The following is a 57,671-nucleotide window of genomic DNA, read 5'->3' as shown; positions in this document are numbered from 1 at the left end:
AAGTTGCAGGACACCATCCTGACCTAGAGATTTCTTACAATAAGGTAACGATTACTCTAACCACTCATGATAGTGGTGGCTTAACCTCAAAAGATTTTGACCTAGCGCAAGTTATTTCAGAGCTGGGTTAATATCCTTTCAATAACTCTAAATAAGTGACAATTGCTTTAGCAATAGACCCGCAGCTAGCGCAGAAGTTCATTCACAGGCATTGGCAAAAAAGTTTGTATAGCACTTTGTCGATAAAGGCTATAGTATAAGAATTGTTCCTCTAATAAATTGTTCCTGTAATAGGTTAATAGGTTTCATCGCAATAGCGCTGATTCTTATCTAAACCGCGAGAATCCCCGTACTTTACCGTATAGAGTAAGTGTAGGGATGGAGCGCGGGGCAAGGGTCGGAACAGAGCTTTCCAATGCGATGTACTAGGGATAGTAGGGAAAAACAAATTAAGAGCTAACCGCCACCTACGCGCCTGAACCTTGACAACCAACGAATATGGGGTGACCTTCAGAAAAAACTTGATAGTTTGAGTTATCTGTGGATGGGTAAAATTCCATAGGTGCGCTTTCCGTCGGCGAATTAAATTCGCCACGGGTCGCACCTGCAGTACAAAGAAAATAGAACTTTTTTGTATTGTTCCGGCGCGGAGGGGCATCCCGTGTCGTTAATAAAGCTTACCGAGTAACCTAAGCAGTAGCTGGTGTTGGTAAGAAGCCCGTGCTGTCGCGTGCTTGTCAGCGTCGGGAGTATGTCACCATCCTCCGTGATTGATCCGGGGGAGAGTTCAATAATTGTAAAGGTGTGAGGATTAAGAGAAGATGTCTAAACTACTGTTGAAGTCCCTACTGATAAGTCCTGCTGTAGTGGGTGCTGCTCTCGCCTTTGGTACCAATGAGGTACAGGCAGCCAACAAGGCCAACTCCTTAACAGTTGAGAATCAAGTTACTACGGAAGCTGCCCCACTTCAAGCTGTCCCAGTAAAGACAATGGCGATCGCGGCGGCCCCCACTGCTCCAGAAGTAAAGGATACCCCAGTTTTTTCCAGGTCGATGGGCTCCACCTTGGGTGAGGGAACATCATTAACTTTAAAGGCCGATACCCTAGTTCCTAAGGTAGACGTACCGGAGGCAGAAACAAAAATAGCCCAAGCCGTCCCCTCAGCCTCAGATAACAGCCAGCTGTTAAATCAAATTCAACGCTACGGTAAAGAAGGCAGTAACAGCCAAGATCAGGTAACTAGTGTTTCCCAACTGCGGGATGTTTCTCCTGGAGACTGGGCTTATGAAGCTCTGCGTAGTCTGGTAGAGCGCTACGGTTGTATCGCTGGTTACCCAAACCGCACCTTCCGTGGCAACCGTGCTACCACCCGTTACGAATTTGCGGCTGGCTTGAACGCTTGTTTGAACCAGATTGAGCGTTTAATTGCTGCTAGTACTGCTGACTTTATTACCCGTGAAGACTTAGAAACGCTGCAACGGCTGATTCAAGAGTTTGAGGCAGAACTGGCTACCCTCGGAGCACGGGTCGATAACCTCGAAGGTCGAGTCGCATTCCTAGAGGATCACCAATTCTCCACTACTACGAAACTGGAAGGGGAAGTCATATTCGCCCTGACCAATAACTTTGGTGATTTTGGGGAAGATGACAATAACCAAGTTGTCTTTGGTGACAGGGTTCGTTTAGTTCTCGACACCAGCTTCACTGGTCAAGACAGTTTAGTAACTCGTCTGAGTGCTGGTAACCTGAATGCCTTCACAGCGGGGGGTGAGATTACCCCAGAACTCACCCAGACCTTTAACACTGAGATTGATGGTACTGGTGACGGGAACGATATAGGAGTTGACTGGTTAGCCTATTACGGTGACATTCCTATTGGTCCGTTTGGTCAAGTATCAACTTACATTGCTGCCTTTGGTGGTCGGCATGATGATTACGTTCCTACACTCAATCCCTATTTCCAAGACTTCGATGGTGGTAGTGGCTCTCTATCCACATTTTCTCAACAAAACCCCATCTATCGGATTGGTGGTGGTGCTGGTTTAGGGGTTAGCTTCCAACTCGGTTTACTAGAGAGCGTGATTGGACCAAGTACTGTCACACTGGGTTACCTAGCTGGCAATGCGTCAGATCCTGATGAAGGTTCAGGTCTGTTCAATGGTGATTATTCTGCCTTGGGTCAGTTGAACTTCAACGTCAACGACCGCATTGGTGTGGGCTTTACTTACGTCCATGGTTTCCATAAAGAGAACAGTGCCATATTCAGCAAAGGCGCTGGAGAAGATGGTATAGTAGGTACTCGTGCTGCCAACTTAAATCAAGAAGCACTTCTTGCTAGTCGTATAGCTGATTCAGCTGACAAGGTAACCAACTCCTACGGAGCAGAATTAGCGTTTCGCCTCACCGACAAGATTTCCTTTAGTGGATTTTTCAACTACACCGATGTGATTGTGATTGGTGAAGGAGATGGTGAAATTTGGAGTTACGGCGGTGGTTTAGCCTTCCCCGATTTTGGGAAAGAAGGTAGTGTGTTAGGTTTCTTTGGTGGTGCAGTCCCCTATTCGGATTTGAATGAGATTGATACCCCCATTCACATAGAAGGCTTCTACAAGTATCAGCTATCCGATAATATCTCTATCACTCCTGGTGTGATCTGGGTGATTAATCCAGAGCAGAGTGACGGTAATGATGATGCTGTGATTGGTACCATCAGAACCACATTCACCTTCTAAAGACCCTGGCTAATTGCCCAAGGACTATTGAGAATTAGTTAGGTTTCCCTGCCCCTAGGCGGGGATTTTTGTTTGAAGGGGTGGGAGTGTCAAAAAATACTAGGATGGATGATGGATAACAACTAATAACTCAGAATTTCCAACAGTTATGCGAATTGCTCCAAATATTACCGAACTGGTTGGTCGGACACCTCTAGTACAATTAAACCGTATTCCTCAAGCAGAAGGCTGTGTCGCTAGAATTGTAGCCAAGCTAGAGGGCATGAATCCATCTTCGTCTGTTAAAGACCGGATTGGTGTTAGCATGATCAACACAGCGGAGCAGAATGAGTGGATTACCCCCGGCAAAACTATTTTGGTGGAACCGACCTCGGGAAACACAGGTATTGCTCTAGCAATGGCAGCGGCAGCCAAGGGTTACCAACTGATCCTAACCATGCCAGAGACAATGAGCATCGAGCGACGGGCTATGTTGCGAGCTTATGGTGCTCAGTTGGAACTGACACCAGGTAGTGAAGGCATGGGTGGCTGTATTAGGCGAGCTCAGGAAATTGTAGAAACCACATCCAATGCCTATATGCTGCAACAGTTTCGTAATCCAGCTAACCCCAAAATTCACTATTGTACCACCGCTGAAGAAATTTGGGACGATACGGAAGGACAGGTGGATTTCCTGGTGGCTGGAGTTGGTACGGGTGGTACAATTACTGGTGTTGCTGAAGCGATCAAAAAACGCAAGCCCAGTTTTAAAGCGATCGCAGTTGAACCAGCTGGTAGTTCTGTACTTTCTGGAGGGTCTCCAGGACCTCACAAAATTCAGGGTATCGGTGCGGGTTTTATTCCAGAAGTACTCAAGGTTGAACTTCTTGACGAGGTGATTACAGTTACGGATGATGATGCGATCGCATACGGTCGTCGTTTAGCCCGTGAAGAAGGAATTCTTTCCGGCATTTCCACTGGAGCCATACTATCAGCGGCTATTGAAGTTGGCAAACGTCCAGAAAATGAGGGATGCCTGATTGTCATGATTCAACCGAGTTTTGGGGAACGGTACCTAAGCACCCCCCTCTTCCAAGAGCCAACCGCCACCACTGATTAGTGTTATGGGGCAAGGCGCTTCGGTTCAGTAGTTATCCTAAAACCTCTGGAAATCGATGGAAATATAAGGATTGAGCTTAGTTGCTACCTCAATTATACTATCGCTGCCGGTTTCAGTAGGTTTAGTGTAGCCCATGTCAGACTCGAATCACTACCAAACTTTGGATGTTCATCCCCACGCTACGACCCTAGAAATTAAACAAGCCTACCGACGGCTAGCCAAGCGCTTTCATCCAGATAGCAACAGCCCCACCGCTGATCCGGAAAAAATTATCCAAGTTAATGCTGCCTATGAGGTACTCAGTAACCCTGAGCGACGGCGTTCCTATGACCAAAAGAGGAATTACTTTCAGGATTCATTAGAGCCTCAGAATCGACAACAGCGAACAGCTCATGCCCAAAGACATTACCAGCATCATCGGCAAAAGGGAAAAAAGACTGATGCCCAGCTAGGGGAATGGTTGCAGCAAATTTATCAACCTGTAAACCACCGGATTAGTCATATCCTTGAGCCTCTAGAGGCTCAACTTGATGAACTCTCCGCTGACCCGTTTGATGATGAACTCATGGCAGAGTTTGAAGCTTATCTGGAAGAGTGTGGTGATCATCTCCATCAAGCTCAGAGACTGTTTCAGTCTCAACCTAATCCTGCCACCGTTGCCAGTGCTGCTGCTAACCTCTACTACTGTCTTAATCAGTTAGGAGATGGGATAGAAGAATTAAAGCTGTTTACCCTTAACTACGACGACTACCACCTACACACAGGTCAAGAACTGTTCAGAATAGCTTCCCATCTGCTCTGGGAAGCTAAAGACACAGTTAAAGATTTTTGCTAATGGGTAACCAATATTATTTTTTTAGCTTACCAACGACCACTAATCCAAATTAGTTTATCCTGAAAATAAGTCTAGTTTACCTAACTTGACATGGAATGCGTCATTAAGCGCCGTGCTGAGTTTTCAGCCAGCCACCGATACTGGTTACCAGAACTGAGTGAAGCTGAGAACCTTCAGCGGTTTGGTTTGGGGAGCAGATTTCCTGGACACGGACACAACTACGTTCTGTTCGTTTCCCTGACCGCTCAGTTGGATAAGTATGGCATGGTGAAAAACTTGTCTAAAGTCAAAACGGTGATCCAACGAGAGGTCACCAGCCAACTTGACTACGCTTATCTCAATGAGGTTTGGTCAGAATTTCAGCAAACCTTACCTACTACCGAAAACATAGCACGAGTAATTTGGCAACGCTTGGTTACCTATCTACCACTACTGAAGATTCAGCTATTTGAACATCCAAAACTCTGGGCTGACTATCAAGGAAACGGTATGGAAGTATATCTGACTATCAGTAACCACTTTAGCGCTGCTCACCGACTAGCTCATCCTGACCTCAGTGACGAGGAAAACTACCAGATTTACGGTAAGTGTGCTCGTCCCAACGGACATGGACATAACTATCACATAGAAGTGACAGTTAAGGGTGAAATGGATCCGCGCACTGGCATGATTGTTGATCTAGGCTCCTTGCAGCAAGTCATGGATGAGTATGTCCTGGAAGCTTTTGACCATACTTTCCTCAATAAAGACATTCCATACTTTGCCCGGGTTGTTCCTACTGCCGAAAATATTGCTATCTATATTTGTCAGTTATTGCAACAACCAATTCAAGAATTGGATGTCCAACTTCATAAGGTGAAATTGAGTGAAAGTCCCAATAACTCCTGCGAAGTCTATTGCACACCAGAGACTACCAAGTCAGCAGCAACATCATCTACAGAAACTCTGCTGACTGTGATGTAGTTGAACAGATTTAGTTGAACAGATTTAGTTCTCTAGGTTTAGACATATCGTTGTGTTGATGGTTGGCTGTTAACCGTTGACAGTTCACTGCCGTGATCAATCCTAGTCTTGAGATCTCCACAGGTTCAAAGTGCTGGGATTATGCGGTTATACCACCGCCAACAGGGTAACCTGCTGGCCGATGAGCCTGTCAGCAGATTCCTAGATCGGGCAGGCTCGTTTCTGTTGCACTGATCATGAACAGCGATTTTAGCTGGCAAGGGTAGTATGCCCTAAGCCCATTAGCCCTAGGCTGAATGCTGACCTAGGGATTTTTATTTGCTGAGATTAAATCATCCATAAGTTAGAGTTAGTATATCATTTGTTATGATATATGTAAAGTTGCCGGAACCAGCATTGATGCGGTTATCATGGTAGTAAAGTACCCGCACTAGTACTGTTAGGTCGAGCTGCACTAAATCTAAAAGCCTTTATATCCTCTTATTTTGCCCCGTGGTATCTCACTCAAGGGATGAGATACGACCTTGAGCAATTCAAAACAAGGGAATATATGGCAAAGGATTTTACTCGATTGCGCAAACTTAGAAAACTACAAAACTCTTGATGATCCGTAAGAGGCAATAGGAATGGAGAGCCGGTTGCCGTGTGATGACAGCGAATATAGGGAGCGTCTAGTAGAGGCAGCACGCCAAACTTTCGTTCCTACATTACCTGACAACATTCCAGATAATGTTCATGACCTTGCGTCAAACCATCGCACCGGTGAAGCTGCTCAACTTTTAGAGAAAGGGATTGAGCAGCACCAGCGATGTCAATTATCCGCAGCAAGACAGTCGTTTCAAGAAGCACTAGCAATGTATGCGCAATTGGCAAATAGACGGGGTCAAGGAAAAGCTCTGAGTGGTATGGCCCTGACTGCTTATTCCTTGGACAACTTTCAACAAGCCATAAAATATAGTAACAAAAGTCTTGCGATCGCAAAAGACATCAAAGACCAGCGTCTTGAGGGCCAGGTTTTGGGAATTTTGGGAAATGCCTACCGTCACCAAGGAAATCACCTCAAAGCCATTGACTATGGTCAAAAAAGCCTAACTATTATGCGGCAACTCCAAGACCGACTGGGAGAAGTGACTGCCTTGAACAATCTAGGATTGGCCCATAAGGCACTAGGGGATTTGCCCCGAGCAATAGCTTGCCAGCAACAGAGCCTCTATGTTGCCCAGAGTCTTGGGTTACCGCAGCTGGAAGAGCGAATTCTGAGAAATCTTAGTAACTCCTGCTACTCCATCGGTGATTATGCTCAAGCTATTGACTATTACGAGCAGCGTTTTGCGATCGCACAGCAGATGGGTGATCTTCCCCTAGAAGGACAAATTCTGGGCAAGTTGGGTAATGCTTGCTTGGCACTAGGAGATTATATTCAAGGGATTTACTATATTCAGCAGCAATTGCTCAAAGCTCAACAAATAGGTAATCGCCGTCTAGAACAACAAGCTTTAGGTCGCTTGGGAAAGGCTTATGATGCTTTAGACAATTATGGCCAAGCGGTTGAATATTATGAACAACGTTTGAGTATTGCCCAAGCCATCGGTGACCGGAAGGCAGCAAAAAAAGCCATAGCTAGTCTGAAAGCCGCTTATTACTCTCAAGGAAACTACACTAAAGCTATGGAGTACCATCAGAAAAATTTAGCACTCACTAATCCATAAGAGAAATGGTACTTCTGGTCGGGATAAGGCTCGTACTTATTAGCCATTACCAAAACACCGACACTGATCTCTATCAAAATAGCGATAAAATAGGGTTCACTTATTTATTGTCGTCTATATACTTGCGCTGGCTCGGAGGGGCGACCCAAAGTAGACAATAGCCGCTAGTGGCTTTTTTTCCCCCAAAGTTTAACCGGATTCCTGCCTCTATGGCATCCTTTTGACACTCTAAGTTATCCAAATAGCCCGCATTCCATTTGGTTATATTTCTGGCTAATTTGCCCTCTTTACTGATTGCCCAATTTAAGGTAGCTGCTTCGTCTAGGGTTAGTTGTCTAGAACCATTGGGGTCTAATTTTGGTTGACTTAACTCAGATAGCCCCCAACCCGCTCCTAGTCCACAAACCAATGACAAAACCACAGCTCCACAAATGGCTGTAATGTTTGTAAAAGGAGATGCCTTAACAATCGGAAAATCCATTGACCCTTTGGGTGGATAGGAACAGGGCTGTCTTTCTGACTTGGATTCTATGGTTACTTTTGATTGCTCTATGGCAGACGCGTTCGCCTTTGGCGCGCTCTGAAGAGCGATCGCTTTAGCAATTTCTTGGCGCTGAATATCCACGGTGGATTGCCCCACGACATCAATCATCTGCTGGATATCCTTTTCCCAACTTCGGAATAACTGCTCTAAGGATTTAGGAGTATCTGCTAACATTGTTTCCAAACTGGACGTTGCTACCAAAAATAGGAATAGCGGGTCATTAGCGTCCAATTCTGTCGCAACAACTAAATCTAAAATTTTTGCCTTAAAGCTATCGGAACGTCCTTCTAACAGCTTTTCCAATAGAGAGTAATCCGTCTTATCCCTCTCGTCAATTAAATCTGACAGACTTTCAGGTTGCTTGATGTGGGAGAGGTTTTCTTGAGAAAGATTACTTCCTACCATTTCCCTAATTCCTTGTTTGCTTACTTCTTTATAAATAGCCATAAAATTCGATAATAACAAGATTTGTAAATATTTGTTACATAGAGACGTTAAAATCCTGAAACGATAAAAATTCTCTGAAAAAAGGAACGTTACTATAAGGGGTTATATGTACATAATCAATCCGTTGCTCTGCTTAGAGAGTACTACCAAGAAAGAGAAACAGTCAAAAACTTGAACAGGTTAAATCAGTAAGCATTCAGCAGTTAGCTAACGCGCTACGCTCAGGCTGACTGCACCTCAAGTAGCGTGGCCTACGGCCAATAGCTGTTGGCGTAGCCTGCGCGTAGCGCATATGCTTACTTAAATCAAGGGATTTAGAAGAAGGAATTTATGGCTATGACCCACCTAATTGCTCAAACTCATCACACTGATCCTCAGATAATTGATGATGATTTTTTGGATTATCCCCACGTAGATCATATCTGTCTTCAATTAGAGGAAGTCACCCTAGGAGCTTATAGCCTTGATAACCAAATTGTTTTTAGCTTACGGCAAATGTCTATACCGATTAGACAGTCTCCAAGACAAGCTCAACAATTTCTTGAAGAAAATGGCTATCAAAAATTATGGGTTACTACTCCTTCCCAGAGAAACTTGACTGTTTATCCTCTCAACAGCTTACTGGCTTATTGGAAATATTTAGTTTCAGACAATCTCATCCCCCCCTACCTGGATAAAAATCAAACAGTTTCCTTAAAGCAACTCATTGAACAATTAGAGAAAGACCCAAATCAATTAATCCAACCAAGGGTAAACTTAATTAACCAAGATTCAGATTTGCTAAAAGCAACCCCGACTAGGATTACAATTGGTCAATCCCAATTAGAAATATTAAAGACAGAGGATGATCAGGAGTTTCGGGTTAGTTTATCCGCTGCCATGGATGCCATAGGCTCATCGGTTGCTTTACTGGTGGGAATTATTAACTCAAGGAGAAAACTAAAAAAATTGAAAGCCAAAGGTTTTTCGGGTAAGATACTATACTGTTATACAGAAACTCAAGGGATAATGAAAACTATGAGTTTAGGAGATTGTCTTCATATTTGGGAATACTTTGCCCTGAAAGGCAATACTAAAGCTGTCTATCTCCTATCGTCTTGCAGCAAACTGGGGATAAATTCTCTGCTGGAATTTAAGTCTTAATCAGCAGTTATAGCAAGGAAAGTATAGTTTAGGACATAGTATTTTGTTTTCAAGGTAACAGGGTTCCCCCCTAACCCCCCTTAGTAAGGGGGGAAGGGAACAGGGAACAAAATATGTCTTAACCTTTACTTCGACTGCTATATTTAAACCTAATCAAGGTATAAAATTCCTTGATTAAACTGGTTGGTAATCGGTAAGGCTTAAGTGTTAATGGGTAATGGTACGAGAGTAATCACAATTACCCATTACCCATTACCCATTACTCATTACATCGGATTAGATATCAGATTAAGTCCGGTTGAATACCCATAATAAAGAAGATTGATGGGGAGATAGTGTGCTGTAAAAATTGGTATTAAGGATAATTATCGGGACATGATATCACTTAAGACCCAACATTTAATCGTTCTCCCCACAAGGTAGTTATTTCCCTAGCAAAAATTGATTTATCTGGTGAAGAGGAAGGCTTACAAACCCCTTCTGCTCGATTTTCCATTGCTAAAACTCTCTCGGTATCCTGAGAATACAAGGGAGTCATTGCTTCTCGCTGCTCTAATAGATTTTCCAATTCAATTTTAAAAGGAGTTCTCTGACCTTGATGGAACACTCGCTGCACTGCTGATTCTACAATGGCACGAATTTCTGCTCCAGTACATTTTCGTGTCGCACTCAATAATCGACGCCATTGTTTTTCTGTTAATGGTCCATTTCCCTCCCGATAACGAGGATCAAATCGGCTAGCATGGAGTTTAAAAATCTCAAACCGCTCAATCTCTTTGGGAAAACCGACATAAAACAGTTTGTCAAATCTGCCAGCACGAGTTAATTCTGGAGGCAAAGCATCTAATCGGTTGAGAGTTCCAATCACAAATGTGGGAGTTGTTTTCTCTTGCAACCAGGTTAATAGAATTCCTAGAATTTGTTTGGTGTTATTTGTTTGGGAATCAAAAAACTTGTCCAATTCATCGAGAAACAAAACACAAGGACTCGCGGCCTCAACTCGACGCAAGAGTCGTTTTAAATGGGTTGGACTACTACCAATTACTAAATCCACTCCCATGCTAATTAAAGGAAATCCTAAGGTTTGAGCACAGACTTTGGCAGCAAAGGTTTTTCCTGTTCCTGGAGGACCAATCAATAGCCATCCCTTGGGCAATGGAATCCCATAAGCTCTGGCTTGATCAGAAAAATCTTGTTTCACCCATTCCAAGGCTTGTTTCAGTTTATCTAATCCCCCAAATTCCCCAACATCAGGTTTGAGGAACTCTAAACCAAATCCTTTGAGTCTGTGAATTTTGTAATTGATTAATTGCTTGGCTAGCTCTGATTGAGATTGGGCTTTGTTGACTGCTATATGAAATTGCTTGCGTTCGCCTTTGGCGCGCTCTTCAGAGCGATCGCTTAACAGGCAAGACACTATGGGGGCGTATTTATTTTTTTTCGCCGCCAGTTTGACTGCCATCCGAATTTCTTCCGGAGTCAATCCCCCGATAGACCGAGCTAGTCTGTCGTCTAGAGGTGTTTCTTGGTCAGCCAAACCATATTCTACTAAATGAGTTTTTAATAATGCCGTGACTTCCTTGGGTTCTGGGAAAGGAAATTCGGCAGCAGGAATAATTGAGTTTAAAATTCGAGGTAACTCATTCTCCCCCGTATCCAAAAGAATTAGAAACTTATCGCTTGAGAGACCAAAGTTGTAGAGAACATTAGACAATGAGGTTCTGATGGTTATGGTTTGCCCACTGTCAGCACTATCGAGTAAAGACGGTAAATCTTCTAAGATAAATAGAGCTTTACCAGAATAGGCTTGACAAAAATTCAACACTTCAACAACCTGTGCAAATGGCTCACGATCTTCTAGGACATTAACCATTGAACTTTCTAAGGTATCATAATTTCCATCCCATTCAATTTTCTGAAATCCACGACTAGCTAAATTCCAGAGGTAAACCAGGAATACTCCATCCTGGGTAAGACTCTGACAAATCCACCTGAGTACATTGTGTCTTTCAATCAAGGGAATTCCTATAGATACTGCTCCATAGCATTCTAATAATGTCCCAACTTCGGGTATATTCATTTTCAAGCAAACGTTATTGATTCAAAATGAAATTATAGCAATCCTAAATAATTTGTGAACAATACTTCCATTTAAACTAGTCTTTGCTAAGAAAGTAATGAGTCCTGAGTAAGGTAAGCATTCAGCAGTCAGCAGTCAGCAGTCAGCCTTTGGGTGATAGCTAATAGCTAATACATTATAGCTGATGCATTATAGCTTATAAATTATAGCTAATACATTATAGCTTATACCTGTTCGCGTAGCGTGGCCATTGGCGTAGCGTGGCCTACGGCCAACTTGGCCTTGGCTGATGGCTGATAGCTGATAGCTGAATCCTTACTGAGTAAGACCTGTGACTGTTCACGAATTATAGAGGATTGCTATATCAGGTTGTTTATTGTTGAGGGTTAACAGTTAACAAAAAGCCTTACAAAGATAGCTCCTTTGATTTCTGTTTGAGATTAATCGGTTCCGAGAAAGGTGTTTTAGCTGGCGGTTGAAAAGCCTGTCCATTGCTTGAAGCTAGTGCTGTTAAACTGGAGTGAGCAAAGGGGTTAGGAGCACCTAGGCTTTGAGATTTTAGAGACTGCACTGATGATCGAGAGGGCTGAACTAGTCGTTGTGGCGCTTGGCTCATTAAAGGTTTTAAGGCTTGCTCAAAGTAGGATAAATCCCGTTGTGTCATCTGGGACATAAATTGTCCTTTCTGCTGTGAAAAGATGGTTCCTCGTCTGTCCTTAGCCGCAATTGTGATATCGCCATTGGGAGTTGCTCTCCAGTTATAGTTGAGTTTACCTTCAACCTGGACAGTATTTCCTTGTGATTGGGCATACTCGACCAATGTATCTGCAACTGCCTTGACACGGCTAAAGTAGTCAGCCTCAGAAGCTCCTAATTGCCGAAACTTTCCCTCAGGTTTCTGTCCCCAATCTAACTGCTTTTTTACCTGTGAAATTTCTTGATATTGCTGTTCATTGAGTTTGGGTTCTCCCTGTACAGTGACCCCCATAGCACCAGCGCGAAACTTTATCAATTCCTTACCTTTTTTGTCCCTCATTGCATAGGAATTATCCTCGCGATGAATCGTATACTCTGCTGATTCATAGGTATCTTGTCCTGGTGATGCTTGAGAATTGATTAAGCGTACTAAGGTAGCAGCAGCTTCTTTTTGACGGGATGTTTCATGGTAATTAGACACAGCATTTTTGAATTTTTCCACTTTTTCTGAAATCGGTGAAACAACCTTTTCCCACCAACTCGGCTGCTTGGATTGAAGCATTCGGGCTTCAATCAATTCAGATAGAAACTCCGATTGCATAGCTTCTTGTTTTTGTTTTTGAGCACTACGAAGCATACGCATCTCATTAACCTGGCACTGCAAAAACTGCTTTAGTGGTGTATTCTCTAAAGCCTGCACTGAGCGTCGTACTGAATATAATCCACCTCTGGTTTCAGTATTAGCTTTTACGGGTTGGACTTTTGGTTTTAAAGATTGGTTTTGTGGTTGAATTGGACTAGATATCTTTTGTTTTTGCCCCTGTAGCTGTTGTTCATCAAAAGCGTTAACCTTTACCACACCTTCATCATTAGTTTGTAAAATAACGATTCCATCCAATTCTACTTTTTTATTGGTGACTCCAATCATCTCTCCTACAGATGACTCTTTGGCTAAAGTCAACTGACCAATGATGTCTGAGTTCAAGTCATTGACCAACTTATCTCCATCTTTACCATAGACTACTTTATCCTCATCGGTAATTTTAATTTCAGGCTCTTGATTACTATTGTATACCTGACCATTGAGTTGTTGAGCCTGTCGATTTTGTTCTTGCTTTTGCTGCTGCTTTTGCTTAAATGCTGCCAGTCCACTTGACCATTTGGAAATGACACCTTGGTATTGTCCTTGTAAAGATGATACATAGGACTCACTGACTATTGTTACTTTTGCCATGGTTTTAAACTCCTAATGCTCCCAACCCTAAGGCTCCAAAAATTGCTGCTCGGTGCTGCAAGTTCTGAGTGCGATCAAGCAAAATATTTTTTCCTCGATAAAACACGCAAAGCTGTCCATCAAAATACCAAGCATTGTAGTCACTGACCTGATCCTTGTGCCTAGGCATTTCATAGGGTATGCCTTTGGACACCACTACGCCAGCTAATAATCCATATTGATCAAAAATCTCAATCACATTAGGAAAATAGTCGATGGGTAATGAGGGTAGATCGGATACGTTATTTGTTGCCTTATCTAAATCATCTACAGGATTTATTTTATAGTTAGAAAACATGGCTTCCTCCAATTACACAATTTTAAAGTTATCAGATGGCAACTTACCCTTCACCGAACGCCAAAGGCGAACAACCTGCAACCTGCAACCTTCAACCTGCAACCTGTAGGGTGCATCTCATTGTCTTGATGCAATAGCGAGTGGGGGAAACCACGGCAAAGCGCGAGTGGTTTGAAGTTACCGTAAGACAGTTGAGCCTTAATCAATGGAGGCGCGCTTTCCTATGGCGAATTAAATTACGGGGTCGCGCCTCAAGTTTTAACCCTTTTTTGCATAACCTACCAACCATAAAGGCTCAACGTAATCAGGTTTCGTCTCCGGGGGAACCCCCAAGACCGCGCTGCCTCCCCTGTTCCGAAGCTGCATCGCTTTTACTGTTTGACCCGGTGGGTGGAATGGGCATCTTGCCCGTTACAATCGAACGGGCTGTCCCAACCCGGGCGTTGAGGCGGAAAATGAGGGCGAGCCCGTCTTATCACGCACCCTACGCAACCTTCAACCTGCAACCTGCAACCTGCAACCTGCAACCTGAAACCTGTAACCTGTAACCTGTAACCTGTAACTTCTATGAAAGTAACTCATTAAAAACTTCCTTCCAGAAGGTCTGGTGAGACATCTTGATCAGATAGACGTGGAGGCCAATGAGAAGTTGCCGTGGATGACATAGATCCAGATTTTGGGATTAGTGCTGGGGTAGGAGAAAATGATGCTGGTGCTTGTCTAGCTCCATCTGTTGGCAATGGAAATAATTGCTCTACTAATGCCATTCTCTCCTTAAGTTGACGCACCCTTTGCTGATTAGAAACTCGGTGAGATGCTCTCTTGACTTTAATTAAATGCTCTCGAATACTCTCCCATAAATTTTCTGACCACTCCTGCTCTTTAAGATCAGATTCAGGAATTTGAATTTGTTCTAACAAAGGCACATAGCTTTCTTTGGCTCTTTGATAAGCGGGATTGATGATCACTGCTTTACCAGTAGGTAATTTAATAAACTGAGCGGGCTCTAAAAGTGGTCGCTTGTTTTTTTGATCGGATTTAGAGTGAGAACTGCCCCCTGTACCACTACTCTTGGATTTGGATTTGAAATGAATTTGAAACTCTCCTAATAGGTCAGAGAAGGTTTTAGCGGAGTCTGGATCTTGGGGATTAAAGATGAACTTTGTAGCTGTACCTCCTAGAATAGCTCTGGTCAGCTCTTTGCCATACCTGTTTTCTAATTGTCCTAAGTTTTGATAGCCTAGAATACCACAAAACCCATCTTCTCGGTTTTCATTTAACCAGTTTACCAGCTGGGGTAAGTACAAACTTGGTAGCTCATCTAGGGAAACAACTAGAGGGTCTGTTCGAGGTTTAATTCGGGATACATTTCGGTTAATTACCATATGGAGGATTGTTGCTAATAGTGGTCCGACAATATCCCGGTTATTTCGATCTAACCCAAAGACGATGAGTTGTTTTCCTTCTAAATCTAAAGGTAAGGTGGTTTTTCCGCAAAATGCTCCCATAAAGTCTTTTTTCAAGAATTTTTGGAAGGTTCTCTGAGCAATTCCGATAATACCGGCTACGGTTTTTTCACTTTCTTTGATGCTAATGATTTGGGATAGGGGGCGAGTGGTCCAGACATTTAATTTCTCCTGGGAAGCAAATTCCAATCGGCTAACTAGGTCAGGCAAACTTAAAATTGCCTGTGCTGTCATTATATCACAATATCGCTGATTTTCTACTAAGGTACCAACTGCCTTTGTTAACAAAAAGATTCCTTCGACTAAACTATCACCCGCATCTTCAAAGAACTTATCACCACTGGCTTTTCCGCCAGTTAAATCTGTATTTCGGTTAATGACTTGGGCGATTTGACCGGCTGCGATCGCATCTTCTTCATCTTTGAGTAAATCCAAGGGATTACAGACATCTGACTCGGGAAAACCAGGGGCAAAAATATGTACGTTATAACCTCTTTTTAAAGCATAACCCACAGCTCGTTTTGCTTGCGCTGGATATTTGAAGTCATATATAATTGTAGGAAATCCTTGGTCAAGGGATGAACGAATTAGAGGGTCACAGACTGAAAAGGATTTGCCTGAACCACTGGCTCCAATGGCGGCAATTCCTCGTTGGGCATCGGGAAGATATAAGGACTCGGCAGCAGGCTTAAACCAATTGAAAGCTTCAGGTTTCAGTTGCTTTTTCAATTTCCCCTGCTTTATCCATTCTTGCTCCTGACGCTTCTGAATGTCTTCGGGAGTGCCGACGTAGAGAGCAACGGAGTTTCTGGAAAGATTAGCCATCTGTGCCTGAGCTTTTTTACGAGCAGCTTTTTTCTCCTTTTTCCCTCCCCAATAACCTGTAGCTAATTGACCTTTCTTGCCATCCGGTATTATCGCTAGCAAACCCAAAGCTATCAAACAGCTGGTGATGGTGATTCCCTGATTAGTTTGGGAAAAATCTATAAGATTTTCTTTGGTAAGTTGCTGATAAATTAATCCCGGAGGTAGACTAACAACATGATTTGGAGTCTGTTTCATTTTTTTTTAAATTGAAAATTGAAAAAGGACAATAAACACAGGACTTATGCAATCAATCTCTCGGTAGGGTGCGTTATTAACTAATTATACTAATTTTGCGTAAGTCCTGTAACAATTAACAATTTTCAAATTAATGACTAAAGTAAGCCTAAAAAGATTGGATCTTTCTCCTGGTAGGATAGAAATGGTACAGGACCAATGAAATAGGGTGTACAACCTAAATCCACAAAAGTGTTACGGATACAATAGCGGAAAAACAAGGCTGTACCAGCAGAGCCTTCTGTTTCTGATGTATCCCAAACTACTACCTTAAAGGCATCGCCAAAGGGGTGTCTACCAGTGGGTTCCATCCCATCATTTATTTGTCCTAAAAAACCGGAACCTCCCTGAACTTCTTGATATTTACCACTAATCCACTGCTTACCTTTGATACTTGGTTGACCAGCTAATTCGATATGAGCACATTCACTGTCACAGGGAACTTTAAATCCTTCTTGATCACTACCGGAAATGGTATTATAGCGTTGAGATTCAGCTATGCCAAAGGCAATATCCAAAATACCAATGGCGCTTCCTTGTGCTTGAATCGGATTGGGAAATTGGGAAAATGGTACTTGGGATAAGCCAGGAACTTGAGCGATATTGGTATTCTGCCAATCCTTAAATGCAGCCAAGGGAGCAACATCAATACCAGGTAGGGAATCTAAGGTATAACCTGATAGGTCAAGGGTGTCAAAGGAAAGGTCTCTGAGGTGGGGTGAGAATGCTAAAAAGTCTCCTAAGGTTTCTGTTGGGTCAAAGCTACTGGCCAAATTGATCGATAGTAAACCAAAGACTGGTTGCAGCTGTTCTATAGTATATCTCTCCAAATCAGGGATGGCGTCTACTAAGCTACCTAAGGTTTGGGAGCTCATTAACCCAAAATCTGCTAAGGAAAGATTTCCTAAGTCGAATCCGGTTAGGGACATAATGTTATTCAAGCTAAAATTTTGTAGCTCAAATATCTGCTGAAAGTCTCCTAATTTCATATATTGGTCTGGTGTTTGACCAGCTAACCATATCCTTGATGGGTCATAACCTACGGCTTTAATCACGTCTGAGGAGGCTTGAAAAGAACCCCCTTGAGAAATACCGGGAAAACTTCCGAAGGTGACTTGATTCCAATTTGGTAGTTTAGTTCCCTCCCAAGCGGTGGTTGGCAGATAGTCTTTCAGAGGATAACTTGCAGCATTTAATGCTACCTTGGGTTTTACGTTTGGTTTTACGTGTGGTTTTACTTGTGCTTCTACCTTGGGTTCAATTTTCGTTTCTTTTACTGGTAGTTTACTGTTTTGAACAGGAGTAAGAGTTGCGACCGCTGTTGGCATTCTTAATCCAGAGGCAATAAGAATACCAGAAAGTAAAAAGCAAAGACCTAAGCCAGTGACGAACCAATATAGTAAAATAAACCCTTTTCGCCTATGCTTATCCATTTGCAACCAAGGTTTATTTTTATTGGATTTTCTCTGATGCTTACTGCTCATTATTTTTCTCCTGGATTACGACTTCTTTAGTTAGGACTTCAATGGTGTTTTTCTGTTCATTCATTTGTGAAATGGCTGTTGGAACAGTTGGACGACGACCCATTTTTTGCAATTTATCTGCCAATTCCAAAGAAATACCGGCTTGAGTGGCGGCATTTGAAATAGTCTGACCGTCTTTGATAAAAACTACGAAATTATCTAACTTTCTATGAAGTTCTGAACCCTTGACTAAAAGTCCTTGTAAGGTTGCTCGAAAGATCCCCCGCTCTATGGCATCGACGACTATAAAGTCTACGGAAGGAGTAGGCTTATTAAACTCAATGACTACTTCGCTAGGTCGGTCAGCTGGAGTCACTTTAAATAAGTAAATTTGCCTACCCTCAACAGAACGAGTAACTACTGTCAAAAGTGTGCTATTTGTCTTTGGTATACCAGGAATATCAAGTTGTTCAATCCGGCGCAAATGAATTACAGTTGCCTGATTATACTCACAGTTTTTTTTAGCAACTAAGTTATCTAAGCAACCATCGACATCAACAGCAACGAATGAGGGATTATCAATCCAGAGTTTTTCAATAACTTCCCCAGTAGAAATGAAACTGATATTTACTCCATATCCTGGAGCCAATGCTACTGGAATTGGGCTATTTTGAGGCACTGAAGATTGCCCAGAAGAGGTTAGACTTACCCGTTTGACTGCTATAGCTGAATTACCAGGATCTGCCCAAGCTGGCTTAGCTAGAAAAAGGGATAAAGCAAATAGTAAAAAAATCTGAGTTTTGGCTGGGGTAATTTTTAACTCTTGACCTAATTTGATTTCCAAGGCTGAAAAAAAATTAGTCATGGCTACTTACAAGCTCCTAAAATGAAAAATTCAAACGTCAAAATGTATAGCAATGGCAGTATAGTTTAGGACATACTATTGTGTTTTAAAGGGAACAGCGGATCCCCCCTAACCCCCCGCGCGGAAGGGGGGAACAGCGGATCTGGGAACAGGGAACAGAAATATGTCTTAACTTTTACTTCGATTGCTATAAGTATTGTCTTGATCCAGTCCCTCAGCTATCAGCTAAGTCCGTCTTCTGAATTCAGGGTTATGAATTCAGAAGACAGGCTACTACAGCTCAAAGGGTGTGTTGACAAAAACTTGTACGGAACTCCCGGCACCCATATACCACAATTTGGGCAAATTTTGTAGTCGGCGTGTTGCTGAAGCATTACGCTCTACAATGTCCTGAGCAAGAGGTTTAAACCCTCCCTCAAGCACTGCTCCCCATAGGTTGCGGTCTCGACTAGTGAAGGTGCTAGACTGGCTTGAGCCAAAACCACTGGAGGTGATAATTTGACTCCGTTCAGGTTGATTGAGTACTTCTCCGACTTTGGCAGCAGAACCAAACAAGAAGGCGATCATGTCATTTCTGGCGATATCATCAGAACCCCGATCCCAGACATTCGCCACCATGGGATTACCCTTATCTCCTCTGAGACTAATCACTCCTGGGGGTAACTGATATTCTTGGTCATCGATGATTAATGCGATCGCATCACTATTGACTAGTCCACTATCATCAACCATGTCACAGAGAAAGACAATTTTGGTACCAGCTTTGAGCAAAACTTGGTTATCTTGATCCACTAGAGGCTCACTCAGACGCACCACAAATCGTTCATCCAAATTTGGTTGTTGAGAATTTCGAGATAGGTTCGACTTTGTCCAAACAATTGGTGTAATTAATTCTCCAGCTGCTTCTTGACCAAAGGAAAATAGCTTCCGTCTGATCGGTCTCCCAGCTAAAATACTGGCTTCTTCTGAGATAGCAACTTGATCAGCAAAGATAACGGGAGATCCATTAAGGGGTTGGGGAGGATTGGGAGAGTTGGAAACTCTCTGTACAGCTGGAATTGAGTATGTACTAGCAATAGTAGAGCGTCCCCTGATCCCATTGTTTCGTTGGGCTACTGCTTGTGTTTGTGGGCTTGGTTCCATCATCGCCACATTTTCCTGTGGCGCTTCTGGAGTATTCACCGAACTCAAACCATAACTTCCCAGTTGGCTCAAAGCCAGCCATTGCTCCATGGGATCTATCTTTGGTGCTGGGGCTGGAGGAGGTGGAGGAGGTGTTGGTGCTTTTGCCACAGGGGGTGGTGTTGGTGCTCTCCGCACTGGTGCTGTCCGCACTGGACGGGGTGGGGGAGCTTGACGAATTACTACTGGTTGCTGCACTGGACGCGGTGGTGGGGGAGCTTGACGAATTACCACCGGTTGCCGTACTGGACGGGGTGCTGGACGGGTTGATGCTCTTACCACAGGAGGGGGTGGTGCTGAACGCACTGCTGGCCTAGGACGAGGTGGTGGAGCTGTTTTCGGTGATAGGGGTTCTTCTGACTTGGCAAGCTCTATGGTTGTTTTTGGTCTTTTTTTCTCTTGAATGGCTTGGATCTGTTTTTGTTGCTTGGCTAGGGCTAATTCAGTCTTCAGTCGTCCGATTTCAGAATCGGTCGCGTTTTCCGCTTCGTTATCAACACTGGTGGGAATCGGAGTAACTTTTTCGACCAATTTCTTCTTAGAAGACAAGGAGGTCATCCCTGTAAAAACTAATCCGGCGACTACAGCAATTGACCCAGTTACTGCACCAACCGAAGCACCTTTTGCCCAACCAGATTTGGCGAATTCCGCTTGGGTAACATTTAAGTCTGGATCTAAATCAGCGGTACCATCAGTCGATGCTATTACCCCCTGACTGCTAGGATTTTTTTCTTGGTCATAACTAGTATCAAATTGTAACAACTCCGCTAATGATTCTTCTGTCCATGTCGGGGCGGTATTCTCTGCACCACTGTTCTGCTGAATCAGAGTTTTTTTACTCATTTCTTCTTCAGATTTATGTTCGATGCTTTGGACATCAAAGTCTTTGAGATCTGATAGCTTCATAATTTCTCCCAGTTGCTGTAGTTATTCCAGTTGCTGTAGTCATTAGTCGCACAACACTGATGTATAAACAGGGACGGATGCACGGATTATTGGACTCTTGGAATCAGGACTATTCGACTCAGGATTCAGGTTTATTTCGAGTCTAAATCCTTGATACTGACCACCTCCAAACCTTTCTCTCTAGCCTTAGCAATAATTGGAGGTAGACTATCGTCTGCCATACCTGGTGAATACTTAGGAGGCTCCACTGCCCGTACATGCACCTGTTTGTTGAAGGGAATATAGGTAGGCAAATTATTGGTAGTATCTAGAACGGTTAACGTGCCAACCAAATCGATTGTCCATTCCCCTTCTTTTATTTTAATAGGTTCTCTGACAAATTGGGGGACAAAAGCAAATTGTGTTTTGCCCTTAAATACGTTGGATGGCGTTAAGTCTACTAACTTTAATAGAAACGGATCACGAAAATCATCGGCTAAGGCAAAGCTAGCTTTCCAGGCTTGAGTAGATATTTTACCTCGACGCCTACCTTTGCCATGAATTTCTACTCCTGGATCAGAGTCTAAGTTAGAAAAGGGAACGCCATCTTTTCCAGGTAATCGCCCTGTCCAAGTAAACAGGTCACTCATGGTTTTAATTGTAAATGCTTTAATTACCTCTGCTGTCCGTTCTTTATTCCCAATGGCTTCTACGGCAGTGGTTTCACCAGTCTTCAATTGCACTAAGGAAGGAGCTGGCTTATTAGCTAGCCTTGCTTGAGCGCCATACAACAGGGCTAGGAAAAACAGAATTAAGGTATTGTAAGCAAAGTTGCTGATTAAGATAATTCCCAGACTATCCGTCACATTGAAACTGGATAACCAAGTACTCTTCTTACCTCTTTGGAGAAATTTAAGCTTATTCTGAGGAGAACTATTCGTGCTGTCCATTTATTTCAAGCCTCCTAATACAAAAGCACTGAAGGAGTTTAAGCTATTAAAAATAGCTAGACCTCCTCCAGCGGCTAATACTAACGCTAGGATGGGGGCAATCAATCCAGCTACAAAAGCAAAAACTAATGGGTTATAACTCTCAGCATTAACAATTAAGGTGGCGACTAAACCAACAATAATGTTGTAGCATATTTTAACTAAACCGATGGAGAAAAAGCTAATTAACCAAGCGTAAATCGCCTTAGCTCCCACAGGTAATAATGTGGCCCCAACCGCTAATGGACCTAATAGTCCGGTTAGCAACATGGAAACTTCTGCTACCCACTGAAATGCCATCCCAATCGACATTAACCAACCCGTTACTGCGGTTTGTAAAGCAAAGCCAACTCGTTCAGTAACATTGAGAGGGTTAAGCAATGAACCAATTTGAGAGAGAAATGCCTGAGATGATGGGTTTAACGTTCTAGAAAACTCCTGTGCTTGTTGCTCTGCATTTGTTAAACAATCCACCTGTTGTTGAACATCGACGATAGCATCACATTGAGAAACCAAGGAATCAATAACCGCCTTCGCCCCAATATTTTCTGTCACAATTTGGTATGATTCTTGCAAAGAAATTCTGGCAGATGCGTTTTGCAGTAGTGAATTAGACGTATTGTTGATTACACTTCTGAGTCCTTGGGTGCCATTGGCTAACATTGCTCCATCATTGGCTAACAAAACCGCGACTAATAAGGGCCAGATGATCTCAGACCACATAATTGGCTCATCGTATTCTATTAAGGCTTTTGCCCATTGAGTCATGAATAGAACTAAGCTTCCCACGGCAAAAAACACCCCCAGTTTAGTGATCACAGCATACAACCCACCTCCGAGGACTTCACTCCACAGCTCATCCATGGCTTGTGCGATCGCAATTTGTCCGGTACGACCATTCTGGATAATTTGGGAGGCTCCATTACTAAATTGAGCGATTAAGTTGGGGGTGACTATCATTTAATGACTACCTCTTGACGTGATTAGTGATGGGATGAGCAGAGTGGGGAGAGTGGGGAGAGTGGGGAGAGTGGGTAGATGAGGAATTCACAGAGATCGGCAGACGGAGGAAATCCGGAAGATAAGGACAAGTAGACATGGCGATCGCTACACATGGGGATAAACAAATAAGGTAGGAATAGGGACAAGCAGGTAAGCCAGACCAAGGAGACATAGGAGAAATAGTTTTGAGTGGGAAGTATTGAGTGCGGAGTAATGAGTGGGGAGTATTGAGTGCTAAGTGCTAAGTGTTAAGTGCGGAGGGTGCGTGAGTTCAGAATTGATAATAATTGAAGAATTCTGCATCCAGATAACTGTTGACGGTCAACGGTTAAGGATTAACAATTAACGATCAACGTAAGCATTCAGCCGTCAGGTATCAGCTATCAGCTATTGCTCCTAGGCCACGCTACTTGAGGTGCTAGCAAGCGCTTTAACTGCACGGGGTCGGATGAGTAAAACGAGCAGGGATTTTCAACCAGCCGTACCAGCCCGTAAGCTTGGTTTACTACCTCCTGTTGATTAGCTGACGGCTGACAGCTGATAGCTGAATTCTTACCAGTCAACGGCCAACAGTCAACACCCTAGCTAACTAAAACAAGCCACTTAATGAGGTAATTCTCAAAGTTTCCATACCAGCGCCCAGTTTTTGGTATTGATCTGCCTGAGTTTGTCCATCCAAAGCACGAGAGATATTGCTCTGGAGCATGTTAGAAATTTCCTGTCGTTGCGCTTCCTCAACGGTAGCGGCTTGCAAGGAGCCGAGTATGGCGGCTTGACGAGCATTCTGAAGAGCGACTTCTTTGATCACATTCTGGGTAACTGTCTGATTTTGAGCTGTTTGTGCTGATTGCTCTACCTCTGAAACGGTATTCTGCATTTGCTTTAGCTCCCGGATTGACTGCTCCTGTCCTTCTTGACTCAGAACACGAGAGGCTGAGGCTCTAGCAACTTGCCTTTCTACTTCATTAGCAAGTTTGTCTCCTTCATAAATTGGGTAATCGCTTGTTTGGAGACTTTCCTCAATTGACGCTCTGACGTCTTCCACATCGGGGATACCTAAAACTCCCATGGAATCTTCCAATGCTGATTTCAAATCGTTGTCTATGGTTTCTGGTAGATTGGTAAACTCATCTAAGAAATTTGTAAAGTAAGACTTAACCTTCTGAAATTCCTCAACAAACGAGTCAACAAAACTATCGACAATTCCACCAGAAGCATAGGCTGGTTTAGGAACTGTTGTAATTAGGGTACTAATAATTAACAACTGTATCCAAGTTTTGGTCACATTTTTAGCCATGATTGAACTCCTAGATTGAATAGTTACGAAAAAATGCTGAAGGCTGAAAACTGAAAACTGAAAGCTAAACCATATAGCACTACCCATTGAGATTAGGACATTCCTAAACTCCGAAACGTAAGTAATCGCTTACTTTTGAATTCTGACTTATAACTTCTTACTTGCCCGTAGCGCTATAAAAGCGTATCCCTGACTTACCTAGATTATATCCTATTTTTATGGCTTAATTATGAAGTCGAACTTTTGCTCTCGGATCGGGTAACTTTGAATTCACAACTTGGACTTCTGAATTACGCATTTCTGCCATTTTTTTACTAGCATAATGCATAGCCATAATTTTATCCTGGGGATGTAAGCGCATTGCTGTCTGACGAATTGCTGATTCTTCAGGATTATTAGCAACAGCTGTTAACAGTGCTGAACCGGGATAAAATCGACAGTAGGTGTAAATCCCATTGTCATCGAGTAACCATTGAGAATACATTCCTTCTTGTTTAGGAAAAAATCCTTCTGTGGCATTTTTGTTAATAATCTCTGAAGGATATTTCAAAATATTAACAAAGCTATCCACTGCTGTTGGTTGAATCCTCCCTACTAAGCGTGTTGTTATATTCTGAAAAATTTTCGCTGCACTGGGAGACTTGGAAATGGTATCTGGATCTTGAGCGGATAAAATTACCCGAATTCCTGCTTTAGCTCCATTAGCACACAATCTGCCAATTAATTCAGCAATGGAATTATACTGGAACAGAATCGGACTTTCATCGATGAAAAATATACTCACCGGCGAGGCTAAAGAACGTCTTAAGGCTGCTGAGTAAATCCCTAAGGAGAGTAGTGCAGCATCTTCGTCACTACTAATATTCCGTAAGGCAAAGACTAATAACTGAGCATCACTTCTAAAGGTAGAAGGACGACTAATCGCTTGTCCTACTCGGCTATTGATCCAATACCTCAGTCGCAATTTGACTTGATCCAAGCCTTGAAGGATATCCCCAGATACAGAGGTAACTCGCAATCTCTCTAAGGAACAAAAATCAATAAAATCCGCAAGGGTAGGCATTAATTGCCATTCTTGAGAGTCTAAGCCATTGATATTTGCTGCTACATAACGGTCATGGATTTGATCATCATCAAAAAAGGCTTTGATTGCTAAGCTTAACATGGCTCTGATGTTATCCGTATAAGTCCGGTCATGAAACGTCGTGGAGCCAAGAACCATTAGCATTAGTGCTTCGACTAAGAATTCTTTGTATTCTGTAAGTCTCTCTTGTTGTAGTTTACCATCTAATCCCTTTAAATTGGGCAACTCGAAAAGATTAACTGCCTCTCGACCAATATCAAAATAAGCTCCTTTATCCCCGAGAAAAGCGGTGTAGTCACTAAAGGTAGAACTGCCATCGGGTTTTGGATAATCCATAGCTGAGATGGGTATACCATGAGCCAAGGCTTGGGTAATAATTCCTGATGCCAACACAGATTTTCCACTGCGGGTGGTTCCGAAAATACCTAGGTTTTTATGCTGTTTGAATAAGTCAATAAAAACTGGCGTACCCCCTTCAGCAGAGATTAATTCAAATCCCGTTCTATCCACTGTCCGGGTTTTGACTACTGGCATTAAGCCTGGTGCAATATGGCTTAAATAGGTATGCGATCGCTTAAACGGACGCATTAATAGTCTGCTCCAGGAAATTGGTAAGGTTTCTAGCCATATTTTCCAAGGATACTCGCTCTCCCTTACCATCCAAGCTGGTGGCGGAAAATAAGATTTTAAAGTATAACACGCCTGATCTAAATCTTGTGGAGAATCGCGATGAACTAAGAAAACAACCGAGACATTAAATGGCACGGCACCTTCATAGATAGCCGCCTGAGCCTCGACATTTTTCTGAATATTTAATTGTGCTTTAACATTAATCGTATTTTTCTCCTCTGCATATTTTGAGGAGACATTTGCCTGTTTCGTCAGCGAATGCATTTTGCTGGTTACCGTCTTAATGTTCGCTTTGGAAATCTCACAAAAACAATCGGTGTCATAGACCTCATCTTTTGCCATGACTTGCCAGAGATAGCGCATTTGGGATTCTTTATTCCTCCACCCCTCAGGCTTGTCTAAAAAGAGCATGACTGCGGTATACTGGTCTTTGAGATTAATCCAACGTCGATCAGCAAATGGAATAGCGGTATAGTCTTCCATTAACAGAGAAACCGGGTGGATTTCTGAGTAAACCTCTTCGGTAACTCCAGCTTCAGTTAAGGAAAGCAACTGGGGAACTGAACGAGGTGGTGTATCATTAAATCGCTGCCACACATAATTCCAACACTCTTGAGCAGAAAGAGGGCGAATCGATAGACCCATTTGATTGCTCAACAGCCTTTCCCAAAATTGATAGCCATTATTAAAGGCAATCTCTATCACTCTCTCGATCTGCTGTTTTTCATACTCATCCAGCTTGCCAATAAATCCGTTCCACCACTTGGTAGCTGTCATCAAAAATTCTTCGATTTTATCAGATGCTCCCTCTCGACCTGATTCTACGGTATAGGTAGCAAATAAATACAATGTCTTGGGCTTTCTAATCCCCCCTTTTGTCAAGTCTTGAATTCGCTTCTTTTCTCCCATGATTAGGTACTTTAACTCGTTAGAGTCTGTACCCTTAATCAACTGACTCAACGTGTTTTGTCTATCAGTGTCATCAGTGAAAGACTTTAGGTGAATCGTGAGGGTTTCCTGCTCTGGGAAATCTTTTAACCCAGCTTCGATGGCATCAAAAACCGGGTCAATTAACTCCTGCCGTAAGGTGGTGTGAATGCCTCGACATTCAAAACCAAACACAAATTTATAGGAAGCTTCTCCTTTTCTGAGAATGTATGCCCCAACATCAGACCCATCAAGTCTGACTTCTAGGAAACTAGCTAACTTACAGTCATCCTCGAACGGCTTTAAGGTTTTCTTTTTACCATTTCCTACATCAACCCGCTTCTTTCCCATCTTTTGTTTAGCTTGATCGTGAGCTTGAGTTGTTGTCATACTTTTTAGCCTTTGCCCTTTGCTTTTTCCCGTTTAATCTCTAAAAGCCTTTGGTATCTACCCATTCCTCTTGTCCATTGAGGTACAGGTATAAACTTAGAAAGAAATTTCCAATGGCTAGAGGAAGTTAGCACCCACCAAGTAGACATACCCCAAACTCCGAAACAAGATGTCCATACCCAACTAGCTCCTAGTACTCCCTTGACGATGTAATAGGCAATTGCCCAAATTATTGCCCAGGGGATAAACTGATCGGCTGGAATAGGACCAATTTTCGGTTTTTCATCAAGAGTTCGGTTAACACGACGGAATTGTTGCTGTGAATTATTTGCCATAGGTCAAGCTATTTTGGATCAGACTTGCCAACTATCAGTGATTGAAACAACTTTCAATCTCAATAAAACCCTGACTACTCATCCCTTCAGCTAGATAAAACTCAACAGGCAAATTAGATATAGCGTAGTTTATGCTCCTGTGCCAGTGATGTAGCCTGCTAAAAGATCACCCAATGTAACTACAATCAAAATGATGATTGGAGTACGGGCTAGGGTTTTCCAGTCATCATCTTGTTGGGCAGCATTGACTACTTTGACCAATGAAATGCCCAAATAAATTAGGAATAGTGCTCGTAAAACGTTAAACACCAGGGACACCAAATCGGCGTCTACTTCAGGAATAGCACTAGTTAGCCAATCTTCTGCGACTTGGAAAAACTGGGCATGGGCTGGCGCAGCGGTAAAGTCCAACATAAACCACAGAAAGGTGAATAGGAAAAGACAGGCTCCTAAACCATATTTCCTGACTAGCCGTTGAATTTGATTCCCAGAATTACTAGGTTGGACTCCAATCCACCTCACTCCCACAACTAGACACATCAAAAATGATACACCCATCAAAGGAGTGACGGAGGTACTGATATAGAGATCCAATGCCATGGCGATCGCAGCCATGACCATTAAATAGCCCAAGGGCACTTGCTTCAACTGAGCAAACCACTGAGCAAGCAACTTAGCAAACATAGTTTCTTTACTTTTCCAACGCTGTTGTTGACGAGGTGACATCGCAACAGAGGACTTGTTCACCATGGTGGATTTTTCTTTCCGTAATTTTTCTGACTCTTCTTGTGATACAGAAAATTTTTAAATCGCAAAAGCGATCCCAGAGGAATAGTTCAATTTATTTTCATTAATAAATGTTATTGAGTTAAGGAGCATTTTGAATAAGCTAAATGATTGTAATTGTTTCACCTCAAGCATTACAATTACTTAACCTCTCAATATCATTGGCACAGCTCGTCAACAGTCTCAAAATGTTACTCGTCCAAAAGGAATAGATAAATAAACTAAATTTTAAGAAAACTCTGAGAAAAGAAAAAAAACTTAACAAAAAAAACGCTGAAACTCAACCTATAGGTAGAGGCGTTAGTGCTTAGTAGTTAATCAGCTATTTTGCTGAAAAGTAAACCTAAGCAATTAAAGTGTAACAATTAAACTTAAGATATTAATGGATCAAGTATTTATATTTGAGTTGTGAACATAGGATTGAAGTAAAAGGGAGCAGGGAGCAGGGACTGAGGCCGTGGGCCACGCGGGGCGCGTTCGGAGCAGTAGGAAAGAGCTTGGAGGATTTTTTGGTGTTATTAAAAACCGCTGCATTGCTATTATCTATTCCAAAGTTCCTTCTTCTGACTTCCCTACTCCCTCGGTGCGCTTGACCCGTAATTAAATTCGCCACGGGTCGCACCGCTCCCTACTCCCTACTCCCTCGGTGCGCTTGACCCGTAATTAAATTCGCCACGGGTCGCACCGCTCCCTACTCCCTACTCCCTACTCCCTACTCCCTACTCCCTACTCCCTAAAACCTAGAACTTTGTAACTCACCCAATTAAGAACTGCTGTATCTACTTCACCAAACCACTGCGAAGTGCTTGTACTGCTGCTTGTGTTCTATCGTCACAGCACAGTTTCCACAGCACAGACCGAATGTGAGTTTTAACTGTGCCAAGACCTAGTAATAATCGCTCGGCAATTTCGTCATTTGTATAACCGGCTACGATCAATTCCAAGACAGTTAGCTCCCGTTCAGTCAGTGGATTTTCCCTAAGAATCTGATAATAGTCAGGCTCACAGGAATTGATTAAAGTAATCCCAGAAAAATTATTACCCGGTGACTTGATACTGTTTTTTAGGAGATAACCAGCTATTTCTGGATCAATCCAGTGTTGCCCTTCATAGGTAGCTTTTAAAGCATCTAAGAAAGTACTGGTATCTACATTAGTTTTCGGAAAATTGATCCGTTTTAGATAATAGGAATCTACCCCAGCCCCAAAAGCGCTGATCACAAATTCTTCTGATGTGTCCCAAGATAGCAGCAATATGTTAGGAAAAAATGCCACTTTCCAATTTCTGACTAAGCGCAATAACGCATCAGTATTGGTTGAAGGCTCTAAATTAATGACTACTACGTCCGGGTTAGATTTTTTTAAAAGGGCGGCCACATGACGCAAGCTAGAAACTTGAGACACTAAACTGACTTCCTTGTACTGCTCCAAGACTTTTCTGAGACCCAACTGCGCTAAATCACCCCTCTCAATCAGTAACACCCGAATTTTTTTGATTACGTTCATAACCATTTTCTAGAACACTGATACCGAAATTGACAACTTAGGATGTGTTTGCTGACCTCACAACCAAAAAAAAAATGGAAGCGATCGCGCTCCATAGCTCAAGATTGGTCAGCAAGCTTGTGATCACGAGTCGCCACCTACCGAAATTGTTTCCATCGGTTGATTAGCGCTTTGACCCAATATTACTGATGATACAACTCCGGACTATTTTACCGGCATTGCTGAGGGGCAGAATGAATATGAGGTGGTGCGTTACGGGCAGCAACCTAACAAGGCGCGTTAGAGGCGCTCAGACCCGGCCCGTCCCTAACGCACCCTACGCAACTATTAATAGTTGAAGGTTGACAACACCATGTCGTCAACCTTCAAAACCACCAAAATATTTCCCTTTTTGGGCTTATTTACCCTTAGTTGGATTTTTGGCTTGCTCTAAGGCAATTTCTTTAAGGGCTTGATAAGAGTTGATATTAGAAGCACCCTCAATTGCCTTGACCGCTAAATCCTGAACTTGTTTGAGGGCAGTATCGAGTTGCTGGGAAAGACTGTGTATCCGTGCTGATGATTCCTTTATTGTCTGTTCCAGGGATTCAATTCTTAGCTGATAGACACGATTATTTCCTTCTAATTCCTTATTCTGTAAGTCGGCTTGAATTTTGACCTGGTGGCTAGCAATCGCTTTGCCTTCTTCTTGGGCTTTTTTGATAGCCACTGATTTTTCCTGGTCGAAGGCTTCTACCTTAGTTTTTAATTCTTCAAACTGCTTCTCTCGCTCTGCGATCGCATTTTCCCGCTCTGCCCATTGTTTCTCTTGTTGTTGCCTCGTTTCCTCCAATTCTTTGTATAAACGTTCTTGGTTATGGTTGTAGGTTTCTTTATCTAAGCTGCGTTGTAGGGCTAAATTATAATCATACTCTTGAGCATCTCGCTTACGGGTTTTATTTTGTTCTTCATTCCGTTCTTTAATAGCTCGTTGCTGTTCCTCTTGTTCTTTGTCCCAGGATTGTTTTAACTGATTTATTTCCAGCTCTAACTCTTCCCGTTTTTGGTAAATTTCTTCATCGAAAGCTTTAGAGCTATTCTGATAGTTTTCAATTAACGTATCTAAGGTATCGTCTTGAATTTCTGATAAATTGTGGAGTTCAGCGAGTTGTTGAGTTTCCTCAGTAACCGCTGTTCGTAATTCTTCTAGTTTAGCGGCTTCTGATGTTAGTTTTTCCGACAACTCACTGACACTACTACCAAACCCTAATTGCAGCTTAACCAGGCTGTCTAGGGTATACATCATTTTGTCTTTCATGACTTTTGCTGATACTGATCCATTAGTTTGCTTTTTTTCCACCGTCGATACTTGAGGAGTTTCCGTTTTGTTCATCTGCTTCATTTCTTTTTCCAAAGCATTTCGTTCTGCTAGTAATTCTTTGTAAGCCTCTAAAATTTCTGCTTTGGTGTTCTTGCTGTTAGGTTTGCGTGTCATACTTTCAAGGTTATATTCTGTTTGACAATTTCTTAACTGCTATATAGCAATTATTATTTGGGTGAGGTACAAAGTTTTGGGTTTTAGGGAGCAGGGAGCAGGGAGCAGGGAGTAGGGATCCCCCCTTGCCCCCCTTAATAAGGGGGGAATAAAATTGAATGTACCTCATGAGTCTAATAATTGCTATAAATAGTCACTAATTTTGATCCTTGCTTCTTGAAGACCCATCAAAAGCTTTCAAAGTCAGGGCTTGGGACTGTTTCAGGGTCTCTTGTAGCTGACCATATAGATTTTCAATTTGTTTATTTTGTTTTTCTATGTGTTGCTCCAAGGACTGAATTTTAACGTCATAACCCTGTTGAGTAACTTCCCAGCCTTTGGTGAGTAAATCAGCCTGTACTTTAGCGTCGTTTTGGACTTTTTTAATTGCTTTATCTTTTACTTTTTTAACGATTTCATCTAGCTCAGCGGGGAAAGCTTCCACTTTCTGTTGATACTCTTCAAACAGGTCTTGAGATTCTTGTAGCTTCTGTTCTCGCTCAGACCATTGCTTTTCTTTTTCTTGATTGGACTCTTGTAATTCTCGCTCCTGGTTACGGCTCAGTTCTTCATACTGATCCGTCTCAATTTTACGCTGACGTTCTAATTCGTATTGATAGTCAGCTTCTTGGCGTTGTCGTTCCCGAGCCAATAATTCGTTTTGTTCTTGACGTGCTATTTCAAAGTATTCCTGGTCTTTTTGCCAAAGCTTACGTTTTTGCTCTTGGTCTTTTTCGATCTCTTCTCGCTGTTGATCTGCTTTTTGCTCTAGGGATTTTAGCTTTTCCTGGTGCTCTTGATTGAGCAAATGTAAGGCATCAGCTACAACTCGAATTTGCTGAAGGTATTGCAAGTGTTCAGTTTCTACTTTAATCGCCAGCTTTAGCTCATCAAGTTTAGATGCTTCTGAGGATAATTTTTCTGACAATTCATTAACAATGGTGCCAAACTCCAGCTGTAAATCAGCCATTCCTTTGACAATATTATCAACGGTATAATTTGATGCAGTTTCCAGGACTTGTTGATTTTTAGCTTTTTCTGCTTCTTCTTCTTTGGTCGCAATTTTTGAGTCAATATTTTGCCGCTGTTTTAGGATTTGCTCAAAGGCTTGGAAAATCTGGTCTTTGCTGTCTTTTGTGGCAACCATATAGTGTGTTCCTTTGACGAGATTTAGATTTTTTTAATTGAAAATGATTACTTTAAAATTGCTATAGCGCTGGGAATCGGGAATCGGGAATCGGGAATCGGGAATCGGGAATCGGGAGTAGGGAATCGGGAATCGGGAAAAAATAGGTGTGTGTATTTCATTAATATGGAAAACGCTATAGTAGCTGGTGGCTGGTTAGCAATATTCATCCACTAACTACTCCCTACTAGAACAGTGCTCTTAAAACAGTGCTCTTATCTGAGATAATTCCCAAACAAGAGGTTTCTTTATCAGCCAGTGGCTAATGGCCAGTACCCGACACTACCCACAGCGATACGCGTTCGCAAAGCGTGGCCTACGGCCAATCGCTGCTCTAGAATCGTTCGTTGTAGGAGGGATGTGATGGCTCTAGGGGTGTGGGTGCAATGGTTAAGAGGAAAGACTATAGTAGTACAAATGTTCTACTTTATTGTACTGAAACTCCAATGGATAAGTCAAGGGCAAATTGCCCATGCTAGGCTGGAACTCAAGTAGCTTTGTCATAGAAAAACACCTGAAACCCAGTTTATACAAGGGTTTCAGGCTTAATTTAGTCTGGATTTACTCAAATATAGGGAATCGGGAATCGGGAATCGGGAATCGGGAATCGGGAATCGGGAATCGGGAATCGGGAATCGGGAATCGGGAATCGGGAATCGGGAACAGAGCTGGTTGACTGACTTTAGATCATGGCGTAGGTTGGGTTTCGTTGCCTCAACCCAACCAAGCGTGAGGTGTTAGTTGGGTTAGCGATCGCGTAATCCAACCTACGGGACAATCAGCATTTCAAGGGTCTTGTCAGTTAATCCTCGGTCCGGGGTGGGTGACCGGGTGTGGGGAAAATAGAAGGGAAAATCCCTCAATTTAATTCTCTCGAAGACATTCCCAACTGATATCCCAGGGCTTTTTTCTTCATGGTCTGGAAAATGTTGTAAAATCCATTAGCGCGAGAAGGGGTTAAACTAGCATTCAATCCTATGTCTTGAATAAAGTCAGGAGATAGGTTGACAATCTCTGTTGGCGTCAGTCCATTCAAGCCTTCAATCAACAACGCTACTAATCCTTTAACCAATTGGGCATCTGAGTCTCCCTGATACAAGACTTTCCCATCATCCAAGTTAGCAGTGATAAAAACCTGGGACACGCAGCCAGGAACCTTGTTTTCTGGCACTTTATCGGTTTCTGGCATGGCCTGAAGCTTCTTGGCGTACCACAGCAACTGCTGATACCGTTGCTTGGGGTCTTTGCGGCGCTGAAAACGTTCTACAATCCGAGCAAGAGCTTCTGGTAAAGGGCTTGAGGTGGCTGACATACCCAATGTTTAAAAAGGATTAACCATTTTATTTATAGCAGTTATCAATACCGAATTGATCACTGCTATAAATGCATATTAGCGTGAGCATTCAGCGGTCAGCGGTCAGCGGTCAGCGGTCAGTGGTCAGTGGTCAGTGGTCAGCGGTCAGCCGTCAGCCGTCAGCCGTCAGTGGTCAGCGGTCAGCCGTCAGTGGTCAGCGGTCAGTGGTCAGTGGTCAGCCGTCAGCGGTCAGCGGTCAGCGGTCAGCGGTCAGCGGTCAGCGGTCAGTGGTCAGCCGTCAGCGGTCAGTATTTGACTGAAAGCTGATAACTCAAAGCTGATAACTGATAACTCAAAGCTGAAAGCTCAAAGCTGAAAGCTCAAAGCTGAAAGCTGAAAGCTCAAAGCTGATAGCTGAAAGCTGATAACTGATAACTCAAAGCTGAAAGCTCAAAGCTGAAAGCTCAAAGCTGAAAGCTGAAAGCTCAAAGCTGATAGCTGATAGCTGATAGCTGATAACTGAAAGCTGAAAGCTGAAAGCTCAAAGCTGATAGCTGATAGCTGATAGCTGATAACTGAAAGCTGAAAGCTCAAAGCTGAAAGCTGATAGCTGATAGCTGATAGCTGATCAGGTAAGACCCAGAGGAGTACAGAGTTTGTGAGCCAAGATAAATCATCAACCTTTGATAAACAAAATCCTCGCCAGTTAGCATTCCTAGCTCTCCGGGATATTCATCGGCGGGGTGCTTTTGCTGATATTGCCCTGAATCGAGTGCTACAAACAGCTCAGTTAACTGGTGCTGATCGGGGCTTAGTGACAGAATTAGTTTATGGTAGTGTCCGACGACAGCGCACTCTGGATGCTCTAATTGACCAGTTGGGCAAAAAGAAAGCGAATCAACAACCTCCAGATTTGCGCACTATACTTCACCTTGGACTATATCAGCTGCGCTATCAAGGCCGAATTCCTGCTTCAGCAGCGGTCAATACCACCGTTGACCTAGCTAAGAACAATGGCTTCAAAGGACTGGCAGGGGTGGTTAATGGTTTACTACGAAACTATGCCCGTTTAGCTGCCAATTCCCCTGACCCTTTGGAGTTGCCAGAAGGGGATATGGAGCGTCTGGGCATTTTACACAGTTTTCCAGATTGGATGATCGAGCTGTGGTTACAACAGCTGGGACTAGAGGAAACAGAACAGCTGTGTCAATGGTTTAACCAATCTCCTACTATTGACTTACGGATAAATCCCCTCAAGGTGTCCATTGAGGAAGTGGAGGCAGGGATGCAATCTGCTGAACTGGCTATTCAGCGGGTACCGACCTTGGTCTCCCACCAGGACGAGGGGAATGGTGAGATTATCCCTATTTTCAGCAACCCAGCTCAGCTCCCCCAAGCACTGCGAGTTGTGGGTGGTGTTGGTGCGATTCAAGAGCTACCAGGATTTAAGGAGGGTTGGTGGACTGTTCAAGATTGTAGTGCCCAGCTGGTCAGTTATCTGTTGGACCCTCAACCTGGTGATGTGGTGATTGATGCCTGTGCTGCACCAGGGGGCAAGACAACTCATATTGCAGAATTAATGGCAGATCAGGGCAAAATTTGGGCATGCGATCGCTCAGCTTCCCGCCTCAAAAAAGTCCAACAGAATGCCCAACGGTTACAATTACAATCGATTCAGATCAGTACTGGTGATAGTCGCGATTGCCCTGAATTTACTAACGTCGCTAATGCTGTGTTATTAGATGCTCCCTGTTCCGGTAATGGTACCCTTCACCGACGTCCTGATCTGCGTTGGCGCATGACTCCAGAAAAAGTCCAGGAACTTACTGTTTTGCAAAAAGAATTGTTAGAGCATACCGCAACTTGGGTCAAGCCCGGAGGGGTTTTAGTTTATGCTACCTGTACCTTAAATCCTCAAGAAAATGAGGCGGTAATACAATGGTTTCTGGAAGGTCATTCCCAGTGGCAAATTGAACCCCCTACTCTTTCGTTTATTAAGGAGTTTTCAACACCAGAAGGTTGGCTGAAAGTTGTGCCCTATCGAGACAAGATGGATGGTTTTTTTATGGTGCGCTTAAAGCGGATGGATTAGTTAAGGGATATAGGAAGGGGAATCGGGAATCGGGAATCGGGAATCGGGAATCGGGGAGAGTAGTAGGGTGGGCAAAAATATTTTTTTTTATTATTAATGATTATACTATTTTGCCCACCCTACGTTAATTGGTATTTTTTTGAACTTTTTCTTACTCTGTTAGGACAACTGATTAATTTCATCGATAGTCAACCCCGTATATTGAGCAATATCATTCAGGGGTAACCCAGCGGCCTTCATCTGTTTAACAATCTGCTGTTTTTCTTCAAGTCTACCTTGTTCTCGTCCTTCTATTCTTCCTTCTTCTCGTCCTTCAAGTCTGCCTTCTAGTCTACCTTCTTCTCGTCCTTCCCTTTTCGCGAAACTCCATGCACGTCGCGCGTCCTCCAAGGCCATCTCCTGTTTGCGGAGTTTTTCTACTTCTGAGACACTCAACCCCGCTTGATTCGCTATAGTTAAGGCTTGTTCTAGCTGTGGGATTTCCCTGAGCTGGTCAGGAATAATTTCTAAGTTGGGTGCTTCTTTGTCTTGATGCAGTCGCTCATGGGGGAAACCCCCAAGACCGCGCTGCATCGCTGATAAAAAAGATCCACTTATCTATCACACTTTCTAACTCTTCCAGTTGCTTAGTAAATTTGGGGAGTTCTACAAACACCAGCTTTAACTCGTTCTCCTGATAAGGCAAGTGGTCTTCTTCCTCTTGAAAGTAAAAACAGCTAATTACTTTCTCAGTTGAGGGGAATAATTTAAAATCCGTGATGGTTAAAGCAATAACCGGATTTAGATCGAAATATCCCTGTCCCGATTTCAGTTGATTTCCATAGGTTTTGCACAAGTTATACACCACTCGCTTCTCGAAAGCTTCCACATTCCAGAGTTGCATCTCAATGATGACAGTCGTTTTATCTTCTAATACTGCCTTAACATCCAGATAGCGATGCAGCGCGGTCTTGGGGGTTTCCCCCATGAGCGACTGCATCAAGACAGTGTCTTTTAAATCTACTACATCCCCGGCGCTATAGGGATCAATAATTTCTAAATCTTCGATTACTGACTTACCGGAGTATATCATGGCATTGAGAAAGGAAATCAGAATATCCTTACTCTGATCTGATCCAAAGATTTTTTTGAAAGCAAAGTCAGTTTTTGGGCTGATGAATCTCATGGTTTTACAGGTTGATATAGGGAGCAGGGAGCAGGGAGCAGGGAGCAGGGAGCAGGGAGCAGGGAGCAGGGAGTAGGGAGTAGGGAGTAGGAAGTAGGTAGTAGGCTGTATCGCTTTTATAATTAGGCAAAAACTCTAATATTTTTTTTGTATAGCTACACTAAATACCATTCCTATACTAACCACATTAATCTCTTATTTATGCCCTATTTACTATTATACCTCTTTTAAATTTCCTAATAAAAAAAAATCCTAAACCCCTTGACATTTAATTAATTTATTTATATATTAATAATATACTCCATTTAAAACTACTGTTGATCATGACTAAAAACATTCCGCCTAACTCCGATGACAATCAAACTCCTGAAAACCCTGGTCGTAAACCTAAGAAAGTCAAGTACGTTTTGATCGGTTCTCCTGAACAAGTTCGGAATACGATTAATGCCATCTATGGTCTGAAATACGCCTATCCCGACGAGTGGAGCACTCCAGAACCTACTGAAAAGCCTGGTGAGGTTATGACTTTTTTGATTCGCTATTTTTATGTAGACTAGGATAGGGTTTTGCCAGCGATGCAGCGCGGTCTTGGGGGTTTCCCCCATGAGCGACTGCATCAAGACAGGGTGTTTTCGCCCTGGCGACCAGGAATTGTGGCGGTTATGTTTAAGCTATCAGCTTATGCGCTACGCGCACGCTACGCGAACAGCTATCAGTGATCAGCAGTATCTAAATTTGAGTTGAGCTCCGCTGTATTTGTGGTGGCTTACACAATACAAATCGGTCAAGGATTGGGGTTAACCAAAACTTGACCGATTTTTTTTTATTGGTACAGCACTACCCATTAAATTTAGGACATTGATAGAAGCCGAAAAGCTAATACACGTGAACTTTTGCCTCTTGCCTTTTGCCTTTTGCCCTTGCCCGTAGCGCTATATTGGTACAGCACTACCCATTCAGATGTTTGACTTCTGACTTCTGACTTCTGACTTGCACAAGGGCTAGCTACTGCCAACACTCCTAGCCACACGAAAACCGACTTTGACAAAGGGGAAAAAGCGCACGTTAAAGTAGTCGGAGCGGAAGGCAGAACGGCACTCCGAAGGCAAGGTTTTCCACGAGCCGCCCCGCATAATACGATAGTTCAAAGGATTAAATCTATTACTCCAGACACTCCCATCTGTAGGGGCTCCTTTGTAATTATCATGGCAAGGATCCGCACACCACTCCCAAACATTGCCGTGCATATCGTATAAGCCAAAGCCATTGGGGGGAAAACGTCCTACTTCGGTAGTTTTTCTTTGAGAAGACCCTCTTGCTTCCTCTGCATAAGTATGGGAAGCATTATAATTAGCTAATTTACTGGTTATGGTCTCTCCATAATGGAATGGCGTGGTAGTTCCTGCTCTACAGGCGTATTCCCATTCCGCTTCACTGGGTAATCTGTATTCCGTTCCTGTATAGTCGGAAAGGCGTTCGCAAAATTCCACCGCATCTAACCAGTTTACTTGCTCTACTGGTCGATTGTCTCCTTTAAAGTGAGAGGGGTCTGGATCTAAGTCCCGCTTAATTTTTGGTAGGTTGGCCACAGCTCGCCATTGCCCCTGGGTTACCTGATATTTCCCCAGGAAGAAGGGTTGGACACTTACTTGGTGTTGAGGTCTTTCGCTGTCATCACTCTCCTTCTCACTTTCCGGGGAACCCATTAAGAAGCTTCCTGCTGGGATATACACCATCTCTAGGTCTACTCCATTCCCGAGATCTTGATTGAAATAACGCGCTTGCTGAGATTCTCGCTTGATTATTTCTCCTTTACGGTTAACTGTTACTACTTCAAAGGAAAACTGCTTGAAATTTGAGGCATTAGCTAAATTAGGCTTCTTGGAGCCTAATAATTGTCCAACCAAACGAACAAACCAATCTCTTGATTGCTGTAAGAATTTAGATAAAATTTGAGCATTTTGTGATGAATTATGTTGAGTATCACTATTGACTTTTTTGGTGAGTTTTTTATTAGTCAATAAATCAGAAGGGTTCTTAGCATTTCGTTTTATCCATTCTTTGAGTTTATCAATAATTTGTTTTTGAATTTTTTCATTTTTTAATAAGCCAACGACAAATTCTACAATCAGCGTTTCCTGATAATTTACTTGATATTTATCATCCAATATAGATAGAATTATATCTAAACTATCAGGGATTTCATATCTTGGATTATCTAATAATTTATCAGCCAAACAATCTTGATAAGCCTTTTGCATTTGCTTCATCAATTTGTTTTCCCTGGGACGCAATATCTCGACTAAACTAGTTGTAATTTTAAATTTTTCTTTGATTGCATTTAAGTCATAGTTAGATGGATTTTCTTTATGGGCTTTATCAATTAAATTTTCTAGATTATTCTTACTCTCAAAATGTAGTACTACTCGGTAAACAATTTTATGCAAATTTTCACCAATAGCTACCTTTTCTAGATTTTTATTAAACTTAATTTGTAGCCAAGATTCTAAGCTAGATTTACTAGGAAAAGCATGACATAGTGCTAACCTTATCTGCTCAAGGAGATAATCAGGAGTATGTGCTGGTGAATTATGTTGAGTATCACTATTGACTTTTTTGGTGAGCTTTTTATTAGTCAATAAATCAGAATGGTTCTTAGCATTTTTTATCCATTCTTTGAGTTTATCAACAATTGGCTTGGAAATTTCGCCAGTTTCTAATAAGCAAACGACAAACTTTACAATCAGCATTTCCTGATAATTTACTTGATATATATCAAGCAAATTAGATATAATGATATCTAAACTATCAGGCGTTTTATATGTTGAATTATCTAATGATTTATCAGTCAAACAAGCTTGATAAGCCTTTTGCATTTGCTTCATCAATTTGTTTTCCCTGGGACGCAATATCTTGACTAAACTAGTTTTAATTTTAGTTGTAATTTCAATTTTTTCCTTGATTGCATTTAATTTATAGTTAGATGGGTTTTCTTTAAGGGCTTTATCAATTATTTGTTTTAGTTCATTTTTACTCTCAAAATATAGTACTAATTCGTAAACATTTTCACGTAAATTTTCACCAATAGCTACCTCTTGTAACTTTATACTCAACTTCTTTCGTAGCCAAAGTTCTAAGTGAGATACACTAGGAAAAGCATCACACATTGCTAAAATTATCTGGTTAAGGAGATAACCAGGAGTATCTGCTGAGGTAGTAGATATTTTTGATCTGCTAGCAGCCGTTTTATTATCATCACTCTTCGCTTCTTCTACTAAATCTTCATTTTTGAGCAGTTGTTCAGCCAAACGAGCATACTCCCCTCCTAATCGCCGTAATACTTGAGCCTTTAGGTGTGCAAAGGCACGAATTTTTTCTTCCAATAAATCGTTACTTGCAGTTGCCGGTTTAAGTAAATACGCTTCAAATTCCTGTAATGATAACCCTAATTGATTAGCAACAAACTCAGATACTTTATCAATAACTGAAAGGGTTTTACTAATTGGTACAGAATCTACTAATAACTCCCTTACCCCTGGCTTAAAGTCGTACTCAATATAATCGGGATTTGAATCTTGATCTACAGGTTTTATAGACTGGAGCAGTCCACTCATAAACACCTCCGCTACATGAATTTGGGCGGATTTTGGTAGCAGGGTTTGCTGAATGAGTTGCACTACAGGTAAACTAACCGGAGCAGCTGCCATTAATCCAGCTAACCGACGCGCCATCGGAGAAGCCGTAGCACGAAATCGACTAACTAATGCTGGTGCTGTGAGTTGGGCTTGAGTAAGTTCACCATCTACTGCTATTCTCTGTGCTTGGGGCTTTTCGGATACATCAAAGTTAAACCCCACTGTACTAACATTCCCCTGACCAGCTATTACCTGTGACCACGCCAGTAGGGGGTAGGGTTCTAACGTAACCACGGGAACATTTATAGAGGATTTATTCTGAATAGACTTACTGTTCCCTGTTCCCTGTTCCCTGTTCCCGACTTCTAAAAGAAGTCCAATGTCATCTTCATCCCAAGGTTTAACAATCAACTGAGAATTGACAACTCCAGGACTAAGAGAATGCAATTGCACTGGTGTTTCTGAACCTAAAGCCGTGCGTTCCCAAAGCCGTTCAGGAAGTAGCTGAAGGATAGTCAGTAAACCATTGCGTCCCCACAACTCTAGCACTGGCTGAATTAATTGTCTGCGCCAAGCCACAGAAATACAATCACTAACCAATAGAATTAAACGTTGTTTCTTGGGGTCAATTAATACCTGGGGAGGATGGGGAGTGGAATCATACCGACCCGTGCTAGTTTGAGGAAATAAGTTGACTTTTGTTTCAGTAATCCTTAATTCCCAGGTGCGTACATCTCGAAACGCTCCATGATGCTTCACTAAATGTTGCAGTTCAATGATTGTCTGTTTCCAAACCGCAGTTGAACTAGTTTTTTCAACCACCAACGCTAACTCTAAGCATCTTTCGGAAGCAGGTTTCAGAACTGGAAGCCAAATTTTTGATTCGGCAATTTGGTAAACAGTAGCTTCTTCATCCAATATCGTTTCTGTAGCAGATGGGACGTTCCGCATTAACGGACGAAGTGCCCGTCCCAACGCCAGACTATTTCTCAATGCTACCGCTGCTGGGACTTTAATCGGAATTGCTTCTCTACTTTCTTTAGTCTTGTTAGGTTTGGAAAAGGGTAGATAAACATCAGCACCAGGTTTTTTGGCTTTAGGTGGTGATTTTTTGGTATCTGGTTGGATATTTGGAGTTTGATTTCGGGGTTGCTGTGATTGCTCTTGGGATACCGTTGATGCTTGCGATTGCTGCTGTGGTTGCTGTGATTGCTCTTGAGATACCGTTGATGATTGGGATGGCTGCTGTGGTAATGGCTGCTCTGGTTCCTCTGACTGGTCTATGGGCTGATCTAGATGAATAGCCAACCAAAAAATTTCTGCTATTTCCCGAGCAGTTAAATCAAATCCTGCTTGTTGTAGAATAGCGATCGCTTCTTCAATCATATCCCTTATATAGCAATTCTTCTAATCATGACCTACAAATCTCTGGGTTTTAGGGAGCAGGGAGCAGGGAGCAGGCAAGAGACAAGAGTGAAAAAATCCTGTTTACCTCATAGCTATGATAAACACTATATACTACTGAGAGACCGTAGCAATCGGTCAATTAACTTTGCTTTTTTCTGGTCTTTGTCTTCTTCTTGAGAGTCAACCATGGGAGAATCTTGTGTATTGACTGTGTTAGTTAACAGATAAATGGCATTGAGCAATTGGTCTGTAGCCAAGTCTCCTTTATCCCGTTGCTTGAGAAAGGTTTCAATAATCGGTTCTGCTTGTTCAAGAGTATCTAACCCTAAATGAGCTTTTACAATTGCTGCTAATTCCTCCTCATTTGGTTCCCGTAAATCTAATCGTAAACAGCGTCGTAAAAAAGCCGGGGGAAATTCCCTCTCTCCGTTACTGGTAAGGACTACAAAGGGAAATGCTTCACAGGTTACCTTTCCCCTGGGGATAGTTGTGGTTTGATTATCCCAGGTTTTGACAACAATGTCTGGAAACTGGTCACTGATTCGTGTTAATTCTGGGATATCAAATTCTCCTTCTTCAAAAATAGTCAATAAATCATTGGGTAAATCAATATCGCTTTTATCCATTTCATCAATTAATAATACCCTGGGGTAAGTTGAGGGTAGTAACGCTGTTCCCAAGGGACCCAATTGAATATATTTACCAATTTCCGCTAAATTATCTTTGCCCCTTCCTTGAGCATCTTGTAATCTACCAATGGCATCATAACTATAAAGTCCTTGCTGTAAATGGGAGCGAGTGGTAATATTCCAGCGTAACACTTCTCCTAATTGTAACTCTTGAGCGACTGCATAGGCCAAAGATGTTTTTCCTGTGCCTGGCTTTCCGGTTACTAATAAAGGACGACGCAGATACAACGCTGCATTAACTAACTCTATTTCCTCTGGCCTGGTCTGATAGGTTGTACCCCGTTCTTTTTTGTCAAATTTCCGCCAACTAGGAGGCTCAGGCAGGCGTTCAATTTCATTGTGTGGTTGTTCGGGAGTTCCGCGAAATATTTTCCAAGAGTTATTAGTCATAGGGAGATTTATTAGTCATATGGTTGTATAGTTAATCTGGGGTGGTAGTAGATAGGGGTCTTCCCACAAAAGAGCAAGATGGTGTCCGATATGTTCTTGTTTATTCCCTTCGCCAAAAGCTTCTGAACGTTGTTGTTTTACCTTTTCGGGAAGTTCATTTATTTTACAATTGAGTAATTTATCGAGTTCCTCTTGACAATTTATAGTTTTAAAATCATTCTTTTTCAGCCATAAAGCAACTGGTGTTGCACTCTCGTTAATTACTTCAATTATATTAACACATGGGGGGGTATTTGATTTTAATGCTATCGCTTTTTTTTTACTTCTTCTTTGTTCTAAATCAGCAAGCAATTTATTGTGATTATTAAAATTACTAACATCAACAAAAAAATCATGGCATTGAATTTCACAACTAGAGTTTAGTAGTTTCCAGTTTTCGATGCATTGTGTGTTGTAAGGCTTGTCATATTGTTTTTCTTCAGGATTATGATGAATATCTTTAAAAAAATGTTTAAAACGTTCCAGCGATCGAATATATACGTAATAATTGCTACCAATAGTACGTTCATAAAACCTAATTTTAATCTTAATTCTTTCAAAATCATGGTTCAATAGTTGATCAGGCAATACAAATACAATAATTGGATCACAGGAATAGTCTTTGTAAATTTGCCGCGTTAGAAAAAACTCCATTAAAGTTTCTAAATCTTTAAGAGAGAAGACATTTCCTTCAGATTCTCCATGAGCTGGTGGAGTCCCTAACAAAATAGCCTTTTTCTTTTGTGAATAATCATAATTACTTAGGTCAGCAATGAACCAAGCCGAGACTAAATAATTAGGTTGACGTTGTTGGTGATATTGCTTACTGGAATCTAGCTTGACAAGCAGATAAGGTTGTGCATCTAAGTTGGGTTGCTGACAAGTTTGATACTGACTGCTACTTTGAGGTAATAAATCAGAAGGGTTATTAGCATTTTTTTCTAACCATTTCTTGAGTTTATAACCAATTGGCTTGGGAATATCTCCAGTTTTCAATAAACGAGCGACAAATTTTACAATAATTTTTTCATTCTCAGTTGATTGAGGTATATCATCCAAGTTTTTTAGAATTTCAGCTAAACTGTCAGGGAGTTCATCTTCCCAATCATTCCATAAGTTATTAGGACAACAAGCTTGATAAGCCTGTTGCATTGCTTTGATAATATTTTTTGGTAAAGGAAATAATATGGAAAGTAAACTAGACGGAATTTTAAATTCTTCGGAATAGAGCTGTTTTAATTCATAATTACCTGGATTTTGGTTAAGTGCTCCATCAATTAATTTTGGCAACTTATTTTGAGCAACACAATAATTTAGTAATTCGTGAACGATTTGCTTTAAATTTCTACCGCTAGCAACCTCTTTCAGACTTATATTTAATTCATAAAGTACCATCATCTCTAATTTATCTTCATCAGGAAAAGCACTACACAGTGCGTTGTTTATCTTTTTGAGGAGATAGCCAGGGGGATTTCCAACATTCATTTACAGTTACTTCAATACTTTAAGGGATAGATTTTCCAAAAATTGATTACAACTCAATACAATAATAATCCAAAGAATTTTTTCCCGGACCTTGACTCCACCGTGAATCAGGTTTCCAAGCACCATTTTCTTTTTCCCGGCGGCGAGTGTAGACAGTAAGCTTTTTATCGTTAATTTTCAGTAGATTATATTGCCAGGGATAAGCGGATCGTAGTTCAAAGGTCGGTGCGCCAAAGGTGCCAGCACAAATTTGGTCGAGTTTCCGTCCAGATGGGCTGAGGTCGTAACGGAAAAGACTGGTTTCGGCTTTGTGGATGTGTCCGTGGAGGAACAAGCGAAATCCAGCAACGGCCAGTTGTTCGATGAAGCCTTTGTCAATAATGCGATCGCTTCCGTCACTATTGAGGGGATGGTGCCAAACCGCTATTTTCAAGGGGCAGTTGCGGTAGTCTGGGTTACGGCGAATCTTGGTCAGGGCGTTGGCCAGAGCACCGGAGTGGATGCTAGCACGGGTTTTGAAGTGATGATCCAGTTCCCAAGCGGAGTTTAGTCCTAGGATCAGCAAGTTTTGCTCTGGGAAATGGTCGATAATGGCTTGCTGGTCATAGTCGAGGGGATAGGGTTGACCTTTGATAGCTTGATAGAATTGGCTGAAGTGGGCAAACCGTTGTTGGTATTTGGCTTCATCTCGGACTCGAATTACATTTGGACTCTCTTCGATGTAGTGACCCTCTTTGGGTTTACCATCGTAGTCTTCGAGATCCAATAACTGATAACCCCGCTTTGCTAGTTCCCAATTGAGGTCATGGTTACCCGGAACTATAACAATTTTCTCTGGGTCTAGGGGGAAGTCTAGGCGGAGGTTGTCGAGAAACTGTTGTGCAGCCTCGTATTCTTCTGGAGTGGAATAATTCGCTATATCACCGGAGAGGATCAGAGCATCAAGGTTAGGGATTTGAAGTTCGTAGCTGAGGTCTTGGGCGAGTTGGTTTGACCAAAGGGTAGCTTGCTTAGGGGTGGTGATATGGAGATCCGAGAGGTGGAGGATATGTGTACTGTTGCCCGTCCCAGGGTCCGAATGCGGTTGGGTCGTAGCAGTAGCAAGATTCCACTCCTGGGCAAAGGCCAATAACGCTGGGTTACCTGGATTCGATTCACGGGCACGTTCAATTAATTTATCAACCCATCCTTCTGCTCGGGCAGCTTTAATTAACTTAAAAACAATTTCTTCTAAGTCATCTCCCATCGCAATAGAATCTAGATTTTTGTTTAATTTATATTCAACTAATTCAGCAAGTTTTTGTTTTGATGGGAAAGCATCAAGTAAAGCATTCGTTAATTGTTGATATTTCTTTCCATTTAGTTTCATAGTTCAGTTTAATTCTTCAGCAATAAAAAAATAAAATATAGCGTTTATTATTATACCTAATCTCTACTCTGTACTCCCTACTCCCTACTCCCGACTCCCGACTCCCTACTCCCTACTCCCTACTCCCTACTCCCTACGGGTGCATCTCATTTTTCCTGTTTGACACAGTGGTGCGTTACGGGGCGGGCTGTCCAAACCCTTGCTACGAATCAGAAAATGAAGCCCCCCCTAACGCACCCTACGCAACTTTTTTACAAATATGAGATGCTCCCTGCTCCCGACTCCCGACTCCCGACTCCCTGCTCCCGACTCCCGACTCCCGACTCCCTACTCCCTATAGTCTATTCAAAAAATAGCTTTCAGGAAAATATTCACTAATCATCATCACCGATTGGCGATTAGAAAAGACGCAATAGGTACGAAAAAGTAAATTTGCTTCCGGTTCAATCTCAAAATAATCAGCTAATTCGTTAGCTGGCTTTTTGCCAGTATCCACAATTTCTTTAAAGGTCTCGAATCTCTGCTCTCGCCAGATTTTGCCGATGGGAGTTTTAGTTTTCAGTAAATCTTTTTGAAAGTAATCATCTAGGCGATCAATAACAATAATTGACTCAGCATAGATATAATTCTTGCGACTTATTTTACCCTGTAATAGTATTTTTCTATCAAGTACTGAACTTCCTTTATCTAATTCCATTGGGTCGATATCATAAGTTGTTGTTACCAATTCTTCCGACAACTTAACTAGACGAATCTGTTCAAACAGATAGGCTTCCAACATATCTGTTACTGTGCCATCTGTCGTTAACAGAATTCTTTGGAAAATACTCAGATTCGAGGGGTCTATATAACTTCGAGTTAGGGATTGCTGTAGATCATTTCTCATTTTTAATAGCAATTTTTATTGGGGTGAGGTGTTAATTATTGGGTTTTAGGGAATCGGGAATCGGGAATCGGGAATCGGGAATCGGGAATCGGGAGTCGGGAGCGGTGCGACCCGTGGCGAATTTAATTCTTAATGCGGAAAGCGCACCGAGGGAGTGGGAAAAAATTATCCAAGCTCTTTCCTACTTTTCCCTGTTCCCTTCGCGTAGCGTGGCCCACGGCCTCAGTCCCTGCTTCCTTGATAGAAACGCTATATATAGCGTTTATTGCATGTATCAGGTACACTTATCAACCTCAAAGTCCCCCTTTTTAAGGGGGATTTAGGGGGATCCCTTTGTACCTCATGGGAAAGATAATTGCTATATATATCCAGCGCCACCTTTAGCTCTTTCCAGTTTTACAAATACTTTTTCAACAACAATTCCAACTTCTCCTTAGTTGCTTCTGGAGCCTGATCTAAGGGAGTGAAAATAGCATGCTTCAAGGCGGAATGGGCTTTAGAAACCGGTGGATTATCAACTAACCGGCGCACTGTTTCTTGAATCACCTTCTGAGCATTAATCGCATTGCGCTGTAGATTATCAAGTATCATATTCACGGTGACATGATCATGATCCTCATGCCAGCAATCATAATCGGTGACGAGGGCTAGGGTAGCATAGGCAATTTCCGCCTCCCGTGCTAACTTGGCCTCTGGCAAATTGGTCATGCCAATTACTTTTGCGCCCCAACTCCGGTAGAGATTAGATTCGGCCATGGTGGAAAATGCTGGCCCCTCCATGCACAGATAAGTGCCACCGTTATGTACGGTAACCTCTGGTAACTCCAAACTTGCGATCGCATCCACTAAAATTCCCGCCAGTTGGTTGCACACCGGGTGTCCAAACCCAATATGAGCCACAATCCCGTCCCCAAAAAACGTCGAAACCCGATTCTTCGTCCGGTCAATAAACTGATCCGGTACCAGCATATCTAAGGGTTTGACCTCTTCTTGGAGAGAACCCACTGCTGAGGCAGAGATGATATACTCCACGCCTAACTGCTTCATGGCATAGATATTGGCTCGGAAGGGTAACTCCGAAGGCATCAGATGATGATTGCGACCATGACGAGCTAGGAAAGCTACAGTAGTTCCTTCTAAGGTTCCCACCATCAAGGCATCGGACGGAGGACCAAAGGGGGTGTCAATGGGCACCTCCTGCACATCCTTGAGAGCAGCCATTTTGTAAAGTCCGCTACCGCCAATAATCCCAATTTGTGCTTTCACCATGGTGTTTGTTCTTACTCTGCCTCAGTCCAACGCTTTGTTATTTTACCTTAAATTGTATTAATTTTTGTTAAGGGGTAAGCATTCAGCCGTCAGCCGTCAGCCGTCAGCCGTCAGCCACAAGCCTTGGCCATTCGCGTAGCGTGGCCAAGGCTTGTGGCTGATAGCACCTCAAGTAGCACCATCTGTAGTGCATTAGCTGATACGCGACACGCTGATAGCTGATAGCTGACGGCACCTCAAGTAGCGTGCGCGTAGCGCTAATCGCTGTTCGCTGATAGCTGATAGCTGAATGCTTACGTTAAGGGATTTTAAAATACAGAGTGATGTTCCAATGCAATAGTTTTGCCTTATGTCTGACCAACCCCTAGGTAAACCCCGTCCTCTGGTAAAAGTGATGCTGCTATCCGTAGCCACATTAACGCTGTATTACGGTTGGTACAAGTGGATCATTCAGGAAGAGTTGCGAGACTATAACAATTCTGGTTGGTCCGGTAACCTGTGTTTACTACCGTTCCTTTTAGGTGTCGCCGTTCCACAAGCCTTATGGATATTAGATCCCGATGTGCCTGGGTGGTTTGGTTGGTTTTCCCTGGTCGGTATCGTTTGGATTTACATTGTGCAGTTCAGGCTTTACCGCACAGTTAACCAACTGTATCGACAAGAAGGACTCACAGAACCTCTGGTAGTGTGGTGGATTTTCATACCTGGTTTGAATTTAATTGTGGGATTAAAGCAAATTCATGTACTGAGCCAATTTTGGACAATGAAACAAGAAACTATACCGGACGGGGCTATTTTGAATTGAAGTAAAAAGCAGACTTGTTGAACTTTGGAATAGGGAATAGGGAACAGCGGATCTGGGAACAGGGGGAAGAATGTCTGTGTTGACAACAACGATAGACAGACATCAGCCATGTTGGTAATCGTTTACTACTCGATTCAACATTTCTGAGCAAATATTCCCGACTCCCGACTCCCGACTCCCGACTCCCGACTCCCGACTCCCGACTCCCGACGATTCAAACTAAAATCTTAAACCAAATCCACCTTGAACAGAGGCAGCCACGCCGCCACCCTCCCGATAGGCATCAAAAGCAATAATCGCATTACCAAACAAAACCGTTTGGCTATTAGGAATCATAAAATCAATACCAGGTTGTATAGCAAAACTTGTCTTATCTCCTACTGGTGAGGGAGAGTGACCGCTAGCAAATACAGCCCCTGCTCCCACGTAAGCATCGGTTTGCCAGTTAAGGGGGAAATCGTAGGAAATTGTTGGCACAATAGCAGTGCCAGCACCAATCAGGGCTTGTGTCCGGAAGGAAATGGGGATTTCTAGGAATTTGTAGCGAAACGCAATTAATCCACCAATTTGCTGACCTTCTCCATCATCATCCTTTGTAATACCAAACGTAGGACCGATTCCCACATAACTTCCGTAGGCAGCTTGAGCAAATGCTGGTTGCGACTTAATCATTAAACTAGCCAGACTCACCAGCACTAGCGTTCCTAGTGTGGACAATAAACCAATAGCATTACCCATTTCCTCAACTCCTCAATACCTAATTCTAATGATGGCTGCTTTCTCGCTTATCTTAGCTTAATTGCTGCGGTGAAACTAATATAGCAAAGGCAACAGGGAATAGGGAACAGGGAACAGAGGTAATAAAATTGAATATACCTCATAGCTATGAAAAACGCTATACAAACCTAATATACAGGTTGATGTTTGTTTTTTTTACTGTTGATAGTTAACTTGACATCAAACGCAATCAATTAAGCAATAACTATGGTGGTTAAGCGGGTTTTAAACTGAAGTCAACTCGAAGATAGTGAATCGACTCAGTAACTTTTGAATTTATGCGATCGCGTAGCGGATCTTACCGAGCATCGCGTAGCGGATCTTACCGAGCATCGCTAATTTTTTCTCTTGTTAAAAACTTTAGCCTACTTGATTTTTTCCCACTTGTTTATTACCACTTGTTTCTTCCTTGTTGGGTGCATCTCCTAAAAGCTTTTTGACCCGGTGGGTGGAACGGGCATCTTGCCCGTTACTGATAGCTGATAGCTGATAGCTTACCCCGACTCCCGATTCCCTACTCCCGATTCCCTACTCCCTACTCCCTACTCCCTACTCCCTACTCCCTACTCCCGATTCCCGATTCCCGACTCCCGATTCCCGATTCCCGATTCCCTGTTCCCTGTTCCCTACTCTAAAAGAGTGTCACAAACATCGAGGATGAAGTCCACCATAGGTACAAATATATCGAAGTTGCTGCTCATCTAAATTTTTAACATTAGCAAAATCAACCCCCTTGATCCGGGCTAAATTCGATTTAGGTGGAGGCAAAGTAATAAATTGATTAGCCTTAGTCTGTTTAGCCATAGCAAAGGTAACTCCCTTAAAATCTGCTCCAGCTAAATTAGCCCCTCGCAAATCCGCAGCACTGAGATTAGCGTAACGTAGCTTAGCATTGTACAGCTTAGCATTGCGTAAATTAGCCCCTACCAATTGGGTTGAATTGAAATCAACATTTTTGAGATTAGCATTACTCAAATTTGCCCTAGAAAGATTCGCTCCTTGCCAGCTTGATTGACTTAAATCAGCAGAAGAGAAATCACTCCTCACAGCACTAACTTTGCCCAAACGAGCACCATGGAGACTAGAGAGACTGAATTTTGCTTCCCCCAAATTGGCTCCTGTCAGGCTAGCATTTTCTAAGATAGCTCTACGGAAATCAGCATTAATCAACTGGGCACTGCTGAGATTGGCACCGATCAGGCTGCTGTTATAAAATCTAGCTCGGTTCAGGGTTGCCCCGATTAAATTGGTGCGATTCATCAAGACATTATCGAGAATAGCACCAGTGAGGTTAACTGCCCTCAGATCAGCTCCGCTGAAGTCGCTGACCCAATCATCAAAAGTGCCAAAATGTTGATCCTCACCAGGGCCATAGAAGCGACTACCCTGCAAATTAGCACCGGACAAATTAGCGTAGCGGAAATTAATGCCCGACAAATTCAGGTTGTCCAGAATTGGATTAAAATAGCCATAACCCTGATTAACCTTACTGAGGTTAATATAGCTCAGGTTAGCATTATGCACTTGACCGTCGTAGATAGTCAGAATTTTCGAGATAGCTTGCTTAGTTGCTCGGTGCCGCACCGCTAGCACTCCCCCAACCCCTGGTTTACCTTCCCTGGTTAGGGTTTTCTGGTCGTTTGCCAAAGATTGATTCAATATTCGTAGATGGGGAAGGGGTTGAACACCTTTACTGACCAAAGTTTGTTGGAGGGTATCAATCAAGCTAGGGGTATTTTCCTGACCCAGCAAATCCACCAGAAACGGTACAGCACGATGGTCGTCTATCCTACCTAGAGCCAGAATTGATCCCAAACGTTTTTCTTGAGCAGTGCTATCAGTAGAGCTTAATTGTTTCACTAAGGTCAGAAAGACCTCATTTTTCTGCTGATTGAACGCTCGCCAATTGGCCTGACTTTGAATATAGATTTGGGTTCCCACAAACGTGCCCAGTACAGAACCCATCCCGCCAAAGGTAACAATTAGCAGAGTAAGACCGGGATGTCGGCGCATCCACAACCAAAGATTGGGGGAGTGCTGTTGCGATAATGAGATCAGGGTAATGGGATTAACTGTTGCGCTACGGTAACCCGAGGTAGCTTCCTGGTGATTAGACCATTGCCCATCAGTTTCCTCCTCTAGCTCAACCTCTTCATACTCGGGTGTTGGGGAGGATTCAAAACTTGACCAGTACGGTAAGAGCAACCGAGAGGAATCCGAGACATAAGTTCCGGCTATGTAGTCGTGGAGGCTGCGATGTTGAGGATTTAATACAGAACAAAAACTCTCTGCCAATAGCATCAATCCTGCCAATCCCAACAAAATTAACAAGTCAGGAAACGCTCCAGTGTAGCGCCAGAGTAAATAAGCACTTCCGAGTGGTAATCCCCAGCGTCCCACTGCCTCACGCCACACCGCACCGATCAAACCAGGGGGTTTTCCCGAAGCGGTAACCACTCGCACTCCAAACCAACCTTTGGGAGTAGTTTGACCAGTTTTTCCCAGCAGATAAAGTTGCCATAGGGTTACTCCTACTGGCATCACTAACGAAGCACACCAAAAAAAATTGGTCAGGGGAGTGACTCGCTTGGTTAGTTGTAGGCGGGGGTAAGCTAGAGTTTTTGCGATCGCATTCTGGGTTGCCCCCAAAACTGGGTTAAGGGGAACCGGTTCTGCCTTCGAGTATTTTTCTGCATACAAACCAATCCCGTAAGGGAGCAATGCACTAGTAGTTACCAGCGATACTTCCAAAAGCGCTGCCACGCAACGCCTAGTCACCAGTGGCAGAACCAAGTTCAGTCGCAGCGGAAAATACCAGCTACCTTCTCGGTGTTGACCTGTTTTTAGAGTGGGGCTAGCCATATTTAATACTCAGGCTGCGATTTTTGGCTTTTTAATGACTGTGAACACTGATTTCAAGGATCAGTAAGCAAATAAGGGCGAGATTATCGCAGATTTTGCTTCATACCATTTTTTGGGGCAAACACCTGATGACTATATATAAGTACGTCCAGACTCAACCGGTTGAATACCGGCGAGAGCACTGATCCGCTATGAAATCAGCCTCATTATTATATAGCAGTTTTCAATTGGGTGAGGTACCCCGCCCTTGGGGTTAATGGGACTAGAGTAAGCATATGCGCTACGCGCAAGCTACTTGAGGTGCCGTCAGCCGTCAGCCGTCAGCCGTCAGCCTTTGACTGATAACTGATAGCTGATAGCTGATAACTGATAGCTTATAGCTGATAGCTGATAGCTGATAACTGATAGCTGATAGCTGATAGCTGATAGCTGATAGCTGATAACTGATAGCTGATAGCTTACCCGAAACAAATTTAATTCTAGATAGTCAAGTAATCTAGGACAAGTGTATTAGTAATAGATCACAAGACTTTAGGGGATGACAATGACTAAACTATTCCCACAGTGGATGATTGTTCCGATCACCATAGCTGTAAGCTTAAGTAGCGCTGGTGTCGCCAACGCCGAAACCATCAACCTTGAGCCTGGATTCCAGCCTGATCCCATCGTAGTTACTGGAAACTCTGGAGGATCAAATAAGAGCCAATGCGGTATGATTAGTACCCAGCCCAATCATGTCATTAATTTGAACCAAGATTTTACCTACTTGCGCTTCAACCTAGAAAGCCAAGGCCAGCCCACTCTATTAATTCAGGAGCCAAATGGTACCTCATGTACACAGGCCGATAATTTATCTGGGGGGAATATTGTTAAAATCGGGTATTGGGAGCAAGGCAGCTACTCATTCTACGTCGGCGATCGCAATGGTGAACAGCATCCTTATACTTTATCGATCACTAAAACTCCCTAGTACCAGGGTGCAGAACTCAAAGTTCAACACTCAATAATTATTGTAGGCAAGCCTTTTGGGTGCAAGCCTTTTCCCTGACAACTGCAGCGAAGTCTATGGGTGATTAGCGATTACTCTAATCTTCAATCTGCTGAACCGATATCTCAACCGCTTCCACATCAATCGTACCTGGAGCTGCTAAGCGGTTAAAATGTCCGTGTTCTATCTTCAAAACTTCCCCGCAACTGGGGCACTGACACTGGGTATTGTTAAACCCAGTCAACTCATAGGCACAGACTGGACATTTATCTTCCACTAGATTACGTCTGAGCCACCAGCGAACTCCAAACCAGGCAATCACTGGTGAGATGATTAAAAAAGCAATTAAAATCAAAAAACCATTGACTACCCATCCCAAGCCAACTGTGCCTAGCAAGAAACAAGTTAAGAAGAACGCTAGCCAACAGCCCATACCTGACAGGTTGAACTGAAACTGTCTCGGGGTATTTTGATTCACTGTTTTCTTTTAACAATAACAAATATGATCGGGTAGTTATATCCTAGTTCAGATTCGTCTTAACTTGAATAGAAATTACCCCTCGCTGCTTATGCTCCGCAAGGGGCGACTCAATTTTTACGCAGTATCGAGTAACTCTTTTAACTGCTTTGTCAGAGCCTCTTTACTAAATAACCCTAGGGATTGTTCTCGTAACCACTGACCATCACAGCGCTGATCCTCTCCCTTGAGAATTTCAATACAAGCCGCAGCCACTGCATCGGGGTCTCGATAGGGAACTTGCCAACCAAGCTGACCATCTTGCAAAGGATCAGCAGAACCATCAGAATCCCCAGAAAGGACAGGTTTACCACAAGCCATGGCCTCTAGGTATACAATCCCAAAGCCTTCTTGGGAGGGCATGACGTAGGCATCAGCCACTCGGTAATGTTCCACTAATTCTGGTGTAGGGACAAAACCAGCAAAGACCACCCGATCCCCAACACCCAAATCTTTGGCTAGCTGCGCCAGTCTCGGTTGATCATCACCACGACCAATAACTAGATATTTAACCTCTGGAAAGATTTTAGCGATCGCAGGAAGTGCTTGAATGGTAACATCAACTCCTTTATAAATATCCCCAGACCACAGACGAGCGACAGTCATCAACACCTTAGCACCAGTCAGACCATACTTTTCGATTAAGGCTGGTGATTTCAGACCAGGAGTAAACCTATTGCCATCAACAGCACAAGGCAACATCTTTACCTTTTCAGGATTTAGGTTATTGGCAGCACAAGCGCGATCGCGACTGTAACGACTGATTGTCCAAATTGCTGCTGCCCGGTCTAGGGCATTACGTTCTTTCAGGGGTAAGAGTTCCCAAACCTCCTTGCCATAAGTCAAAACTGTATAGGGAATCCCCAAACTATTGCACAACAGCTGAGTCAGGGGAGCCAGTTTGATATGACCGCAGAAAACGTGTTTGGGACGTTTTTGCCATAAATAAAACCCCAGCGCTATTGTTAAGCGAACACGCCCTAGCACAGGAGACTTGGTTTTCAGGTAATGGAATCTGAGTGGGTAGAGATCAAAGGGATTTTCACAACCTAGACCATCCCGCAGCAAAAATATTTCAGCGCTAGAACTGGTAACAGTCTTAGCAGCAACAGACAAATATGCCTCGAAAATATCTTTGACGTAGGATTGGATGCCCCCTTCACACTCAAAAATCTCTAGGAAAATGAATACGTAGTTAGATGCGGTTTTCTGTGTATCGCTCAAATTCGTTAGTTTTGAATTCGATTCACCTATCTTAGCCTCGAACTATTTCTAATAGCATTAGGGATATTAGGGAAAAACAACCAAGAACTTGTAGCCATGGCAGATACGCTTAAGATCCTACATTCCGCAGGCTGGTTGACTGACTTTAGATCATGGCGTAGGTTGGGTTGAGGCAACGAAACCCAAGACCAGTGAGGTTTTCATTGGGTTACCCTATGGCTAAGCGCTCCCTACGGGATAATCAGCATTTCAAGGGTCTTGTCAGTCAATCAGGGTTTCTATGTCTTCCCACCCCTGAGCACCTCCGATGGTGGCGCTCCAGCGCAATCATCACAATGCTCACAAATGGATGAAGTACTCCTTTGTTCCCTCACGGATCAGCCAGGTTCTCAAACTGATGGGTCAGAAGCTAGCTGAATCTGTTCACAATCGGTTGCAGGCAGCAGTGGCAAGGATTGGCGACTGGTTGCAGTTAAGTTAGTGGGGGTATCGAAGCCAAAAACCATTGGAAATTTTGAGATGACATCATCGGGTAAATCTGCGGGATTACTCCCGCTTCGTCCCCAAGGCACCGTGCGAGCGAGTCTCCAAGCACACGGCGCGCCCAACTTCTTTAGAACACGTTTTCTTTTGCGACTTACTTTTCCTTGAATCCGGGTTTGTACCTTTTGGCTTTTGTCCCTTCTTCTTGGAGGGTTTTTTTAATCCCATTTTTAGCATTTGTTGTATTTCGGGATTTGTCGCACCCAGGGCATGGATTGAGTGATGGCAGTCATTGTGTAAGTATATTAAATTGTCATACTTATCTGTGCCGCCATCCTTTTTTGGTGTTATGTGATGTAGATGCACATTATCATACCTTCCAAGGGTTTGATTACAGACAGGACATATGTAGTTCTGTCTGTTTGCTATTTTGTTTTTTCCGTTGGATAGTCTATTTCTTGCGGTCTTTTGTTTCTGTTTATTTTCCCTCTTTTCCCAGTATTCTTTGAGTTCTGGGTCGTCCGGGCTATGAGTATGTGTGACCTGGGTGTGTCTTTCGATATTGACCCATGCAAGCTTAGTCAGATAAACTTTCCTTTCTCCAAATACCCATTTATCGTCTCTTCCGGGACATAATTTACCGAAATACTTCTTGTACAACCATTCCCGGGATTTTTGATGCTTTCTTAATCCCCATCTTGTTAACTTCCAGAATATGTAGCTGTCAATCTTATTGAATATTTCTGAAGATACTGCTCCGCTGTGGTAATTTCCCCACCCTCTTATAATCGGGTTGAGTCTTTTGATTACCACTTCCTGTGGAGCTGATCGTACCTTCTTGAATTCCTCTTTAAGTTTGGTTTTAAATTTCGCTACATTCTTATCTGAAGGTTTAATGATGGTTATATACCCTGATTTTCTTGTACTGGTATTATGTTTCCTGAAGTTCCACCCCAGAAAATCAAATCCGGTGGTCAAGTGGGATATTCTAGTTTTTTCGAAGGATAATGTTAGTCCTTTTTTGGATAACCACTCTTCAGCGATTTTCAATGCATTCACCGCATCTTCTTTGCTTTCGGTGAGGATTACAAAGTCATCGGCAAAGCGGACGTAAGTCCTTGGTGTCCTATTTTTCCAATTTCCGCCGTTTTTGGCTTTCTTGTCTTTACACCAGTAGTATTTAATACCTAGTTCCTTTTCTAATCCATGGAGAGCTATGTTGGCGTATAGTGGACTGATTATCCCACCTTGTGGTGTTCCTTGTTCGGTATCGTAGAATGTCCCTTTGTGGATGTATCCTGCTTTGAGCCATTCTTTTATGAGTTTGGTTGCTGGAAAGCTACCGATTGCTTCCAATAGTGGTTCATGTGCAATATTATCGAAGCATCCTGAGATGTCCGCGTCTACTACCCACCATTTTTTATTATTCTCTCCTTTGATGTTTAGGAATATCCTCTGTCTGGCGTCATGGGTACTTCTTCCAGGTCTGAACCCGTATGATACTGGTTCAAACATTGCTTCCCATGATGGCTCAAGTGCATTTTTGACTATACCTTGTAGGCATCTGTCGGTTATGCAAGGAATCCCTAATGGCCTTTTCTTTCCATTGGATTTTGGGATGTAGATGCGTTTGGTTGGTATTGGCTTCCATGTCTTATATGTGGTGAGGGAATCGACCATTAGACCTCTTTCCGCAGGGTTTAATTTTTTCTTTCCGTCTATCCCTGCTGTTTTTTTACCACTATTTACTTGGGTTGCTTGTTTGACTGATATCAGGATATTGGAATAGCTACGGAGAGCTAGTCTTTGTAGTTTGTTGACCTTTTTCCAATTACCCTCACGTGTCGCTCTGAAAATTCTACGTCTAAGT

Annotated in this window: 51 protein-coding genes and 3 pseudogenes (2 of these 54 running past the window's edge); 19 read left to right on the top strand and 35 right to left on the bottom strand. The window is 42.7% G+C overall.

Translation table 11 applies throughout. The features are described 5' to 3' along the window. Nucleotides 1-131: the 3' end of a 4a-hydroxytetrahydrobiopterin dehydratase gene (locus F6K64_RS15795; protein ID WP_009149074.1), read on the top strand. 151 nt of this gene lie to the left of the window's left edge; 131 of the gene's 282 nt are visible here — the last part of the coding sequence; its start codon lies off the left edge, out of view; its stop codon occupies nt 129-131. Between the two features lie 164 nt (nt 132-295). Here F6K64_RS15795 and F6K64_RS15790 read toward each other — a convergent pair whose 3' ends face one another. After that, nucleotides 296-595: a hypothetical protein gene (locus F6K64_RS15790; RefSeq protein ID WP_131826892.1), complete on the bottom strand. Its 300-nt coding sequence runs from the start codon at nt 593-595 to the stop codon at nt 296-298. A gap of 226 nt (nt 596-821) precedes the next feature. Here F6K64_RS15790 and F6K64_RS15785 point away from each other — a divergent pair, with 226 nt between their 5' ends. The 5 genes from F6K64_RS15785 to F6K64_RS15765 all read left to right on the top strand — a co-directional run bounded on the left by F6K64_RS15785 (nt 822) and on the right by F6K64_RS15765 (nt 7,338). After that, the gene (locus F6K64_RS15785; RefSeq protein WP_009149075.1) at nt 822-2,732 is read left to right on the top strand and encodes an iron uptake porin; all 1,911 of its coding nucleotides are present in this window, start codon (nt 822-824) and stop codon (nt 2,730-2,732) included. A 148-nt stretch (nt 2,733-2,880) separates the two neighbouring features. Then, entirely contained in the window at nt 2,881-3,831 is a 951-nt protein-coding gene (gene cysK, locus F6K64_RS15780; RefSeq protein WP_009149078.1) for a cysteine synthase A, read from the top strand. A gap of 133 nt (nt 3,832-3,964) precedes the next feature. Next, complete coding sequence (locus F6K64_RS15775) at nt 3,965-4,666, top strand: J domain-containing protein (RefSeq protein ID WP_009149080.1); 702 nt, start codon at nt 3,965-3,967, stop codon at nt 4,664-4,666. Between the two features lie 90 nt (nt 4,667-4,756). After that, nucleotides 4,757-5,629 (top strand): 6-carboxytetrahydropterin synthase, encoded by an 873-nt coding sequence (locus tag F6K64_RS15770; RefSeq protein ID WP_287265796.1) that lies wholly within the window; start codon nt 4,757-4,759, stop codon nt 5,627-5,629. Between the two features lie 626 nt (nt 5,630-6,255). Further along, nucleotides 6,256-7,338, top strand: a complete 1,083-nt coding sequence (locus F6K64_RS15765; RefSeq protein ID WP_009149084.1) for a tetratricopeptide repeat protein — start codon at nt 6,256-6,258, stop codon at nt 7,336-7,338. A gap of 100 nt (nt 7,339-7,438) precedes the next feature. Here F6K64_RS15765 and F6K64_RS15760 read toward each other — a convergent pair whose 3' ends face one another. Then, nucleotides 7,439-8,329 carry a DUF6753 family protein gene (locus F6K64_RS15760; protein ID WP_009149086.1) on the bottom strand — a complete coding sequence of 297 codons (891 nt, stop codon included), beginning with the start codon at nt 8,327-8,329 and terminating at the stop codon, nt 7,439-7,441. 336 nt (nt 8,330-8,665) lie between these two features. Between F6K64_RS15760 and F6K64_RS15755 the strand changes: the two genes are divergently transcribed. Beyond that, nucleotides 8,666-9,472, top strand: coding sequence for a hypothetical protein (locus F6K64_RS15755; protein ID WP_287247520.1), 807 nt, complete (start codon nt 8,666-8,668; stop codon nt 9,470-9,472). Between the two features lie 385 nt (nt 9,473-9,857). On the opposite strand, the gene F6K64_RS15750 is transcribed toward F6K64_RS15755, so the two are convergent. The 18 genes from F6K64_RS15750 to F6K64_RS15665 all read right to left on the bottom strand — a co-directional run bounded on the left by F6K64_RS15750 (nt 9,858) and on the right by F6K64_RS15665 (nt 32,386). Further along, nucleotides 9,858-11,552, bottom strand: a complete 1,695-nt coding sequence (locus F6K64_RS15750) for an ATP-binding protein (RefSeq protein ID WP_287265795.1) — start codon at nt 11,550-11,552, stop codon at nt 9,858-9,860. Nucleotides 11,553-11,958: 406 nt separating this feature from the next. Continuing rightward, nucleotides 11,959-13,482, bottom strand: coding sequence for a hypothetical protein (locus F6K64_RS15745; RefSeq protein WP_009149091.1), 1,524 nt, complete (start codon nt 13,480-13,482; stop codon nt 11,959-11,961). Between the two features lie 4 nt (nt 13,483-13,486). Continuing rightward, on the bottom strand, nt 13,487-13,819 hold the full coding sequence (locus F6K64_RS15740) for a hypothetical protein (protein WP_287247518.1): 333 nt from the start codon (nt 13,817-13,819) through the stop codon (nt 13,487-13,489). A gap of 581 nt (nt 13,820-14,400) precedes the next feature. Next, nucleotides 14,401-16,347, bottom strand: a complete 1,947-nt coding sequence (locus F6K64_RS15735; protein WP_131826891.1) for a type IV secretory system conjugative DNA transfer family protein — start codon at nt 16,345-16,347, stop codon at nt 14,401-14,403. 137 nt (nt 16,348-16,484) lie between these two features. Further along, a complete protein-coding gene (locus tag F6K64_RS15730) occupies nt 16,485-17,870 on the bottom strand; it encodes a hypothetical protein (RefSeq protein ID WP_009149095.1) in 1,386 nt (461 codons plus the stop codon). Then, a complete protein-coding gene (locus F6K64_RS15725) occupies nt 17,860-18,714 on the bottom strand; it encodes a hypothetical protein (protein ID WP_009149096.1) in 855 nt (284 codons plus the stop codon). Before F6K64_RS15725 ends, F6K64_RS15730 begins: the two co-directional genes overlap by 11 nt. A 273-nt stretch (nt 18,715-18,987) precedes the next feature. Next, nucleotides 18,988-20,802, bottom strand: a complete 1,815-nt coding sequence (locus tag F6K64_RS15720; RefSeq protein WP_287265793.1) for a TrbI/VirB10 family protein — start codon at nt 20,800-20,802, stop codon at nt 18,988-18,990. 131 nt (nt 20,803-20,933) lie between these two features. Further along, entirely contained in the window at nt 20,934-21,731 is a 798-nt protein-coding gene (locus tag F6K64_RS15715) for a hypothetical protein (RefSeq protein WP_009149098.1), read from the bottom strand. Beyond that, on the bottom strand, nt 21,732-22,730 hold the full coding sequence (locus tag F6K64_RS15710; protein ID WP_009149099.1) for a hypothetical protein: 999 nt from the start codon (nt 22,728-22,730) through the stop codon (nt 21,732-21,734). A 7-nt stretch (nt 22,731-22,737) separates the two neighbouring features. Further along, nucleotides 22,738-22,944: a hypothetical protein gene (locus tag F6K64_RS15705; RefSeq protein WP_131826890.1), complete on the bottom strand. Its 207-nt coding sequence runs from the start codon at nt 22,942-22,944 to the stop codon at nt 22,738-22,740. Nucleotides 22,945-23,361: 417 nt separating this feature from the next. Further along, nucleotides 23,362-24,069 carry a hypothetical protein gene (locus F6K64_RS15700; protein ID WP_009149100.1) on the bottom strand — a complete coding sequence of 236 codons (708 nt, stop codon included), beginning with the start codon at nt 24,067-24,069 and terminating at the stop codon, nt 23,362-23,364. Between the two features lie 223 nt (nt 24,070-24,292). Next, nucleotides 24,293-27,100, bottom strand: a complete 2,808-nt coding sequence (locus F6K64_RS15695) for a putative type IV secretion/conjugal transfer ATPase (protein WP_009149102.1) — start codon at nt 27,098-27,100, stop codon at nt 24,293-24,295. A 5-nt stretch (nt 27,101-27,105) separates the two neighbouring features. Beyond that, nucleotides 27,106-27,435, bottom strand: coding sequence for a hypothetical protein (locus F6K64_RS15690; protein ID WP_009149104.1), 330 nt, complete (start codon nt 27,433-27,435; stop codon nt 27,106-27,108). Nucleotides 27,436-27,564: 129 nt separating this feature from the next. Further along, nucleotides 27,565-28,185, bottom strand: a complete 621-nt coding sequence (locus F6K64_RS15685) for a hypothetical protein (protein WP_083373552.1) — start codon at nt 28,183-28,185, stop codon at nt 27,565-27,567. Nucleotides 28,186-28,600: 415 nt separating this feature from the next. Then, a complete protein-coding gene (locus F6K64_RS15680) occupies nt 28,601-28,834 on the bottom strand; it encodes a hypothetical protein (protein WP_131826889.1) in 234 nt (77 codons plus the stop codon). 166 nt (nt 28,835-29,000) lie between these two features. Next, on the bottom strand, nt 29,001-29,726 hold the full coding sequence (locus F6K64_RS15675) for a response regulator transcription factor (protein ID WP_009149108.1): 726 nt from the start codon (nt 29,724-29,726) through the stop codon (nt 29,001-29,003). 397 nt (nt 29,727-30,123) lie between these two features. Beyond that, nucleotides 30,124-31,200 (bottom strand): coiled-coil domain-containing protein, encoded by a 1,077-nt coding sequence (locus tag F6K64_RS15670; RefSeq protein WP_287265791.1) that lies wholly within the window; start codon nt 31,198-31,200, stop codon nt 30,124-30,126. Nucleotides 31,201-31,396: 196 nt separating this feature from the next. Next, nucleotides 31,397-32,386 carry a coiled-coil domain-containing protein gene (locus F6K64_RS15665; RefSeq protein WP_287254545.1) on the bottom strand — a complete coding sequence of 330 codons (990 nt, stop codon included), beginning with the start codon at nt 32,384-32,386 and terminating at the stop codon, nt 31,397-31,399. Between the two features lie 402 nt (nt 32,387-32,788). On the opposite strand from F6K64_RS15665, the gene F6K64_RS15660 reads away from it, so the two are divergent. Continuing rightward, on the top strand, nt 32,789-32,920 hold the full coding sequence (locus F6K64_RS15660) for a hypothetical protein (RefSeq protein WP_009149116.1): 132 nt from the start codon (nt 32,789-32,791) through the stop codon (nt 32,918-32,920). Continuing rightward, nucleotides 32,898-33,101: a hypothetical protein gene (locus F6K64_RS15655; RefSeq protein ID WP_287265789.1), complete on the top strand. Its 204-nt coding sequence runs from the start codon at nt 32,898-32,900 to the stop codon at nt 33,099-33,101. The genes F6K64_RS15660 and F6K64_RS15655 overlap by 23 nt, the downstream gene beginning before the upstream one ends. Before the next feature lie 183 nt (nt 33,102-33,284). Here the strand turns inward: F6K64_RS15655 and F6K64_RS15650 are convergent, their stop codons facing one another. Beyond that, nucleotides 33,285-33,737: a SufE family protein gene (locus tag F6K64_RS15650; protein WP_287265788.1), complete on the bottom strand. Its 453-nt coding sequence runs from the start codon at nt 33,735-33,737 to the stop codon at nt 33,285-33,287. Between the two features lie 71 nt (nt 33,738-33,808). On the opposite strand from F6K64_RS15650, the pseudogene F6K64_RS38245 reads away from it, so the two are divergent. From F6K64_RS38245 to rsmB, 3 genes and pseudogenes are all read left to right on the top strand, one after another. Beyond that, a pseudogene (locus F6K64_RS38245) lies at nt 33,809-33,955 on the top strand (hypothetical protein); the annotation flags it as partial. Continuing rightward, nucleotides 33,891-34,046: pseudogene (locus F6K64_RS38240) on the top strand (hypothetical protein); the annotation flags it as partial. The pseudogenes F6K64_RS38245 and F6K64_RS38240, both read left to right, overlap by 65 nt. A gap of 331 nt (nt 34,047-34,377) precedes the next feature. After that, entirely contained in the window at nt 34,378-35,811 is a 1,434-nt protein-coding gene (gene rsmB / locus F6K64_RS15640) for a 16S rRNA (cytosine(967)-C(5))-methyltransferase RsmB (RefSeq protein ID WP_287265786.1), read from the top strand. Between the two features lie 159 nt (nt 35,812-35,970). Here rsmB and F6K64_RS15635 read toward each other — a convergent pair. Further along, nucleotides 35,971-36,976, bottom strand: a pseudogene (locus F6K64_RS15635) (Rpn family recombination-promoting nuclease/putative transposase). 4 nt (nt 36,977-36,980) lie between these two features. Then, complete coding sequence (locus tag F6K64_RS15630) at nt 36,981-37,106, bottom strand: hypothetical protein (RefSeq protein ID WP_287265785.1); 126 nt, start codon at nt 37,104-37,106, stop codon at nt 36,981-36,983. Nucleotides 37,107-37,299: 193 nt separating this feature from the next. On the opposite strand from F6K64_RS15630, the gene F6K64_RS15625 reads away from it, so the two are divergent. Both F6K64_RS15625 and F6K64_RS15620 read left to right on the top strand, forming a co-directional pair. Continuing rightward, nucleotides 37,300-37,533: a hypothetical protein gene (locus F6K64_RS15625; protein ID WP_009149134.1), complete on the top strand. Its 234-nt coding sequence runs from the start codon at nt 37,300-37,302 to the stop codon at nt 37,531-37,533. A gap of 18 nt (nt 37,534-37,551) precedes the next feature. Then, nucleotides 37,552-37,695, top strand: a complete 144-nt coding sequence (locus tag F6K64_RS15620; protein WP_287265784.1) for a hypothetical protein — start codon at nt 37,552-37,554, stop codon at nt 37,693-37,695. Between the two features lie 282 nt (nt 37,696-37,977). On the opposite strand, the gene F6K64_RS15615 is transcribed toward F6K64_RS15620, so the two are convergent. The 4 genes from F6K64_RS15615 to F6K64_RS15600 all read right to left on the bottom strand — a co-directional run bounded on the left by F6K64_RS15615 (nt 37,978) and on the right by F6K64_RS15600 (nt 45,990). Beyond that, nucleotides 37,978-41,997, bottom strand: a complete 4,020-nt coding sequence (locus F6K64_RS15615) for an SAV_2336 N-terminal domain-related protein (RefSeq protein ID WP_287265783.1) — start codon at nt 41,995-41,997, stop codon at nt 37,978-37,980. Between the two features lie 125 nt (nt 41,998-42,122). Beyond that, the gene (locus F6K64_RS15610; RefSeq protein ID WP_287265782.1) at nt 42,123-43,097 is read right to left on the bottom strand and encodes an AAA family ATPase; all 975 of its coding nucleotides are present in this window, start codon (nt 43,095-43,097) and stop codon (nt 42,123-42,125) included. Between the two features lie 15 nt (nt 43,098-43,112). Next, entirely contained in the window at nt 43,113-44,621 is a 1,509-nt protein-coding gene (locus F6K64_RS15605; protein WP_287265781.1) for a VMAP-C domain-containing protein, read from the bottom strand. Nucleotides 44,622-44,667: 46 nt separating this feature from the next. Then, a complete protein-coding gene (locus tag F6K64_RS15600) occupies nt 44,668-45,990 on the bottom strand; it encodes an effector-associated domain EAD1-containing protein (protein ID WP_287265780.1) in 1,323 nt (440 codons plus the stop codon). Between the two features lie 216 nt (nt 45,991-46,206). Between F6K64_RS15600 and F6K64_RS15595 the strand changes: the two genes are divergently transcribed. Beyond that, nucleotides 46,207-46,368, top strand: a complete 162-nt coding sequence (locus F6K64_RS15595; RefSeq protein WP_287251773.1) for a hypothetical protein — start codon at nt 46,207-46,209, stop codon at nt 46,366-46,368. On the opposite strand, the gene F6K64_RS15590 is transcribed toward F6K64_RS15595, so the two are convergent. Continuing rightward, a complete protein-coding gene (locus F6K64_RS15590) occupies nt 46,325-46,876 on the bottom strand; it encodes a chorismate--pyruvate lyase family protein (RefSeq protein ID WP_287251774.1) in 552 nt (183 codons plus the stop codon). The genes F6K64_RS15595 and F6K64_RS15590 overlap by 44 nt on opposite strands. 38 nt (nt 46,877-46,914) lie before the next feature. On the opposite strand from F6K64_RS15590, the gene F6K64_RS15585 reads away from it, so the two are divergent. After that, nucleotides 46,915-47,199, top strand: coding sequence for a hypothetical protein (locus F6K64_RS15585; RefSeq protein WP_287251775.1), 285 nt, complete (start codon nt 46,915-46,917; stop codon nt 47,197-47,199). A 73-nt stretch (nt 47,200-47,272) separates the two neighbouring features. On the opposite strand, the gene F6K64_RS15580 is transcribed toward F6K64_RS15585, so the two are convergent. Continuing rightward, entirely contained in the window at nt 47,273-48,145 is an 873-nt protein-coding gene (locus F6K64_RS15580) for an S-methyl-5'-thioadenosine phosphorylase (protein ID WP_287265779.1), read from the bottom strand. 349 nt (nt 48,146-48,494) lie between these two features. Here F6K64_RS15580 and F6K64_RS15575 point away from each other — a divergent pair, with 349 nt between their 5' ends. Continuing rightward, nucleotides 48,495-48,950 (top strand): hypothetical protein, encoded by a 456-nt coding sequence (locus F6K64_RS15575; RefSeq protein ID WP_009149151.1) that lies wholly within the window; start codon nt 48,495-48,497, stop codon nt 48,948-48,950. Nucleotides 48,951-49,169: 219 nt separating this feature from the next. Here the strand turns inward: F6K64_RS15575 and F6K64_RS15570 are convergent, their stop codons facing one another. From F6K64_RS15570 to F6K64_RS15560, 3 genes are all read right to left on the bottom strand, one after another. Then, complete coding sequence (locus F6K64_RS15570) at nt 49,170-49,688, bottom strand: hypothetical protein (RefSeq protein ID WP_009149152.1); 519 nt, start codon at nt 49,686-49,688, stop codon at nt 49,170-49,172. Between the two features lie 681 nt (nt 49,689-50,369). Then, nucleotides 50,370-52,589: a pentapeptide repeat-containing protein gene (locus F6K64_RS15565; RefSeq protein WP_009149153.1), complete on the bottom strand. Its 2,220-nt coding sequence runs from the start codon at nt 52,587-52,589 to the stop codon at nt 50,370-50,372. A gap of 327 nt (nt 52,590-52,916) precedes the next feature. Next, a complete protein-coding gene (locus F6K64_RS15560) occupies nt 52,917-53,060 on the bottom strand; it encodes a hypothetical protein (protein WP_287265777.1) in 144 nt (47 codons plus the stop codon). A gap of 73 nt (nt 53,061-53,133) precedes the next feature. Here F6K64_RS15560 and F6K64_RS15555 point away from each other — a divergent pair, with 73 nt between their 5' ends. Further along, nucleotides 53,134-53,559 (top strand): hypothetical protein, encoded by a 426-nt coding sequence (locus tag F6K64_RS15555; protein WP_009149154.1) that lies wholly within the window; start codon nt 53,134-53,136, stop codon nt 53,557-53,559. Between the two features lie 115 nt (nt 53,560-53,674). Here the strand turns inward: F6K64_RS15555 and F6K64_RS15550 are convergent, their stop codons facing one another. Further along, complete coding sequence (locus F6K64_RS15550) at nt 53,675-54,055, bottom strand: hypothetical protein (protein ID WP_009149155.1); 381 nt, start codon at nt 54,053-54,055, stop codon at nt 53,675-53,677. Nucleotides 54,056-54,172: 117 nt separating this feature from the next. Further along, nucleotides 54,173-55,318, bottom strand: coding sequence for a glycosyltransferase family 4 protein (locus F6K64_RS15545; protein ID WP_287265775.1), 1,146 nt, complete (start codon nt 55,316-55,318; stop codon nt 54,173-54,175). Nucleotides 55,319-55,667: 349 nt separating this feature from the next. Between F6K64_RS15545 and F6K64_RS15540 the strand changes: the two genes are divergently transcribed. Continuing rightward, complete coding sequence (locus F6K64_RS15540) at nt 55,668-55,799, top strand: hypothetical protein (protein ID WP_287265774.1); 132 nt, start codon at nt 55,668-55,670, stop codon at nt 55,797-55,799. Nucleotides 55,800-55,864: 65 nt separating this feature from the next. On the opposite strand, the gene ltrA is transcribed toward F6K64_RS15540, so the two are convergent. Next, nucleotides 55,865-57,671: the 3' portion of a group II intron reverse transcriptase/maturase gene (ltrA, locus tag F6K64_RS15535; protein WP_009149158.1), read on the bottom strand. Its footprint extends 104 nt past the window's final position; the window shows 1,807 of its 1,911 coding nt (coding positions 105-1,911); the start codon falls outside the window, past its right edge — the gene reads right to left on this strand; the stop codon is at nt 55,865-55,867.

It is taken from the genome of Moorena sp. SIO3A2, from assembly GCF_010672265.1.
GTDB lineage: Bacteria > Cyanobacteriota > Cyanobacteriia > Cyanobacteriales > Coleofasciculaceae > Moorena > Moorena producens.
Note: the sequence above shows the minus strand (reverse complement) of the source record. Positions and strands in the feature narration are given on the sequence as shown.

Coding starts and splice junctions, on each gene's coding strand:
- F6K64_RS15675 (WP_009149108.1), bottom strand. CDS start 29,726: ATGAACGTAATCAAAAAAATTCGGGTGTTACTGATTGAGAGGGGTGAT.
- F6K64_RS15670 (WP_287265791.1), bottom strand. CDS start 31,200: ATGACACGCAAACCTAACAGCAAGAACACCAAAGCAGAAATTTTAGAG.
- F6K64_RS15650 (WP_287265788.1), bottom strand. CDS start 33,737: ATGTCAGCCACCTCAAGCCCTTTACCAGAAGCTCTTGCTCGGATTGTA.
- F6K64_RS15660 (WP_009149116.1), top strand. CDS start 32,789: ATGGCTCTAGGGGTGTGGGTGCAATGGTTAAGAGGAAAGACTATAGTA.
- F6K64_RS15745 (WP_009149091.1), bottom strand. CDS start 13,482: ATGGCAAAAGTAACAATAGTCAGTGAGTCCTATGTATCATCTTTACAA.
- F6K64_RS15580 (WP_287265779.1), bottom strand. CDS start 48,145: ATGGTGAAAGCACAAATTGGGATTATTGGCGGTAGCGGACTTTACAAA.
- F6K64_RS15570 (WP_009149152.1), bottom strand. CDS start 49,688: ATGGGTAATGCTATTGGTTTATTGTCCACACTAGGAACGCTAGTGCTG.
- F6K64_RS15610 (WP_287265782.1), bottom strand. CDS start 43,097: ATGACTAATAACTCTTGGAAAATATTTCGCGGAACTCCCGAACAACCA.
- F6K64_RS15665 (WP_287254545.1), bottom strand. CDS start 32,386: ATGGTTGCCACAAAAGACAGCAAAGACCAGATTTTCCAAGCCTTTGAG.
- F6K64_RS15775 (WP_009149080.1), top strand. CDS start 3,965: ATGTCAGACTCGAATCACTACCAAACTTTGGATGTTCATCCCCACGCT.
- F6K64_RS15565 (WP_009149153.1), bottom strand. CDS start 52,589: ATGGCTAGCCCCACTCTAAAAACAGGTCAACACCGAGAAGGTAGCTGG.
- F6K64_RS15655 (WP_287265789.1), top strand. CDS start 32,898: ATGCTAGGCTGGAACTCAAGTAGCTTTGTCATAGAAAAACACCTGAAA.
- F6K64_RS15685 (WP_083373552.1), bottom strand. CDS start 28,185: ATGGTGAACAAGTCCTCTGTTGCGATGTCACCTCGTCAACAACAGCGT.
- F6K64_RS15720 (WP_287265793.1), bottom strand. CDS start 20,802: ATGAAGCTATCAGATCTCAAAGACTTTGATGTCCAAAGCATCGAACAT.
- F6K64_RS15605 (WP_287265781.1), bottom strand. CDS start 44,621: ATGAATGTTGGAAATCCCCCTGGCTATCTCCTCAAAAAGATAAACAAC.
- F6K64_RS15765 (WP_009149084.1), top strand. CDS start 6,256: ATGGAGAGCCGGTTGCCGTGTGATGACAGCGAATATAGGGAGCGTCTA.
- F6K64_RS15715 (WP_009149098.1), bottom strand. CDS start 21,731: ATGGACAGCACGAATAGTTCTCCTCAGAATAAGCTTAAATTTCTCCAA.
- F6K64_RS15730 (WP_009149095.1), bottom strand. CDS start 17,870: ATGAGCAGTAAGCATCAGAGAAAATCCAATAAAAATAAACCTTGGTTG.
- F6K64_RS15710 (WP_009149099.1), bottom strand. CDS start 22,730: ATGATAGTCACCCCCAACTTAATCGCTCAATTTAGTAATGGAGCCTCC.
- F6K64_RS15620 (WP_287265784.1), top strand. CDS start 37,552: ATGCAGCGCGGTCTTGGGGGTTTCCCCCATGAGCGACTGCATCAAGAC.
- F6K64_RS15625 (WP_009149134.1), top strand. CDS start 37,300: ATGACTAAAAACATTCCGCCTAACTCCGATGACAATCAAACTCCTGAA.
- F6K64_RS15705 (WP_131826890.1), bottom strand. CDS start 22,944: ATGTCTCCTTGGTCTGGCTTACCTGCTTGTCCCTATTCCTACCTTATT.
- F6K64_RS15755 (WP_287247520.1), top strand. CDS start 8,666: ATGACCCACCTAATTGCTCAAACTCATCACACTGATCCTCAGATAATT.
- F6K64_RS15740 (WP_287247518.1), bottom strand. CDS start 13,819: ATGTTTTCTAACTATAAAATAAATCCTGTAGATGATTTAGATAAGGCA.
- F6K64_RS15590 (WP_287251774.1), bottom strand. CDS start 46,876: ATGAGAAATGATCTACAGCAATCCCTAACTCGAAGTTATATAGACCCC.
- cysK (WP_009149078.1), top strand. CDS start 2,881: ATGCGAATTGCTCCAAATATTACCGAACTGGTTGGTCGGACACCTCTA.
- F6K64_RS15785 (WP_009149075.1), top strand. CDS start 822: ATGTCTAAACTACTGTTGAAGTCCCTACTGATAAGTCCTGCTGTAGTG.
- F6K64_RS15600 (WP_287265780.1), bottom strand. CDS start 45,990: ATGAAACTAAATGGAAAGAAATATCAACAATTAACGAATGCTTTACTT.
- F6K64_RS15750 (WP_287265795.1), bottom strand. CDS start 11,552: ATGAATATACCCGAAGTTGGGACATTATTAGAATGCTATGGAGCAGTA.
- F6K64_RS15700 (WP_009149100.1), bottom strand. CDS start 24,069: ATGGCTAAAAATGTGACCAAAACTTGGATACAGTTGTTAATTATTAGT.
- F6K64_RS15595 (WP_287251773.1), top strand. CDS start 46,207: ATGAAGCCCCCCCTAACGCACCCTACGCAACTTTTTTACAAATATGAG.
- F6K64_RS15770 (WP_287265796.1), top strand. CDS start 4,757: ATGGAATGCGTCATTAAGCGCCGTGCTGAGTTTTCAGCCAGCCACCGA.
- F6K64_RS15575 (WP_009149151.1), top strand. CDS start 48,495: ATGTCTGACCAACCCCTAGGTAAACCCCGTCCTCTGGTAAAAGTGATG.
- F6K64_RS15615 (WP_287265783.1), bottom strand. CDS start 41,997: ATGATTGAAGAAGCGATCGCTATTCTACAACAAGCAGGATTTGATTTA.
- F6K64_RS15760 (WP_009149086.1), bottom strand. CDS start 8,329: ATGGCTATTTATAAAGAAGTAAGCAAACAAGGAATTAGGGAAATGGTA.
- F6K64_RS15555 (WP_009149154.1), top strand. CDS start 53,134: ATGACTAAACTATTCCCACAGTGGATGATTGTTCCGATCACCATAGCT.
- F6K64_RS15695 (WP_009149102.1), bottom strand. CDS start 27,100: ATGACAACAACTCAAGCTCACGATCAAGCTAAACAAAAGATGGGAAAG.
- F6K64_RS15735 (WP_131826891.1), bottom strand. CDS start 16,347: ATGAAACAGACTCCAAATCATGTTGTTAGTCTACCTCCGGGATTAATT.
- F6K64_RS15725 (WP_009149096.1), bottom strand. CDS start 18,714: ATGACTAATTTTTTTTCAGCCTTGGAAATCAAATTAGGTCAAGAGTTA.
- F6K64_RS15690 (WP_009149104.1), bottom strand. CDS start 27,435: ATGGCAAATAATTCACAGCAACAATTCCGTCGTGTTAACCGAACTCTT.
- F6K64_RS15540 (WP_287265774.1), top strand. CDS start 55,668: ATGAAGTACTCCTTTGTTCCCTCACGGATCAGCCAGGTTCTCAAACTG.